Consider the following 57,671-nt stretch of genomic DNA (forward strand, 5'->3'; position numbering starts at 1 on the left):
CTGCCCAATGCCGAGCGATGCGTGGACAGCTTCCATGTCGTACAGTGGGCGACGGATGCCCTGGACAAGGTCCGTGTGGAAGCCTGGAGGGAGGCCCGCAAGGAACGCTGCAATCCGAAACGGGGCCGAGGCAGGCCCACGAAGGACAGCGTCCCGAAGGACCGCACCGCGGAGGGGATAAAGAACTCCAGGTACGCTCTGGGCAAGGCTCCGGAGAACCTAAACGAAAGCCAGCAGAGAAAAATAGAGCTCATAGCCAGCCGCTATCCGCGTCTCTACAGGGCATACCAGCTCAAGGAGGAGCTGCGCATCATCCTGAAGATGGGCTATGCCGATGCCAGGGAAAATCTGGACAGGTGGCTGTGGCGGGCAAGTCACTCACGCATCGGCCCAGTAAAGGATCTGTACGCAAAGATCAAGCGTAACTACGACGGAATCCTCAACACAATCAGGCTAGGCGTGTCAAACGCAAGGATCGAGGCGACGAACAACAAGATAAAGCTACTGATACGGACTGCCTATGGCTTCAGGAATATGAACAACATGCTGTCGCTGATAATGTTGAGCTGTTCCTATGTAGATGTAAAGATTGCCTACGAATGGGAATCGGAATCGAGAGAATCATCTAGCAAGGCTGCCTAAATGCTTCCACACATGTTGATGATGCCTCATAATTTTTGTGTAATATTTAAGAATAAATCTAAAATAACGTAATACAAGGGCCGCGCCTTCATTGGTGCGGCCTTTAGATTTTTGCCATAGAGTTTACGGTACTTCCCAGTAACCGCCCTTGTCGGGGCCGACGCGCAGTAGCTTTCCGTTCTTTTTGAGTCTTGAAATCTGTTTTTCTACGGCCTTTGGGGTTATACCAATGGTTGCTGCGAGTTCTGATGTGGTCATCTTCGGGTTGTTTTTTAGGGTAGAAAGAATCTGAAAACTGGTTTTCTCCCCCCGTTTTTCTTTTTCTCCCCCCATTTCCGTGTTTTCTCCCACCATTTCGGTCGAATGGAGGAAGATGCTAATCTCATTTTCCAAATTCTTGGCCATGGAACCCATCATAAATTCAACAAATGGCTTTGGATCGGATTGTTCCTGGGATTGGGCGAGGCTCTTGACGTATTCTTCTTTGTCTTCCTTGAGAACTCTTGTTGGAATCAGATTGTTTTCGAACTGTATCTGGACTATGGCGTGATTTAATAAGAGGGTTATAATCCCCTCGAAAAAAAGATCCAAAAGTAGAAACTAAAATCAGGGCCGCACCTTTGTTGGTACGGTCCTTTGATTTATCTGAGACCTTTTTATCGTCCCGCAACCCAGCTTCCAAGATTGTTGTACACCACAACTCTGGCTCGTTTCAATTCCTTGCATTGCAAGGGGTGGGTAGAGGCAGGAATGACTTTGTCGGCGGAATCTAGGACATAAATTCCGTCAACACATTTACCGGGATGCTCTTGGAGCATCCTTTTTGTTTTGGCGATGTCGATGGAGCGCTGCATGTAGGCGGCGTCTTTCTTTGTGAAGGCTAGTTGGCCTTTGACGGCCTGGGTGTAAAGGTTCATTGCGAGGGTGAAGAAGATGCCGGAGACCGCCATGGTAACGACTAATTCGATGAGTGTGAAACCATTCTTTTGAGATCCCGGCTCGAAGGCCGGGATGACATTGTGTGTGAAACCGCGGTTCATTTGTGCCTCCGGTATTCGCATTTGTAGAGGGCGCGGGTTGTGTCGGCTTTGTTGCGGATGGAGGTTGCCTTGTAACAGGTTTCGTCGCCGGTATTTTGTGCCGTTATTACGGTTTCCCATTCAACACCGATGGAATCCTTCTGTTCGATGACGGAGTCCTTTTCCAGTCCTTCGTTCAGGAAAAGGTTCAGCTTGCTTATATTGTGGCCATAGTCGTCGACCCATGCTTTCTGTGTCATCTTGCTGGGGGAGATTGTTGGGACTTTTTATATATTTCAAAATATGAACACTTCCATTGACTTCATTGGTGATATTCACGGGCACTGCGAATGCTTGAAATCCTTGCTGAAAAAGCTTGGGTACGAGGAATCGGCAGGTGCTTTCCGCTATCCGGGCAATGAACGTATGGTTGTTTTCCTTGGCGATTACGTGGATCGCGGCCCCAATGTGCGAACCACGCTGAATCTGGTGCGAGCTATGCGTGATGCGGGCTCTGCCATCGCCCTGATGGGGAATCATGAATTTAATATGCTCAGTTTCTGGCAGAAGAACGGAACTGGGGGCCGCTACTTGGAAAAGATTGGACCTGGCTACTTGAGGGAGCATACCTTCAACAAGGTGGCGGTTCATTCCAAGACGGTGAGTGATTTTGTAGGTCGCAAGGACGAATTCAAGGAAATGCAGGAATTCGCCAAGACGTTGCCCTTCTACTTGGAGACGGATTTGTTCCGGGCCCAGCATGCAAGTTTCCACCCCCGTGCACTGGAACTGTTGAAGGCCGCCGGTGTGACTTGCTTTGCCGACGGAAGCTTTGACGAACTGATTGTGCGAGCCAATGACGAAGACAACCAGTTTGGGGATTCGCTGTTCTGGCCCATCGATATGTTGCTGAAAGGCCCCGAGATGGAATTGCCCAACCATCAGTTCTTCTTTGATGGGGAGAACGTGAAGCGCTTTAGGACCCGTTTGCGCTGGTGGGTGGACCCTGCCAAGGCAAGCCTGCAGGAATTGAGTCTGCAGCCTGGGGTGACCATGCCCGAGGGGTGCGATGTGGATCCGGAGATTCGCGAACGATCCTTCTATGGGGAAAACGAACGGCCCGTATTCTTTGGACATTATTGGTTGACGGGAGAACCCCGCCTGATTCGTCACAACGTTTGCTGCCTCGACTTTAGTATTGCGGGGCACCTTGGTAACGGGCGGTTGGCCTGCTATCGCTTCGACGGGGAACAACAGCTGGACGAGTCTAAATTTGTCTGGGTCGGACGTTGAACGTCTTCTTTAGATTCCTCGATTTCGCTTCGCTACGCTCGGAATGACAATGTAGTCTATGATTAGCTTTTTGAAGAAGTTTGCGTCGCTGAAAGTGACCTGCGTTTTGCTGGTGGCTTTTCTGCTGCTGACGTTCTGGGGAACCTTGGGGCAGGCTGCTGCTGGCAACGAGGGTGCTGCTCTTGCGGCGGACCGTTTTTTCGGTAGCTATTTCCTGTGGGTGCTTGGGGTGGTGCCGCTGCCCGCCTTTAAGTCGTTGGCGGTTGTGGGAGCGCTGCACTTGATTGCCTCCATGATGTACCGAATGCCCAAGATTTTCTCGCGGGATGAATCTGGAAAACTTGTTCCCTCGGGTTGGCGAAACCTTGGCCTCTATGGAATGCACATCGCATTGCTGGTGCTGCTGGTGGGTAGCCTTGTGGGTTCTGAATTCCGCCAGGAATATAACGGCTTTGCTGCGGCGGAAAAAACCATCACTTATTACACCGTAGACGACAGCCTGAATACCTCCGCTGTAGAAGTGGGGGAGGGATATCCTTACTTCACCTTCTACAAGGGGCAGGTGGATATGTTCGGCGTGAAGGTGGATCTTTATACGGCCACCTACGATCCCTTCAAGTTCGTGCCCTACGTGTTTTCTGTGCTGTTCTTGCTGAGTTTGGTTTTTCATTATGTGGTGCGGGTGCGACCAAGACGCAATGTGGCTACACAAGCATCAGGTTTGCCGAAAGCGCCGTTGGCCTTATTGCTTGTGACGGCGGGTTTGTTTTGCTCTCCTTCTGCTTACGCATATGAATTGACCGAAGAGGAAATAGAATATGAAAGAAATAGACCCTCCCAGGATCTGATTCTTGTGGGAGAAACCTATCGTCCTTACGATTCTTTTGCCCGTGGTGTTCTGGATGATTTTTCCGGTCGGGTGACTTACAAGTGTCTGCCTGCAGACGCATGTCAAGGAAAAATGCCTGCTTGGAAAGTGGTGGACGAAATAAGGTTTAATTATAACTATGTGAATGATCGTCGTTTGTTCAAGGTGCTCCGAGCCGATGTACAACATGCCCTGAACATTCCAGAAAGCGATCGCTACGTTAGCTACAATCAGCTAAAAAAATATCGTAATGAACTTGAGGTTTATGCAAGCCGAAAGAATGATTATCCTGCTACTTTGGAAATACAACGCTTGCTGAAAAATGTCCAGTTGTATGAAGCGATTCAGCAGGATGCTTTCCCCATGCGGGTTGACGAATTATACGAAACCAAAGCTAGTACAGAAGTCTTCTACAACAATGCCAACTTTGCCCTTATTGCCTTTATCTTGGCGTTCTTGGGTTGCATCTTGGCTGCGGTAAATTCCATTTTCAAGAAGCGTTCTCTTGATATTGCGGCGAACTTCATGGCGGCTGCGACGGCGGCAACGCTGACTATAGCCTTTGTCCTTCGTTTCTACATTGCGGCCCGTCCGCCTCTTTCTAGTTTGTACGAAATAGTGCTGCTGGTGGCCCTGCTATTGGAAGCCTTTGAATTTGGTGCATTCCTGTTTTGTCGCAAGCGCACGTTCTCTCTGATTATTCCTGTAACCTTGATGGCTGCGGTTCTGCTATTCTTTGCCAAGTTCATTTTGGAACCGGGCGATTTGTTCCAGCCCATTCCCGCTGTGTTGAATTCCGGAGTGTTCCTCACGCTACACGTTTTCACCATTGCCCTCGGCTTTGCGGGAATGATTCTTTCTGGTGTGGTGGCTCACGTTGCGCTTTTCCGCCCCACAGAAGCCCGCAATAAATTGCTGTTCGGTACTTTGATTTTTGGCGCTGGCTTTTCCATTTTGGGAACACTACTTGGTGGCGTGTGGGCGGATTACGCCTGGGGCCGTTTCTGGGGCTTTGACCCGAAGGAATGTGGAGCACTGTTTGTGTGCTTGTGGGCCATGCTTGCTTTGCACCTTCGCGACGGCCGCTTGGTAAACGAACGAACCTTTGCCTTGATGAATTGTTTTAATGTAATCATCACATTCCTATGTTGGTTCGGAGTGAACCTTTTAGGCGTTGGCCTGCACAGTTACGGCTTCCAAACCGGCACAGTCATGTGGCTCGGTGGTTTTGTATTAGCGGACTCTCTTATCATCTTTGCCCTATCCCGCCAGTCGTATCTCATAACTCGTAATTCATAATTTTCTATCTTTATCCCCATGTTACAATGGGATACTTTGCTTTCTGCTACGCGTTACGGACACCCGGCTGATCCGGATCCGAACCGTTCTGATTTTCATCGCGATTACGACCGTATTGTTTTTTCTACCGCATTCCGTCGCCTAGGCCGCAAGACTCAGGTTCATCCTTTTTCTGTGAATGACCACGTTCACAGCCGTTTGACTCATAGTATCGAAGTCAGTAGCGTGGGCCGTAGCTTGGCCATTACGGTTTATCATCTGATTAAGCAGCACTTGCCGAAGTATGTGAACGAATACCAGTTCGGTACTATCGTTCAGTCTGCTTGCCTGGCTCACGATATTGGCAATCCTCCCTTTGGTCATGCCGGCGAAGCGGCCATCCGCGAATGGTTCCGTAAGAATCGTCAATCTCCCGCTATGCAGGACTTGAAACCGGACGAAATCGCTGACTTCGAAAATTTTGACGGTAACGCTCAAGGCCATCGAATCCTGAGTAAGCTGGAATACCACTTCCTGGATGGTGGCATGCGTCTGACTTACGCGACCATCGGGGCCATGATCAAGTATCCCCAGCTGGCTAAGTTCGGCACTCCCACCAGCCTATTCTCTACGGAAGCGGATCTTTATCGCATGACAGCCTACACTTTGGGTATTCCCGAACTGGAAACGGGCAAGTGGGCTCGTCACCCGTTGGTGTACCTGATGGAAGCCGCAGACGATATCTGCTACAGCATTTTGGACGTGGAAGATGCCATCGAACTGGGTATTCTTTCCTTTGGCGATGTGCGTAGCATGTTCAGCTATCTTTGCGGTCCCGATGTGGACATCGATCGGGAATATCAGGAAAACGGCCAGAACTTCCGCGACTTCCTCAGTAGTATTCGTGGTCTTGCTATCCAGAACCTCATTGATGATGTGGCTGTGACTTTTGTAAAGCATTACGACGAGATTATGGCCGGTGCTCCCATCAAGCACCTGGTGGATCTTTCCCGCTCCGAAGTGATGGAAGGTATTCGCATTGCAAAGCGCCTGGGTGTGGAACGCATCTATCCGGACCGCCGCAAGACGGAACTGGAAGTGGGTAGCTATACCACCTTGAGTACGGTTCTGGATGCTTTCATTAACGGTGTCTATGATTTTCGTAAGAATGGCAAGAATTCCTATCGTGCAGACCGCATTGTCCGCTTGATTGGCCAGGCAAAGATAGGCCAGAGCGTTACCGCCGCCGAAGCCTACCATCAAGTCCTGGACTTTGTAAGCGGTATGACGGATAACTACGCTACCTACCTGGCTCGTCAGATTGGTGGCTTGGCCATGGGCTACTAAGGCTTTTTATGATTTGGCTTTTTGATTACGATTTGACTTTGTACGGCGCCGATGAACGTAACGTCCTGGATTCTTTGGACGAACGTATTTCAAAGTCCGTGCAGAATGCAACTGGGGTGGATTACGAAACTGCACATCAGATCCGCAAGGATTATTTGCAGCGTTTCGGAACAACTCTAGCTGGCCTTCAGGCTATGCATGGGGTAAAGCCTGACGACTTTTTCGATTTCATTCATCAGCCGGAATTTCTCCAGTATCCTAAGGCCTCTCCCGCAAAGCGCAACTTGATTATGGGTCTTGAAGGACATCGTTTTGTGTTTACCAATGGACGTAGGGACTGGAGCGAAGCTGGTATGGAACATATGGGTGTCCGTGACTGCTTCGAAGATGTATTTGACTTAAAGCAGATGGACTGGGTGGGTAAGCCTCACGAAAGCGCCTACGACAAGGTGGAGGCATATCTGGCCAAGCGCGTTCCCGAAGAATTTTTCATGAATGGAATGCCGGCAAATCCTTCCCATATCGTGCTTTTGGAAGATTCCGTACGTAATCTGGAACCCGCCCATCGACGCGGTTGGACTACGATCTTGGTAAATCCCATTCCCGATGTCCCCAGCTGGGTAAATTTCTACGTACCAAGTTTACTCCACCTAACAACCATCCTGCCCGAACTCGTAACTCATAATTCATAATTCATAACTCGTAAGTCATAACTCGTAAGTCAAATGCTCGATCTTCTGTCCATGGAATTTATGCAGAACGCCCTGGTGGCCTCCGTACTGGTGGCTATTGCTTGTGGCGTCATGGGAACCTTTGTGGTGGTGAACCGCCTCACGTCCCTATCTGGTGGTGTGGCTCATGCGTCCTTCGGTGGGGTCGGTCTCGCTGCTTTGCTGGGCTTTTCTCCCATGCTGGGTTCTCTGGGTTTTGCTGTTGTCTGCGCCATGCTCATGGGCATTTTGACATGGCGTGACCGCAAGAAGTCCGATACCTTTATTGGTATTATCTGGGCTGGCGGTATGGCTCTTGGTGTCATCCTTACGGACATGACTCCCGGCTACAACGGGGAGATGATGAGTTTCCTGTTCGGTAGCTTGCTTACGGTTCCGACGGATTTGCTTTATTGGATGGGCGCCTTACTGGTGGTTATCTTGGTGGCGGTCATAGCCAAGTTCCGTAAGTTCCTGGCTATTTCCTACGATCCGGAATTTGCCCGCGTGCAGGGAATGCCTGTGTTGGCTTACTACATGACTCTTATCGCCCTCATTGCCCTTACGGTGGTGATTGCGGTTCAGGCGGTGGGTATGATTTTGGTGATTGCGCTTTTGACCATTCCCGCATACATTGCAGAATGCTATTCCAAAAGTTTGACCCAGATGATTTTTATTTCCGTGATTGTTTCCTTGGTACTTGTGATTGCAGGCCTTTTATTGGCTTGTCAGTTTAATCTTGTGGTGGGCCCAACGATCATCGCTTGCGGTGTGCTGGTATATGCTCTTCACTTCCTGGTGAAAAAATTGCGGAAAGCATAAGGACGTTTCTATGAAAAACTTGCACTTGTCTTTTGCTGTGTTCCTTGTCCATTGCGCCTTGTTTGTGGCGTCCGTGTTTGCCATGCCTCCTGTGGCGGAACGTAATGGGTTTAGCAACATGACGGTTACTACCGAGTATTCTGAGCTCATGCAGGAAAAGAATGCTCGTAATGATTCCTTGCTTCCGGCTTTGGATGGCGACAAGGCCTTTGAAGAAGTCCTTCGCATGAATCCCAACTTCTGGAGCCTGGGTGGCGTCATGAAGAAGGATGAATCCCTGGTGACCAAGCTGAATGCCAAGGTCATCTTTGTGGATGGTATTCGTGAAGAACCCTTCTGCGATTTGGACAAGAATGGAAGTACCGCCGGTGAATGGAATGTGCGTATTGGTGTGGACTTCGTGTCTGCCGCTTCCAACACGGTCCATATCCACGTTCAGCAGTGCCTGGACTACATCCGCGACCAGATGGGCTTTGCCGTCAAGAAGGGCGACAAGGTGGTGGTCATTCCTCCCAAGAAGGTTCTGGATAAGATTGCCGAAAGCGAGATTCCTGATGCCATCGATGTGGACCTCCAGCAGACTTTGCTGAAAGCTCATGAGGATGTGAATCTTTCCGGCAAGTGCCCTAAGAATATTGAAGCCTACATTATCTTGATGGACGTGTACAATCAGGTGAAGAACATGAAGATGGACTATGTGGTGATCAATGACCAGCTGAATAAACAGCGTAATGGTGGTGGTCGCATTCAGTCCTGTTCCTTCAGCCGCGAATGGAACAAGAAATATCAGGAAAGCGCCAGCTTTGAATGTGATATTGACCATGATGAATGCCTCTACCGTCAGGAAAACGACGGCGATTCCAAATGGTCTATCAATTACGAGCAGGACCGTTTTGAATACATCAACAAGAAGTTCCTGTTCTTCAATTTGAATCCCAAGAGCATCCACAAGGGCGGGACCATGCTGGATTTGCGCCTTCTGCGCCTGTCTTCCTCCCTGTACCTGGAAGCCTATATCAATATGAAGGGCGAACCCGTGACATTGGGCTTGGTCATCGTTCCTGGAGAAAAAACTCTGGAAGATTACGATGATGGGGAAGAAGAAGACGTAATGATGGAGTAATTGAGGGTAAAGACGCCCTTGTCCGTCACGTTTTGTTCAAAATGATGTATATTTCCAATAGAAGATTTATTCAAGGAGAATCACATGAAGCGTTTGATTAAGGCATCTCTGCTTGCTGCTCTGGTTGCAGCTCCTGCAATGGCTGATGAAGCTTTTGGTGGCATCGGCGTTACCATCTATCAGATTCGTAATGGCGTCAAGGTTGCCGAAGTTATTCCGAATACTCCCGCTGCTGATACCAAAATCCAGGCTGGTGACGTCATCATCGCTGTGGATGGTGTGAGCCTGAAGGGCCAGAATATTGAATTCTCCAAGGAACAGCTCCGTGGTCAGGTGAACAAGCCCCTGGAAGTAACTTTCGTTAGCGGTGCTGACACCATGTCTACCGTTATTCGCCGCGCCCAGATTACCGTGAAGGATCTTGAAAGCGAAGGCGTGGAAGCCTGGTATGGTGACAAGACTGAATTTAATGCTCAGGAACTGGAAACCTACGCCAGCGCCAAGAGTGAAAAGCAGCTGGTCGCCGTGTTGAAGCACGGTCAGCGTGTTTCTGAAGGCACTGTCAATGCTGCTGGTCTGAACGGCATCTACATTGAAAAGGCTGATGAATTTGCTCCCAAGGCTCCGTCTCAGAACGTTGCTAAGGTTAGTTCCGCTACTCTCAAGGGCTTTAGCCGTAAGGCAGTTAGCTTTGAACTGAAGTCTGCCGGTCCCGCAATCATTACCATCATGAATGCTGATGGCGAACAGGTTGCTACCCTCCGTGCTGACAACGCTCAGGCTGGCTTCAACACTCTTGGCTGGAATTCCGAAAATGTTCCCAGCGGTCGTTATATGGTCACTATCGAACATAACGGCACCTTCAGCGGCAAGAATGCTGTATTGAAGTAACTCAGATCGTTCGTTAGAACAAAGTAATTGAATAGCCTGCAGTGATATACTGCAGGTTATTTTTTGTGTTGAACGCCCTTTTTATTCAGAACCTTGTAATCTTGCGGACTCGTTTTATCTATTTTTCGCCTCAACGTGATTTTATCTAGAACCCATAGTCTTCTTTGGGCCGTTTTCGTGTTTATAATGGCCTTTGCGGCTCCTTCCGTATTCGGACAGGAGATGACTCGCTTTGAGCTGGAAGTGCAGGAAGACGTAGAAGAAGATACCACCGAAGTGGACTGGATGAATGATACTACGAGTACGGATACGGTGGAATATCGTGCTGTGGATCTGGAGTATGATGTAGAGAACTCCACTTTCAACTTGAACAATACCGCCCAGCTGAAGTATCGTACGGCAACGCTGGATGCAGATACCATCTGGTTCGACCAGAAGAATAGCGTCCTTGCGGCTGCGGGGGATCCTATCCTGAGGGAATCCAAGAACCCGTCCTTGTCGGGTATGCGCCTGAAGTACAACATGAAGAGTAAGATTGGCGAAATCTATTACGCCACTACTTACCAGGATAACCAGCAGTTGAATGGTATGGAAGTCCGCCGTCTGCCGGATCAGCGTATCCAGATTGCTCGTGGCGACTTTAGTACCTGTAACGATTCCACGCATCAGCATTTCTATTTCTACGGCCGCCGTATGGTGGTGAAGCCCAAGGAAACCATTACCGCAAGACCCGTGGTGCTGAATATTGCAGATGTTCCTGTGGCCGTGCTTCCCATGATTGTGGCTCCCTTGAAGAGCGGTCGTAAGTCAGGTCTTTTGACGCCGAAGTTCGGTGGTGACCAGAAGCAAGGTTACTACATGAGTAACTTGGGCTTCTATTATGCGGCGAACGATTATTGGGATGCTACCTTGAAGGGTGACCTGATTGAAGGCGAAGAAGCTCGATTTGAACGCTCCACGGTAACGGGTGAAATCCGCTATAAGAAGCGCTACTTGCTAGATGGAAACATTTCCTACACAGCCTATCTGCAAGAATTTGATCTGGGTAATAGCGGCTATGACATTCGTTTTAATCACAAGCAGAATTTGACTCCCGACGGGAAACATACCTTAAGCGGTAGTGGTTCTTTCGTCAGTAGTTCCAAGGTCCGTAAGGACAATGCCCTGGATGCAGAAACCATCCTGGACCAGCAGGCTAAAGCTGCCTTGACCTACTCCGGCCGTTTCGGAAATAACAAGAGCCTTACGGTAAAGGCAAGTCAGGATCACAACCTGGTGACAGACCGCATGGAACGTAGCATTCCTGATATCCAGTACAGCATGAGCGGCCCTCTCTTTGATTTTGAACTGGACGAAGACGACGTTGCCCGTGACGACAATTCCTTCATGAATTATTTGGAGAAGCTGAACTATAGCTTTAGTAACCGCTTTAACTATACTACGGTTCGTGCTCTGGATTCCTTGAATGATAAGGATACGACGGCCCAGTATGTGGGTTATACAGGTAATTTCTCCCTGGATTATTCTGGTTCCCTGTTTGATGTGATTAACATTACCCCGAGGGCATCTTTTGCAGGTTATTGGACGGGAACGCAATGGATTAATCCGGAAGATTCCCTGAAGTATCGCAAGCGCATGCTGCTGGATCCGGAACACGATAACTACGGGCAGTTCGCCTATAATCATAACTATAGTATTTCTGCGGATACGAAACTGTACGGAATCTGGGTTCCTGAAATAGGCCGCTTTACGGGTATTCGTCATGTGCTTTCGCCTAAGATTTCCTATACCTACGCCCCTGAAATTGATACGGTGAAAAGCTTTGCGCCCCATCCTTACTTGGGACAGAGCTTCTATCAGACTAAACAAAAGACGGTGGGCTTTGGGTTGAACAATGACTTTGATATTAAGTACCTGAAGGTGGCGGGCTACAAGCCGGATACTACCAAGGGCGATACGGCGAAGGCCGTGGAGGATCAGTACGGCAATCGTCGTCTGTTCACGACTCGCCACAGCTTGTCCTACAATTTTGCAGCAGATTCCCTGCGGTTCTCCGACATTACCTCTTCCTTCGGTTTCCAGATTTTGCCGGACTATCTGTTTACGATTAATACCCGTCACAGTTTCTACCACAAGTATACGGAAGAACCTAATAAGGTACAGGTTCCTGAGCTGACTTACTGGGGTTATGACTTCTCCAAACGCTTTAGTTGGAGTGGACAGTTCAATGGCGGTTTACCTTCCCAGATGGGTAAGTACGAAACCTTGAAGTGGTCCTTCGGTCTGGATTACAGCTATAGCTTTAGTAGCAGCCGTGTGGCTCGCGATTTGTTCCAGGATAAGGTGACTCATTCTACGGGTATTTCCGCAAGTCTGCAGCCCACCCGCAACTGGGAAATGACTTATAGCACCCGCTATAACTACAATGAAGGGCGCTTCGTGTCTCATGAGTTCACCTTCAATCGAGTGTTGCACTGCTGGCAGCTGGACTTCACTTGGACTCCTACGGGACCTGCCGCGGGATGGAGCTTCTCCATCTATGTACGTGATTTGCCCGACATTAAGCTGAACGCCGGTAGTACGGATACTAAGTAAGATGCAAGGGCTTTAAGGGGCTAGGGTCTAGGGGCTAGGGCTGCAAGATGCAAGTGCTGACGCCTCGGAATGTTACTCCTTTTTTTCATTAAGAGACGTTCTTTTTCGTCGAACCACTAGTCTCTGATTTCTAGTTTCTAGTCTCTAAATCCTATACCCTGTACCCTGTACCCTAATTCTTAGATAATGCTGCTTTCAGGGCTCTGATGGCGTTGCCTCGGTGGCTGATGACTTTCTTTTCTTCCAGTTCCATCTGGGCGAAGGTTCTTGTTTCGCCGTTGGGAACGAAGAGGGGGTCGTAGCCGAAACCCATGTCACCTACGGGAGCGTAGTTGATGTTACCGCGGCATTCCCCTTCGAAAATCTGGGGGTCAGTTACCATCAGTTTTCCGTCTGTACCGGGAATTACTTGCTGATAGGACAGGGCGCAAAAATAACGGGCGGCACGATCTTCGATTCCTTCCAGCTTGGCCATGAGCTTATCGTTATTGGCGTTGTCATTGCCGTGACCGCCGGCGTAACGGGCGCTGTAAATTCCCGGTTCGCCATTCAGGGCGAAAACTTCCAGGCCGGAGTCATCCGCAAGAACGGTTGCCTCGATACCGCGGGCGGCGAGCCATTGGGCGGTAACGCTGGATTTAATGATTGCGTTTGCCGCAAAGGAATTTCCATCTTCCACGATGTCTCCATCGAATCCGATGTCCTTCAGGGTTTTGAATTCCTTGTTTTCAGTTCCGAGAATATGGGCGAAGTCGCGGATCTTGCCTGCGCTGCCTGTTGCGATAACGAAAAGCTTTTTCATGGAAATAATTCGGTTAGTATTTTTCCGGTTTCAGAACAATCAGGATGGCGTCAATGACGATGCCTACGCCGCAAAGACCGCCGGTGCAGAGCCACAGGATTCCGGTCCAGATTTTTCCTTCGTAAAAACGATGGAGACCGAGATAGCCCAGCAAAATGCAAAGGGCGAGAGCAATCCATTTGTTGTGTTCACCTTGTGCGACCATGTGCGCTCCTTTTTTTCGCGAGGAAATATAAAAATTCTCCTTTTACTATAACACCCTAATTAGCAAATGTGTTACCGCGATAAGCGAAAGGTTTTTATATATTCTTACGTGAATATGAAAAATTTTAAAGCAAATTGTTTTAAGGTCGGTGCCGCGTTAACTGCATCGGCTCTTTCTTTTGGTCTTGTAGCCTGCGCTGGAAGCAAGTCTGCGGATAACTCTGTTCCTCCTGCAGTTGCCGAGGCTAGGGCCGAGAGCGGTGTTCCTGCTGATTTGCCCCGTTATGTGGCTCCCAAGGCAGTAACCGTTTTTGAAATGAAGGTGATTTCTGCGGATAAGCAGATTCGCGTGGTGGATAAACCTACTATGGCTGCTCTTGATTTTGCGGCTTACTTCAATAACCCGATCCGTATGGCCGGCAAGGAAGATGTTCCGGAAGGATACAAGGGTGTGATGGCTGGAACCAAGATGGAAAACTATCCGTTCCCTATGTTGGACTCCCTTTCTGGCTATGAACCTAATGCTGTTTCTGGTGTGGAACCGATTGCTTGGGAACCCTTTGCGAAATTACTGTACTCCCAGACTGGATCGGATTCTCTATCGGTCTTGTTGAACGGAGTGGAAGCCGTCAAGTGGCAGGAGCCAGAGGTTTTCCGAGCGTTCCAGAGTGTCACTCGCCTGTGGGGTGTTCCTTCTTCCAATGCAAAAGCAGGATCCAACGCCATTGACTGGTGGGTAGAAGTGATGCCTGCCCAATGGACTGGCCGTAGCGCGTTTTACGGAAAGTTGAAGTTTACTTCTACAGGAGAAGTGGGGGAAATCCTCAACTACTACCTGACGGGTGAAATGAATTCTGACGATGCCATGAACTGGGCTCGTACCCTTTCTTCTTACTGGTATCCCACTTTGAATACGGACCTGGAACCTCATACTGCTGGGGCTCCCTGGGAAAACGGCAGGCCTTTTGCGGTGATGCGCGGTAATCCTATGGGCACTCCCATGTGGATTGGCTTTGAAACGCCCTTGTTCCGCATGACGGATGAAGATATTCGTGCAAAGAGAATTGCGGATTCCCTGATGGCTAACGGTGAAGTGATTCCTGTGGATCGTCACTTGGATACCAGCTCCACGTTCCGTCTTGAAACTTTGAATTCCGTCAAGGGCTCTTGCCCGGCCAATGCCGCTACGGCTGCGTTCCGTAAGTCTTTGTCCGCTCAGATGGCTAAGCTTCCCAAGGAACAGAACGCCTGGGCGGAAGTGGATGCCAAGGGCAATAAGGTGGATGGTGGTTTCCTCTGGTTCCGTCGCAACGCCAATTACTTGCTGGCAGACAAGATTAGCAAGCAGGATTCCCTCCACAATCCGCTGCCCCGTATGGTGGAATTGAAAAACTATCTGGACTCTCTGGGTATCCAGCTGCTGGTTGTTCCTGTTCCCGTGAAGGAAGAAATCTACGGCGAGAAGATTGTGCCGGGTACAGCTGCGGATCTGTGTGTCAATCCTGAAGGTCGCGCTTTCACCCAGGAACTTCTGGAAGCGGGTATTGACGTGCTGGATATTTATCCTGCCTTGATGGCTGCCAAGGCCGGCGATGAACCGCCTCATTACAGTTTCCAGCGTTATGATACCCACTGGGCTTTGCCTGGTGAGCTTGCCGCTATGGAACTTCTTGCTGGTCGTGTGACGCAGTATAGCTGGTATGCGGAATCCGGCGCACAGCCTGGTAGCCTGAACCTTCAGGAAACTCAAACTCTTCGTGAGGGGGACCTGGTGGCTCATTTGCCGGATGCGGAAAAGTCTAAGTATCCTGCGGATAACTTGAACGTGATGAAAGTCTATCGCGGTACGGAAACCTATAAGGGCGGCAAGAATGCTCCGATACTCTTGATGGGGGATTCCTTTACGGGTGTCTTTGAAAGTGTGGATCAGAAGAGCGGTGGCCCGGGTTCCTTGCTGGCTTATGCAACTGGCTTGGACGTGCAGGTTCTTACCAGCTGGGGCGGCGGCCCCGGTGTTCGTAGCCGCATGATGAAGATGAAGAAGGATATGCAGAGCAAGAGACTTGTTGTCTATATGATGACCGCAAGAGACCTCTGGCAATCTCCGATGGAATGGGACGCACTTCGCTAGACGTTGGGACGCTTCGGGGCTGATATTCCTGCGAAAACAAGGACGTCGCTTCGCTCCTTTATTGTTTTCTCCGGAACATCAGTCCCCTTCGCTGAAACGGTCTAGCTTCAGAATGCGCGAACTAAGAACGTGAGGAAATTTCTGGATAGGAATGACTTCGCTAGAACGTCTTTGCTTCGGGGCTGATATTCCTGCGAAAACAAGGACGTCGCTTTGCTCCTTTATTGTTTTAAAATAACGTATGGAAAAGTCTAAAACACGGGCTGTCTTGAATGCTTTTGCGGTGATTGCGTTTCTTGCGGTTGGCGCCGTAGGACTTTTTTTCCTGTGGGGTGGTCGTGGGGGAGACTTAAGCTATGTGGAGATGGCTTGCTCTATTGAGGGTAAGGAAATCTCTTGCGTTGACAACTTGCAGGACTGGAACGAAGGCCTTCGTTATTACGATTCTACTTTGTCTGTAACGAGCGATACTCTGGGTTCCTTGAAATCTCTTTTGTGGGAATACTGGACTATAGATTTTGCGGGGGCAGCGAATGCTTCTTCCTCTCAAGAAGTCATTTTCCCGTTGTCTGTTTTGCAGAATAAAAAATCCGGATGTGTGGGCCTTGCTTGGCTTGCCTTGATGGTGGCCGAGGTTCGTAATATCAACCTTCACGCAGTACTCTTGCCAGGCCATGTTTTCCTGCAGTATGGTTCTCCAGAAAATGTTTCGAAAGTCAATCTGGAACCCAATCGCAGGGGGTATTCTTACACGGATGAAGAATACCGCCAGAAATATAAAGCGGGACCTTGGACGGGGTTGGAATTCAAGCCTCTGGAGGCTCGCCAATTGGTTGGTCTCGCCGCTTTCGATGTGGGAAATCTCTACCTGAAAGAGGATGCATCCAAGGCGCTCAAGTGGTACCGTCTTGCAGAAGAATTTTTCCCTGAATTCCCGGGCATTTCAGCCAATCAGAACGTAGCGAAACAACGCTAAATTGCTATTTTAGGGCCGATGAAGTGCAAAGCACTGTTTGCCTCTATTTTGGCAGCTCTGCTCAGTAGCTGCTCCGATGATTCGTCCTCCTCCAAGGCAGACGAAGTTTCTGTTCATGCTTCCGATATTCCTGGCTATATCCAGGTGAAGGCCGTAGGTAAATCTGTGGTCCTGGGGACCAATGATTCCACCGCCAAGGATAATGAACGCCCCAAAATGAAGGTGACCTTTGACTATGATTTTGCTCTTGGCCGAAGCGAGGTTACCTGTGGTGAGTTTAACGAAATCATGGGGAAGGCTAATCTTCCAGAAGGGTTGATCACGAAGGTGGATTGCGAGGAGGATAACCTCCCTGCGGCTAATGTGACCTATTACGATATCATCCTTTTTGCCAATGCGAAAAGTGTTGCGGAAGGAATGGATACCGCATACTCCTATCAATCCATATCCCTGGATGGTGAGGGACATTGCAGTAATATGACCGGCCTTTCCCTGCGTACGGGGGTGGATGCATTCCGCCTGCCTACGGAAGCGGAATGGATGGCTGCCGCTCAGATTCGCTGGAATCCGGACAATAGCTGGAATGCTGAAAATTCTGACTATCGGTCTCATTCGGTTTGCGGCTTTGTTTCTGATTCCTTGCACTTCTGTGATCTGGAGGGGAACGTAAAGGAATTCGTGTACGGCTGGCTTGGGAATTTCTCCGATACGACGGTATCCAATTTTATGGGCGCCCCTCAGGCGGATGGCTTGGGCCAGCGCGTGTTAAAGGGCAGTAGCTTTAAGCTGAACAAGGAAACCGCAATGGCATACCGCCGTGGAGATGACTATGTGGTTACCTCTGCAACTCATGCGGATTACGTGGGCTTCCGCCTGGCTTATGGGGCGATTCCTGATCCTACTTGGATGAACGGCAATTCTGTGTCGACATCTAATACGGTGTCTCTGGTGAATTCCTTTGCCATGAAGAAACATCTGGGGACCATGCAGGCTAAGCTTGCGTTCCGGAATCATATTACTGGAAATCTGGAATTTATCGATTACTCTCTCGGTTCCAAGGTTTTTGAAATTGCGGACACCCTTACCGTATATCATCCAGATATTTCCCCTAATGGCCAGTGGGTAGCGTTCTGTACGAGTATTGAAGGTGTGGACGCCCAGTCTAATGTTTATGTCCGCAGGTTGAATTACGCTGGTACGGATTTAGTTAAGCTGAATGCCGAAAGGGCTGCAATTCCCCGCTGGAGAGTTACACCTGATGGCGACACGGTCCTTGTTTATGTGACCAATGCCGGCGATAATTCGGATAAGAATGTCTTCTCTGGTCAAAGCACCTGGGAGGTTTCTTTCTCCGATGGAATGTTCGGAAGACCTCATAAGCTATTCGATGGCGCTTACCACGGGGGCGTTTCCGCAGATGATCGTCTCGCCGTTACAGGATCCCGCCTGCTTCGCACTCGCACGGTTACGGATGACGGTGTGGTGGATTCCGTCTGGTACAACAGCGAACAGGCTTGTAACGTAAGTCTTTCCAAGGATGACAGCAAGAGAACTCTGTTCCTGGATTTTGGCCGCAAGAGGGATAAGGAAAACAACATTGAAGGATACGGCGTTCATGAACGTATCCTGGTGGTGGATAGTACGGGAAGCGAGATTAAATATGTTTCTGCTCCCGACAATTTTGCATTTGACCATACCGAGTGGGCTACGGGAAATAGAGCCGTGGCTTCCTTGACCAACTACAATGGCGTTCATGAAAAGATTGTCCTGGTGGATATGTCTACGGATTCTGTGATGGCGTTGGCTGAAGGAAGTGAATTATGGCACCCCGCATTTTGGACGGAAGAAAGTGATTTTTACGAGGAGTCCGAGCTGGATCGTGATAGTGCCGGCGTGTACCTAAATGAAAACGATGGATGGGCCTCTGTTCTCATGCGCTACAATATGGAACTGCTGTGGCGTTATGCAGATAGTGCAAATGTTGCCATTCTCGGTTCTTCCCGTCCCTTGTATTCCATCAGTCCAAGGCTTTTAAGTAAGGAATTCTTCGGGGTGAATTTCGCCCACACGCCCAATTCCTTATACTCCACTCGTGATTTCCTGGACAAGTACATTTTCAATCATTTGAAAAATTTGAAATATGTTGTCATCTCGCTGGATATGGATTTCTGGTGGAAAGTTGATGGTCAAAAGGGCGATAATTTCTTTGTGAAGGATGTGAAGAAATATCCTGGCTACGTCTATGATGAAAATCATGATTACTGGAAGGATGGTATTCCTGCTGGGTTACTCCAGGTAACGGAAAAATCTCTCGGCACAGAGGACGCTCTGGTCTATACTTTTGACAGAGGGCGTTACTTGGGAACTCTGTGTGGTTCATGGGGCAAGGTTCCCGAAATTGAAGTGGACAGCACATTCTCGGATAAAGACGATTGCCTGGAAAATTCCCTAGAAACCTTGGAGGGGATTCTTAAGGAATGTGAGGAACGTGGTATTTCTGTTGTGGGAATTATTTTCCCCCAAAGTCCCGCTTATGCCAATACGGGAGCTTTCGGTCGCTACGGCCTTCGCAGAAGTGTCGCAAAGAAACTGATTGAAAAGATTGGTGGACTTTCAAAGACCTATCCGCATTTTGTTCTGATGGACGAAAATAAGATGGGTGATCATGATTATGGAGACGAAATGGCTGTGGACTTCGATCACCTCTGCGATAAGGGGGCGGTACAGATAACTGCAAGGCTTGATTCCGTTCTTCAGGGGTTAGAAAAATAGGTAAATGATGAAACTGTGGAAACTTTTGCTTTGGTGCTTAGTCTGGATGTGCGCTTGTACCCATTCCGATGACTATGCGATTCGTTCGACAAGGGTGGACCTTGATGAGGATTCTTCTCATGACGGTTTGATTTATGTCCATGCGAAAGACGCCTACGTGACTTTGGGTGCCAAAGGAGCGACAGCCATCTTTAACGAAAAGCCTAAGATGGGTGTTCGTTTTGATTATGATTTCTCCTTGGGTAAACACGAAGTGACTTTGGGCGAGTTCCGGAAGTACACCTCTGAAAACTGGGGCTTTTTTGCAGATGCCATTGGCGATAGCCTGCCTGTGACGGACTTGACCTACTATGATGCCATCCTTTATGCCAATGCCCGTAGTAAGGCAGAAGGCTATGATACTGCCTATACCTATACCTCTGCCCAGATCAATGTGGATGGAAGATGCTCGGGCATGGAAGCTCTCGTGTTTTCTCCGGAAGTAGATGCGTACCGTTTGCCTACGGAAGCCGAATGGATGTTGGTAGCAAGCCAGGATTGGGATGTGGAAAAGGCCTGGACCATGGAGAATGCCATGAGCCGAGTTCATAATGTTTGCTCCATTGGTGAAAATCGTGATGGCTTCTGTGATATGGCTGGTAACGCCATGGAATGGATGAATGACTGGCTTGGCTTCTATAAGGATACCGTTGTCTTTGATTATGCTGGTGGTCCTGATGGTGCTCTTTCTGGAACGCGTGTGGTGAAGGGGGGAGGCTTTACTACGCCTAAGGAATACACCAATTTCCATAGTAGGGGGGATACCTATGACGTGGTTTCCAATACGCACTCCGTTTATGTTGGATTCCGTCTTGCATTCGGTCGCATTCCCAATGCCATGTGGTTAAGCAATGATGGTGTCTCCGTGGAAGATCGACTGATTCCCAAGATTAGCGTTCGCGCCATTCGTTCCCTAGTAGGTACCATTCGCTCCAAGCTGGTGTTCCGTAATGAATTGACTCGCAATCTCGCCTTCGTGGACTATTCTTATGCACCCCAGATGGCTATTGAAATCAAGGATACCTTGAACTGCTTCCACCCGGATATTTCTCCCGATGGAAGTCTGGTTGCTTTCTCCACAGGTTCAGAAGGTATTGACGGCCCTTCCTCCGTTTATGTGAGACAGTTGGCTGTTAACGGAGATAGCCTGGTCAAGCTGGATGTCAAGAATGCTGCCATTCCTCGCTGGCGCGTGACCGAAGACGGGGACACGGTAATCGTATACGTTACCAACGCGGGGGATAACACTAGCGATGGAAACTTTAAGAGTTGGAGCACTTGGCAGGTTCCTTTCAGCAATTACCATTTTGGAACTCCGGAAAAACTTTTCGATGGAGCCTATCATGGGGGAATCAGCTACGATAATCGTCTGGCCGTTTCTGGTGCAAGACGTCTTCGTGCAAGGATTGCGGATTCCGATTCTTCTAGCACGGTGATGGATGGTTCCGCTCTGGATACGATTTGGTACAATGAGGAACAGGCCTGCAACGCCTCCCTAGCTAAGGATAGCAGTAAGCGTACTTTGTTCCTTGACTTTGCTAGTAAAACAGGCGAGGAATTTGTTGGTCAGTCCTATTCCAGGCATGAATACATCCTGATTGCGGATAGTACGGGCAAGCTGATTCATTCTGTGGCTGCTCCCAAGGGTTATACCTTTGACCATACGGAATGGGCTTTGGGCGGTTACATGACGGTGAAATCCAGATACCAGCCCTTTATTGTTACTAGCCTTACCACTAACAACGGGGCTCATGAAAAAATTGCCCTGGTGAATCTGCTGGATAGCTCCGTTACGGATCTGATTGAAGGCACCGAAGTTTGGCATCCTTCTTTCTGGGTGGAAAAAGGCTCCCTCATTGACGACGAAAGATTGAATGAATTGGACCGTGATAGTGCAGCTGTTTATTACGAAGGTGTGGATTCCAAACTGATTGCATCCAAGATGAATGTGTTCTGGAATAAGTGCGACTACTTGAAGGTGGTCGCATTAGGTTCCTCCCGTATGAGCCTAGGCTTTATCTCGAATCGCATTTCCTATGGAGCCTCCTTCAATATGGCAACCATCCCGTCCGATATGGATGTGTCCCGCTATTTTGCAGTGAATTACGCCTTGAATCACTGCAAGAAACTGAAGTTCCTTGTGGTCGGCATCGATATGGATTTGTGGGGCGAAGTCCCTGGCGAAAATATCAGCCAGAATTTAGGGAGCGTTCCGGGACTGTTCTACGATGCCCATCATAATTTCTGGGTGGAAGAAGGCCATGAATTGCTGAAAAAGCTGAGCAGCCGCTACATTCAGGAAAGTAGCCATCTTCGCTTTATTAGCCAGAAGAATGGCTGGATGGAATATGATGACGATACCCGTTCCTGGAGGGAAGGTATCGCTCTGGTGGCCGATTCTACCTGGAGTGACAATTCCAATTTCATCAAGAATGCCATTTCCCAGCTGACTGAAATTATTGAGAAAGCAAATGAAAAGGGTGTTTCTGTGTTGGGCGTGATTTTCCCACAGAGTCCCTATTACAAGAAGACGGGTTCTTTCGGTCGACATGGCATGCGTAGATCTCACGCCCTGAAGACCATCGAAATGCTTCGTGACATGGAAAAGGATTATTCCAATTTCTACCTGCTGGATGAAAATCTGATGGGTGACCATGATTATGGGGATAGTCTTGCTTATGACTATGACCACTTGAATAGCAAGGGCGCTTACCAGGTTACAGCACGAATTGATACGGTTCTCAATAAAATCGGGGGCAAGTAATGATGGGTAAATTTGCAAAATATGCGGGGGCGCTAGGTCTGGCGGCGTTCACTGTTTCCTGTACCCATCACGATGCCAATCCGATGTATCAGGACGATTATGATGTTTCTGAAGTGGAGTATGGAAAGGATGAAGCCCATGAGGGACTTATCCATATTCAGTCTGCAGGGCACTATACATACGTAGGCACCAATAAGGTCAATGCCAACAAGAAAGAAATGCCTGCGATGAAGGTTAAGTTTGATTATGACTTCTCCATTGGCGAACACGAAGTGACTCAGGCCGAATATGCTTCGGTGATGGGCGGCGAACCTGCTCCTGGTTGCGAAAATCTTCCCATTGCCAATGTGACCTTTGGTGACATGGTCATGTATGCCAATAACCGCTCTAAGCTGGAAGGCTACGATACAGTTTATACATTCACTGCAGTGGATTATGATAGTCTTCATCATGTGAATGGCTTTGAAAACTTCGTGTTCAATCCCGAAGTGGATGGATATCGACTGCCTACGGAAGCGGAATGGATTTTTGCAGCCTCCCATGGCTGGGATGTTTCTGATGGCTGGAATTTGACCAATTCCGGTGAACAGGCTCATGATGTTTGTTCCAAGGCAAGGAACAATCTGGGTATTTGTGATATGGCGGGTAACCTTGCTGAATGGGTAAGCGATTGGCTTGGCTATTTCAAGGATACTACCGTTACGAATTTTGTAGGCGCTCCCGATGGCGGCTCCCTTGGGGAACGAGTCCTTAAGGGCGGTAGCTTCAAGCATAGTGTGGCCCGCACGAATCTTCATTCCCGTTTAGACACCTATACGGTGATTTCCAAAAACAGGGATAACTATGTGGGCGGCCGTATCGCCTTCGGTAAAATTGAGAAGCCGGTCTGGATGGCTGCCGATGGTTCCACATCCTCTTCTATTATGAAGTCTCTGGTAAAGGCCTCTACCCTCAAGAAAAAGCTGGGAACCCTCCGTGCAAAGATGGCCTTTGTGAACCGTCTGACCGACAATTTGGTCTACATGAATTTTAATGAAAGTTCCTTTACGGTGAAGGAAATCAAGGATTCTCTGGGCATCAAGGTGCGCCATCCGGATATTTCTCCCGACGGGGAGTGGGTCGCATTCTCCACAGGTGGGGAAGGTATTTCCGGCAAATCTGAACTGTATGTTCGTCGCCTCAATCTGGCTGGTACCGACTTGGTGAAGCTGGATGTGGAATCTGCTGCAATTCCCCGCTTTCAGGTGACGGACGCCGGAGATACGGTCATTGTCTACGTGACTACCGCTGACGTGAATACGGATTCTGAATTCTTCAAGACCACAAGCACCTGGCAGGTGCCATTCTCTGGTGGAAAATTTGGTACTCCCGAAAAGCTTTTTGACGGAAACTACCACGGGGGCGTTTCTCCCGATGGAAAGCTTGCTGTTACTGGCGCTCGCATCCTGAGGGCACGTATTCAACATGAGGAATCCTACACGGATACCGTCTGGTTTGACAGCGTTCAGGCTTGTAACGCCTCCCTTTCTCAGGATGGAACCAAACGAACCCTGTTCCTGGATTTCGCGAAGAGGAATGGTCCTGGTCGTGAATTCGTGGGGAAGGACTATGGCGTTCACGAACGGATGTTCGTTGCTGATAGTACTGGTAACCTTCTTCAGAGTGTTGGTGCTCCTGGTGATCTCGCTTTTGACCATACGGAATGGATTAACGGTAAGAATCTTGCTGTAGCCTCTGTCTATGACGTGAACGGTAGCCATACAAAGCTTGTATTGATTGACTTGCAGGATAGTTCCGTAACCGACCTGGTAAAGGGTGATGAACTTTGGGATCCTTGCTTACGTGTATTGAACGTGAATCTTCCGGAAGATGAAAAATTCCTGAATCTGGATAGTGCGGGCGTGTACATGACTGCCACCTCGGATATTACCACTCGCATTATGAAAATCAAGATGGAGTATTTCTGGCAGTATCGTGAAGTAACGGAAGTGGCCGTCATAGGTTCTTCTCGTTCCTTCTCTGGCTTGGATCCAACTGCGGTGACCTCTCACTTTACCATCAATCTGGCTTATTCCGCAGAAGATCTTACTGCGACGAACTTCTTTGTGTCTAATTATATCTTGCCCTTAATGCCGAAACTGAAGGCTGTTGTGATCACTCTAGATTACGATCGCTGGTTTGTGAAGGATGAAAATTGGAAGGCTTGGTTTGGCGATATTCCTGGATATCGTTATGACGAAAATCATGACTTCTGGAAGGATGGAGTTCCCAAGAGCATGCTGAACTTGACTCGCAGCGCCATGACTCCGGATGATGAGGAATCCTATACCTTTGGCTATAACAATGGCTTGTACCATTCTGAATCTGAAGGCTGGGTGGATGAAAATCCGGAAGTTTCCTGGGATGTGAATTGGTATCGCAATAATCCCGATGCCTATGCATACAATCGCGAAAAGCTAGTTGCAATTCTGAAGGCCGCAAAGGAAAAGGGCATTCTCGTGATTGGCGCAGTGTTCCCTCAGTCTCCCTATTACGTCAAGAAAAACGTATGGGGCCGTTATGGCCTTACCTTGGATCACACCAAAGAAATCCAGGATGACATGAAATCCCTGCAGGAAGAATATGGCAATTTCATCATCTTTGACGAATACAAGGATGGCGTGAACGATTATGTGTATGAAGACTTCTCCAATGAGGATCACTTGGGCTTGCAAGGTGCAGTGAAGGTGGCTGAACGTCTGGATTCCCTGCTGATGAAGGAACTGGATCCGTAATCTTATGAAATTTCTTCTGGGCCTTTTCCTGCTATTGCTTGCTGCCTGTAGCGATTCGGAATCTTCCGCACCGTCTTCTTCGGGGAAGGACCTAGAGGGCTTTATTTTAATGCCTGCTCCCAAGGATGGTGTGATTCTTGGTACTGATTCTGAAAAGGCGCAGCCTATGGATCGCCCTCAGATGAAGGTGATGCTTAATTATGATTTCCATATTGCCCAGCATGAAGTGACCTGCCAGGATTTTGCGGACTATCCGGATGTTCTTCCTAATTTGTCTTGCGAAGGTAATCATGTCATTACGGGAATTACCTATTACGATGCAGTTCTTCTTTCCAATGCCAAGAGTAAGGCGGAAAAACGGGACACAGTATATTCCTATTCCAAGATTGTTCGAGATCAGGAAGGATATTGCGTTAATTTAGTAGGTTTTAGGTTTAATCCTGAAGCAGAAGGCTATCGCTTGCCTACGGAGGCGGAATGGGTTTACGCATTTAGCGTTCATTACGATTCAAAGCAAATCAATGAAGATTTTACCTTTTTTGCCAAAGAGTGGGTCAATGATTGGCTCGGACGCTTTAGGGATACTACTGTAACCAATTATGTCGGGGCTCCTAATGGAGGCTCCTTTGATGAACATGTGGTGAAAGGGGGTAACTTTAGTGCGGGTACACCTGTCATTGACTTGTATAGTCGAGGAGATATTTATGTGGTTTCCGCATCTTCCCGCGCCCAGTATATCGGATTTCGTCTAGCGATTGGGAAAATTCCATCTGCAGTTTGGTTAGACAATGACGGTGTGGCTGTACATAACTCTCAATCCATTCTTTTGACTCAACCAGAAGTGCGGGCGGCTACAGGTTCTTATCAGGTAAAGCTGGTGTACAGGGATAACGTTAGTGAGAATCTTGTATATGTAGATTTCAATAACGGTAAACCTACTTTGGTGGAAGTGGATGATTCCTTAAACAATTTCCATCCGGACATTTCTCCGGATGGTCAATGGGTGGTGTTCTCCACGGGAATGGAAGGCGTTACCGGAGAATCGCAAGTTTTTGCAACACGGTTTGGATCTAGCGCAATCTCTGTCAAATTGAATGTCGAAAATGCTGCTCTTCCTCGATTCCGTGTGACTGCAGAAGGGGATACCGTAGTTGTGTATGTTACCGATGGCGGTGATAATTCCGCTGAAGGTAATTTCCTCGCACAGAGTACCTGGCAGGTCCCTTTCTCCAAAGGGGTATTTGGAACGCCCGAGAAATTGTTTGATGGCGCATATCATGGGGGAGTCCGCAGGGACAATCAGTTTGCTGTTACAGGCGCAAGGCTGTTGCGTTCCCGTGTAGGTGATAAGCATCTGGTCTGGTATGATTCTGCCCAGGCTTGCAATGTTTCTTTATCCCAGGACGGTTCCAATCGTACCTTGTTCCTGGATTTTGGCGGAAAGCCTGGACGGGAATTTGCTGGAACCAAGTATGGTGTTCATGAACAGATTCTGATTGCAGATAGTACCGGCAAGTTGATTCAAATGATTCCTGCTCCGGAGGGCTATTCCTTTGATCATACGGAATGGGTAAAAGGGGCTCATCTGATTGTCGCCTCCTTAACCAATCCTTCGGGCAATCATGAAAAGGTGGTGCTGATCAACACTGCAGATAGTAGCATAACGGATTTCGTAGGTGGAGACGATCTGTACCATCCCTGTATGTGGATTGAAAATGGTTTAGGAAATCTGGATATTGATGATTCTCTGGATCCCGACAGTGCGGGACTTTACCTCGGTAGCAAATTCTTGCAGGAGGATATTTTTTGGCGCTATAAGATGGAACTGCTTTGGAAGTATCGGGATAGTGCCGATGTAGCCGTAGTGGGGTCGTCAAGAGCTGTGGATGGCGTTCGCCCCCGCATTATGGATTCCTCGGGATTTGTGTTGAATTTGGCTCAGATTCCTAACTCAATTTTTACCACCAGGGATTTTGTCAAGAATTATGTCTTGCCCCATTTAAATAAACTGAAATATTTGGTGGTTTCCTTGGATATTGACTTCTGGTGGAAAGGGGATGACGAAGGGGATAACTTCTTCATTCAGTCCTACAAGGAATATCCTGGTTTCGTTTATGATGAAAATCATAATTACTGGAGGGATGGATACCCTAAGGGTCTCTACGAGTTGACGAACCTCGCTCCAGGTGTAGCAAATGGAAGTAGCCAATACCTTAAGGAATATGGCTTTACAGGACAAAGCTGTGTTGACTGGGGTGAAGAACCTCCTGCTATTGCCACGGACACCACAAACGTGCAGGATTCAATCTTGCTGGAACGTAGCTTTGAGGCCCTTCAGGAAATGGTTGAATTCGCCCGTCAGAAAGATGTGATTGTTATCGGCGCCATATTCCCTCAGTCTCCGGCCTATAAGAATACGGGAGCTTATGGAAGACATGGTGTACGTCGCAGCCTTGCATCCCATATGATCGCTCGTCTTAAGAGTTTTGAATCCAGTAACTTTGTTCTTCTGGATGAAAATAAGATGGGTGAGCATGATTATAGTTCCAATATGTTTGAGAACTATGATCATCTGTGCTTTGGCGGTGCAAAACGTTTTAGTAATCGTCTAGACTCCTTGATTGCTTCTCTCGAGTAGGCCTGTGGAACGATTACGTGGAAAAATTCTCTTGCTCCTGTTGCCGGTAATCGCGGCGGTTTTCGCTGTTTTCCCCCTGACGGATACGGACATCTGGTGGCACTTGGCTTGCGCTCGTGAGTGGGTAACTACATGGACTCCTGTGCGGGAGCCCGTGGTGAATGTCCATGAATATTTTCAGCAGGTGGTCTATGCTGTGTATGGGGCCGCAGGTGCTCAAGGTCTTGTTTTTTTTAAGGCCCTCCTGTGGGGAACCGTTTTTGCCCTCTTTATGAATCCGTTCTCAGACTCCCGTCGAAACGTTTCCATGGCGGGTATTTGCGTCGCGGCTTTATTGTTGTTCCTGTTCCGCTATCAGTTTGAAATGCGGCCGATAGTTTTTAGCCTGTTGTTTCTGGGGATTTACTGGAATGTGATACCGTGGCTTGCGATGGGCTATGATGATCGAAAAAAGCGTTGGCTTGCGGCGATAGGTATTTTGTGCCTGCAGTGGATTTGGTGCAGATGTCAAGGACTGTATATTCTGGGACCGATTTTTGCGTTGGCCACCATTGTGGTTTACTTCGACAGGAATAACCTTGATCGACTTGCGTTATTGGCATTATTTGTCTTGGCTTTGTTTGGAATGCCTTTCTTGCATAGGGATGGCCTGCTGTTAGCGGTTTACCCCTTTGAACTTCTGAATCGCTTAGTGGGTTTGAGTCCCTCAGCCACCATCTTTGCAAAGGAGATTGCAGAAAATCGTTCGCCCTTGACGTTGCTTTTGGAAGGGGAGAATGTCTGGACATCTCTCTTGATGATAGTTTGCTCGATGGCAGGACTGGCTTATGTCATCAAGCAGTTTGTTGGAATGTTTAGGTCCAAGACCTTGCGCAACGAAGATTCATTGCTTAAGCTGGTGGTGCTTTGTGCCACGGCAATCTTGGCTCTGCTGGCAGAACGCAATTTTGTACTGTATCTGCCTGTATTTCTTTGTTTCCTAGGTGATGTGAAATTATGGAATGCCCCAGTATTGGCAAAGCCTGCTGTAAAGCTGGTTGCTGTGATGGTGGTGATGTTTGTTCTTGGCCTCTGGCTTCGTTCCCTTCAGGCTTACGATGGCTCCATGGTTTCCTTCCAGCGGGTTCCGGTACGTGCCGCCCAATGGATGAAGGAGAATCCTCATAAGGGCCGCCTCTTTAACGATGATCGTGCCGGTGGATATCTGGCTTTCGTGAACCCTCAGGATTCTACATACATCGATGGTCGCTTCATCCTAAAGACCGCAGATTTCTTTGATCAGTACCTGCACTTTGCGGAAGACCCGTCCGCCTTTATCCGCTACGCCGATTCAGCCGGAATCGACCGGACCATCTTCCCCCTGCGTTACTACGCCCGCTGGGAAAAGCTGATTAACGCGTTAGGTCAAACTTATCTTGATCGAGCAGCTCCCGGTCTTGAATCCCGAGTGGGACGGGGGGCGTGGCTCCCTGTTTATAAAGATGACGATTACGTTATTTTTGACTACGATGTTTTTTCCATGGATTCAAATCCCTTTCGTTGGGACAATCGTCGGTATTTTACTCCCGATTTCGCTTTTTAATCCATAAAAAAGGCCCGGCGATTGCTCACCGGACCTTCTCTCTCTTTACATGAATTCGTTTAGTTACTTCAGGGTAATTGCCTGCACCTTGCTTGCAGAACCGCTGGAGACCTTCACCAGGTACTGACCCGCCGGAATCATTGCCAGGGAAAGGGTGCCGCGAACGCCGTCCACCTTCATGAGCTTGTGGCCCTTCAGGTCGAACAGTTCCACGTCAGCTGCGTTCACGCCGGAAACTTCCAGTGCCTTGCCGGAGAATGCCACATTCAGGCTGGCTGCAGACTGGATGCCTGCGATTGCCCAAGGATTCTGGTTGGGATCGGTGGTCTGGCCGCCCTGCTGTCCCTGGTTGGGATCGGTAGTCTGGCCGCCCTGCTGACCCTGGTTGGGATCGGTAGTCTGACCGCCCTGGCTTGCAGTAGAACACTTGGTGTAGGTAGTGGGGTTGGTTGCCAGATAGCCCTTCACCATGTTTCCAGATGCGGTATACTGGAGGCTATTCTTGTTTGAACCGCTGGTAAATGCCGCGGTACCTTCTTCAATCCTGGATGCGGACCAGTTTGCCCAGGACAGTTTATACTTGTTGATGTAAGTCTGCCATTCATCATTCTTGCTCTGACCCGGAGTGCCACCGCCATCGGCTGTACCGGTACCCCATTCAGAGATGAACACAGAAAGGCCTGCCTTAATAGCCTTCTCGCCCTTGACTCCTTCACAAGCGTCGTTTGTACCATCACCCCAACCGTAAGTTCCGCTGACGCAGTGGCTCATGGCATAGTAGTGAAGGGTGTAGGCTGTGTTCTTGCCACTGTCAGTGACTTCGTTTCCAATAGCGTCGTTGGGATTCTGGTCCCACTTGGGGTTACCCACGAGAATCAGGTTGTCGGAGTATTGGCGAATTACAGGAACGATCTGGTCGGCGTAGCCCTTCACGGTACTCCAGGAAACTTCCTTCGGTTCGTTGAACAGCTCGAAAATCACATGGTCGTACTGACCGTAGGCCTGGGCCATTTCTCCGAAGAACTTCTTTGCGTTTGCAACTTCTTCGTGAGCCTGGTGAGAATGCCAGTCGATAATGACGTAAATGTCATTCTTGATGGCGGCTTCAACCACGGTCTTCATCAGGTTTGTCTGATAACTCGGATCAGATGCGTAGCCAGTGATGTGCTTGGATTTGTCGTCGCCGCAGCTCTTGGTAAGATCTTTGCAGCCCCACCAGTCTTCGGAGGTAGTAGCCATGGCGGCACGAACGATCTGGACGTTCATGTCTTTTACCATTGAGGCCACACCTTCTTCGCTCCAAAATTCAACTGCTTCGGGCAAAAGACTCCAGTAAAGGCTCATACCGCGAACCTGGACTTCGGCGCCGTCCTTGACGCCTTCGCAGGAACCATAAATGCGGCCTTCGCCGGCGGAATTCTTGCCGGTCATAAGCTGGCCGTACTGGCTAACGGGACCCACGCGGGAGGGGGTGATGGTCTGTGCGGAGGCCAGGCCAAAACCTAAAGTCATGGCGCAGGCGAGAGCAGGAATAGACAGAATTTTCATAACATCCTCATATTTTTTCCCATAAGATATATCCATATGGTTCAAAGTGGATACAATGTAAGTTTTTTGGTGTTTACGGAAAGAAACAAGTGTGTTCTAATTCAACATAGTTTAGGTTCAAATGGTACGTTTTGTCCTAATTTTTCGTACTTTGTTACTATCTTTATAAATGACTAGGAAGGCGGAAGCCTTCTGTTTTTAGAGGTTCTTATGAAAATGATGAAGTTTGCGAAGGCATCCTTGATTGCCGCATTGGCTTGTTCTTCTGTTTTTGCCCAGCAGGGTGCCCCCAAGGGTGCTGCCGTGGATCCTACAGCCGATGAACAGAAGGCTCTGGATGCTTTAAAGGGTAAGGTGGAAGGCGTAATCGCCTGGTCTACCAGCCGAGCAAATTCTCATCACGATATTTGGCTTATGAATGCCGATGGTTCCAATGCCCATGCATTGACCAATAGCGACAATGTGGACTGGTTCCCCCGTATTTCTCCTGATGGCTCCAAGGTGCTCTTTAACCGCAGTAAGGGCGGTTGGGTTCCCGAAAATGATGCTAACTACCCGGAGAAATGGGAACTCTGGACCATGGATATTGACGGGTCCAATCAGGTGAAGGTTGTGGATAACGCTACCTGGGGCACCTGGCGTCCTGATGGCAAGACCATCGTCTTTAGCCGTGCCGGCAAGGTCTTTACCATGGATCTCTCTTCCAAGGCAGAATCCCTGGTTCTGGATGGAGAAGTTGCCTTCAATAAGAAGGATGTGATTCTCCAGGAACCCAACATGAGTCCGGATGGCAAGCACTTGGCTATTACCCTCCGCGGTTCCATGCGTGAAACAGGTGTTTGGGATCTGGAAAAGAAGAGCTGGACTAAGTCCGGTGACGGTTGCCAGATTGACTGGAATTTTGATGGCTCCAAGCTCTACCGCGTAAATCCCACGGGTAACGGTGGTACTGCCGCTCCTAGCGAAATCCTGTGGTTCTCCGCCAAGGATGGTAAGCAGGTGGAAAAGGTGGGCTTCTTCGGTATTCCCAAGAATGTTCGTCTCATGGACCTGCCCGGTCGTCGCAGTCATGAATATTTCCCCCGCCTCTCACCCGATGGACAGTGGCTGGTCTGGGGTGCTACCGACAAGGGTCACGACCACGATATGTTCGACTATGAACTGTACATGTGGAAGATTGGTGAACCGGTGGAAACTGCTACCCGTATTACCTACCACTCTGGTAACGACCGCTGGCCTGATATCTGGCTGGGCAAGGTTCCTGTGAAGGAAACTCCCGCGGCTGCAGTGGCTGACGTGAAAGCTCAGGCTGTTACGGCCATTGCCGGCGGTGTCAGCGAAGCCAAAATGGATGAATTGATCCAGGCCATCGACCGCCTGACCGAAGCTGTTAAGGCTTTGAATAAGTAAATCGTCATCCTGAATCGAATGAAGTGGAAAAGCGTCATCCTGAGCGGAACGACGTGGAGTCGAAGGATCTAGTCGATGTTCTCTGAAAAGAAATTTCTAGCAACGAAGGAAACCTCCAAATACAAACGTTTGGCGGAACTCCTCCGTGTTATCATTTTGCAGTTAGGTGATGACGTTCCCCGCGCTCGTCGTGAATTCGAGACCTATGCGGAATGGATGAAGCTTCCTGCAGAGGAAACTCTGGTGGGCAAGAATCAGGCACAGATGATTGACCTGTACAAGACTTTCCGTACCCGCGCAGGCCTTGGCTTTGAACGTGACGTTTATCTGGAGCAGGAACCGGGCGACCGCGAAGTGGCTAACGAAAAGCCGATCCAGTTTGCGGTTCTGGTCCACAACCTTCGTAGCGCCTTTAACGTGGGTTCCATTATCCGTAGTACCGACTGCTTCGGCTTGGAAGGCGTACACCTTAGCGGATATAGCTGCAGTCCCGATCATGTGACTGTGAAAAGTGCTGCTCGCGGTTGCCAGGAATGGATTCCCATCAAGCGCTGGGAAGATCCCTTTGACTGCATCAACTGGCACAAGGAAAACGGCTACGAGATTATCGCCCTTGAAACCGGCGAAGACATTCCCGATATAAACAAAGTAACGTGGCCGGAAAAGGGCCTGATTATCTTGGGAAACGAAGAACTTGGTATCGCTCCCGAAATCATGGCCGCAACTACTATGAAGGTGACCATTCCTATGGCAGGTCGCAAGGCCAGCATGAATGTGGCAGGAGCATTCGCCATTATGGCGTTTAAAATCCGCTCAAGCTATTCTGCATAATAACAGAGGCTGTTCTTGAAACTCGCTGAAATTTTTGCAAGGAAATGGAAAATGAAAAAGAATTTCTTGACAAGTGTTGCTTTTGCGCTGACTTTGGGCCTTGTGGCCTGCGGCGATGATGGTTCCTCCAATTCGGTGACGAATGGGGAAAAGGGCGAAGTGATTACCCTGGCTGATGGCAGTGGAGAAAAGGTTTGTGACGACAAGCTGGATGGCTGGGTGGCTGAGGCTGTCGGCAAGGATTTCCGCCGTTGCCAGAATGGCGAATGGATAAAGATAACTGCAAACGAAGCTTCTGCCGAAGACGAAATCATCGGCGGGGTGACTGTGTTGCAGAGTTCGTCTTCTGAAACCATTCCAGGTTCCTCTTCCAGCGTCACCCTGAGCTCCTCCTCCAGTGTCATCCCCGACCCCGATCGGGGATCTAGCAGTTCTAGCGAGATTCCCGGTCAAGCCGGGAATGACATTGAATCATCATCCTCGGTATTGACGCTCTCGTCATCCTCGGTCCCAATCGAGGATCCTGGCAGTTCTTCCTCTAGTGTCATTACGAGCGAAGCGAAGCAATCCAGTAGTTCTATAGCAAGTTCCTGCTCTGTAGTTTCCTCTAGTTCCGTGGAGTCATCTTCGTCGGTTGTAAGTTCTTCTTCGTCATCCTCGGTCCTGATCGAGGATCTCAGCAGCAGCTCTGTTGCATCTTCCAGCTCCGCGAAGTCTTCGTCGTCGGTAGCAAGTAGTTCCTCGGTAAAGAGTAGTAGCAGTGTAGTTGTTGTAAAGGGGTCCATGACCGATTCTCGCGACGGTCAAGCCTACAAGACAGTCACCATCGGCACCCAGACCTGGATGGCAGAGAATTTGAACTACGCCTATAAGGGAGTGAAGTACAACTATGACGGTTACACCTCCGATTCCACCAGTTGGTGCGGTGGCGGCAGTAGTACAACTGCTGGTGACTGTTCCATATACGGTCGCCTTTATACCTGGAGTGCCGTGATGGATAGTGCTGCCCAGTTCAATGTAAATGTAGGAACCAAGTGTGGCAATGGCAAGACCTGTACCCCCAATAGCCCCCATCGCGGCATTTGCCCAGAAGGCTGGCATGTGCCCACGAACGAGGAGTACAGCACTCTGTACACCTATGTTGGTGGGACTGGCTCTGCCGGTCAGAAGCTGAAGGCCAACACAAGCCTGTGGTACAGCAATACGGGTACGGACGAGTACGGCTTCTCGGTGCTCCCCGCCGGTTACAGGGACTACAGTGGCAAATTCTACCGTGAGGGCGACAACGCCATCTTGTGGTCTGCCTCTGAGGACAATTACAACGTCGCGTGGGCGTGGGGCCAGGACTTCGGCTACAGTGACGACGACGCATACCAAGACAACTACAGCAAGTACAACGGTCGGAGTTTGCGTTGCCTCAAGGACTAAATCGAACTTATAACCGAACCTGAGCGTAGGCAACGCCAATCCAGGCTGCCAAGCCGCAAGGCAAGGCTGCCCGATTTTTTAGGTAATTCCACAAAAATCGTTTGCTTTATTTGAAAGTTTTGCAAAAAGTGTACTTGACTACCATTTTTACAAAATTTATATTTGAGGCATGATTAGGCGCCAAATCAAAGACTTCCTGTTAAAGTCTGCTTCGCAATACCCGGTCGTTCTGGTTCATGGTCCCAGGCAATCCGGCAAAACAACCCTTTGTCGCGATACATTCGCCGACAAACCCTACATTTCTCTAGAAAATCCTGACACTAGGGAACGGGCCTTACAGGATCCACGGGGGTTCTTCAAAAGTATCCCGAACGGGGCCATTCTTGACGAAATTCAAAATGTTCCCCATTTGCTATCCTATATGCAGCAGATTGTGGATGAATCAAATCAAAAGGGTTTGTTCATCGTTACGGGCAGTAATAATTTTGCATTACAGCAAGCTGTGACTCAGACTCTTGCCGGTCGTGTCGCCATGCTTAAACTGCTGCCATTTTCCTTGGACGAAATCAAGGAATTGAACGCAAGTGATTCCATCGACAGTCTTATTCTTTCTGGAGGGTACCCCCGCTATATAACGGAACGCCCAGACAGGTTCTTCTTTTACCAGAATTACATTTCCACCTATGTTGAGCGGGATGTTCGCCAAATTGTCAATATAAAGGATGCGGCTCTTTTTCATAGATTCCTTGTTCTTTGTGCAGGGCGAATTGGCTCCATATTGGATTACACTTCTCTTTCTAACGATTGCGGAATCAATGTTAGAACAGCAAAGGAATGGCTGTCGATTCTTGAAGCTTCGTTTATCGGTTTCACGTTAAATCCGTGGTACATGAATAGGACAAAACGCTTGATAAAATCGCCCAAGTTCTATTTCTACGATACTGGGCTTGCATGCGCCTTGCTAGGAATTGCCGAAGAGTCGCAATTTAACCGCGATCCCTTGCGAGGCAATCTTTTTGAAAACCTTGTGATTCTTGAAAGAATGAAGCATTCGTTTAATTGCGCGGAGCAGAAAAATTTCTGGTATTATAGAACTAGTGACGGCAAGGAAATTGACCTTGTTGAAGAAACTGGAAGAATCTTGACTCCTTTTGAAATAAAGTCTTCGGAAACATTCAATTCGGAATTCGTCAAAAACTTTGGTGTTTTTGAAAAGGAATATCCCGAAATGTGTGGCGAAAAAACTGTGGTTTATGCAGGCAAAGAAAGTTTTGAATTCAAGGGTGTTCTGGTCAAGAATTTTAGATAAAAGTTTGCGTTCTAGTTTTCTCAAAAAAACACCCCTAAAAACACCCCAAAATGGGCGCTTTTTTTGCCAGCTTTTGAAGTAGCTGATTCGCTTTTTTCTATCTTTGTAAAAGCATGCAAAATACCCCTAGAACACGAGTTCTCATCGTAAACGACGATGGGTTTAAGAGCGGCAATCTTCGCGCTCTTGCGGCAGCCTTGTCCAAGGTGGCTGATGTGTTCGTTTTTGCCCCCGAAACGGAGCAAAGCGGGGTCAGTCAGGCCTTTACCGTGCGCAGAGGTTTGCGCGTCAAACAGGTGCCCGTGGATGAAACCACTCCCGTGGCAGCCGACGGTACAAAAGCCTGGCCTTATGAATTCTATTCCGTATCTGGCACACCTGCCGACTGCGCCAAGTTTGCCCTAGGTCATTTCGCGAAATTCGGGCTTTCTTTGGAACCCGAAGGCTGCACTGGTGTAAGCTCTGCCGCAGGTGAATTTGACGTCTGTTTCTCCGGCGTGAACGTTGGCGAAAATTCCGGCGTCTCGTCCTTGTATTCCGGTACGGTTGCCGGTGCCCGCGAAGCCGCCCTGTGGGGTGTTCCCGGCGTTGCACTTTCCCTCCGCGGTTGTGGGGGAGACCTGCTGGAAACTGCTGTGGATTTTGCCGTTCGTGTAGTCAAGGAACGACTTTTTGAAGGTATTGCGCCCGGAACCTTTTGGAACGTGAACTTCCCCAAGGTAAAACCTGCAGACTTCAAGGGCTACAAGTCCACGAAGATGGCCCACGAAATGTTTACGGACCACTACAGCCTGGTGGATGCCGACGATGGCTCTGGCGACAAGCTGTGGTTGCTTGATGGCGACAAATTATGGAACGAATCCCCTGTGGATAGTGATGACTATCTGTTGAACCAGGGGTATGCCACCATCACGGCCCACCGCATCGACCAGACCGATTACGAAAGTTTGAAATTAATAGATGAAACGATAAATGGGCTGGGTTAACCCCCGACCCAAAGAAGGATAAGTAATGTCAGAAGAAATGCTCCCAGGCAAGCAGTTCAAGTCCTTGATCGAAAAGGATATGCAGGACTGCTACCTCCGCTACTCCATGAGCGTGATTGTGGCTCGTGCACTTCCCGACGCCCGCGACGGCTTTAAGCCGGTGCACCGTCGTGTGATGTACAGTATGCACAAGCTGGGCGTGGTGCCCAATAAGCCCACTGTGAAGTCTGCCCGTATCGTGGGTGACGTGATCGGTAAGTACCACCCCCATGGTGACTCCGCCGTATATGAAACCTTGGTCCGTATGGCTCAGGAATTCTCCCTGCGCTATCCGCTGGTTTTCGGCCAGGGTAACTTCGGTTCTATCGATGGCGATGGCGCCGCTGCAATGCGTTATACCGAAGCCAAGATGAACAATCTGGGCATGCTCATGCTGGAAGATCTTGAAAAAGATACCGTGGACATGGGCCCCAACTATGACGAATCCTTGGAAGAACCGAAGGTTCTGCCCTCCGCCATTCCCAACATGCTGGTGAATGGTACCACAGGTATTGCTGTGGGTATGGCAACCTCCATGGCTCCCCATAACCTTCGCGAAATTGCAAATGCAATCCATGCTGTGGCTGAAAATCCGGATATTTCCGGCGAAGACCTGCTGGGTTACGTTTCTGGTCCGGATTTCCCCACTGGTGGTGTGATCTGCGGCCGCGCTGGTATCCGTGACGCCTACCTGACCGGCCATGGCCGTGCTCGCGTTCGTGCCCGCACCGAAATTGACGTGGATGGCCGCGGCAAACCCCGCATCATCGTGTCCGAAATTCCCTACATGGTGAACAAGGCTGAACTGTGTAAGAAGATTGGCGAACTGGTTCGCGAAAAGCGTATCGACGGTATTACCGACATTCGCGATGAATCTAACCGTGAAGGTATCCGCGTGGTCATTGAACTGCGTAAGGATGCTGTTGCAGAAGTGGTGCTGAACAACCTGTTCAAGAACACCCAGATGCAGACTACGTTCAGTATTTATAACCTGGCTCTGGTGAACGGCCTGCCCAAGGTTCTCACTCTCAAGGACTTGATCCAGATTTACATCGATCATCGTCTGGATGTGATTACCCGTGCAACCCAGTTCGACTTGAACAAGGCAGAAGCACGTCTTCACATTATTGAAGGCTTGCGCATTGCCACCCAGAACATCGACGAAGTGGTGCAGATCATCAAGTCTAGCGCTACTACGGAATTGGCTAAGAAGGGCTTGCAGGACCGCTTCAACCTGGATGAAATTCAGTCTCAGGCCATTGTGGACATGCGTCTTGCCCAGCTCACCGGCCTGAATCTGGAAAAGTTGGAAAACGAATACAACGAACTGGTTGCCCTCGTTGCTGACTTGAAGGATATCCTGGCTAAGCGTGAACGCCGCCTGGCAATCGTACTTGAAAAGCTGGATGCTGTTGTGGCCAAGTTCGGTGACGAACGCCGCACCTCCATCGAAGATGCTGTAGATGATTATGACTACGAAGACCTGATTGCTGAAGAAGAACAGGTCATTACCCTGAGTAAGGAAGGCTACATCAAGCGTCTTCCCATCGATACCTTCAAGGCTCAGACCCGCGGTGGTAAGGGCGTTGTGGGTACCGGCCTCAAGGACGATGACGACGTGGATCAGATCTTTACCGCAAGCACCCATAGCTACTTGCTGGTGTTCACTAACAAGGGCCGTGCCTACTGGACTAAGGTTTACCGCCTGCCCGAAGGCAACCGCAATAGCAAGGGCCGTCCCATTATCAACTTTATCGGCCTCACCGAAGGCGAAAAGGTTCAGGCAATCGTTCCTGTCCGTAAGTTCGGCGGTTACTTCTGCCTGGTGTTCGCTACCAAGAAGGGTATCGTCAACAAGATGGATCTGACCCTCTTCAGCCGTCCCCGTAAGGCTGGCGTCAACGCCATCAGTCTGGATGAAGACGATGAATTGGTGAAGGTTCAGTTGGTGGGTATGTCCGCCGAAGAATTCAACGCCTCTCAGGGCGACGAAGCTGACGAATCCGCAGATGTTCAGACCGCTGCTGAAGCTCAGGTTGCTGAGTCCGAAGATGCTGATGATACTGCTGCTCAGCCCATCGCAAAGGACCTGCTGATGCTCGCCACCAAGAACGGTCAGGCTGTTACATTCCCCATCAGTTGCATGCGCTCCATGGGGCGTGGCACTCACGGCGTGAAGGGTATTACCCTTGCCGAAGGTGACGAAGTCATCTCCCTCATCTGGCTGAAGGAAGGCAACAAGATCGTGACCATTACCGAAAAGGGCTTTGGTAAGCGTTCTCAGCCTAGCTCTTACCGCGTGACCAAGCGCGGCAGCAAGGGTGTTCGTAACCTCAGTGCAGACGGTATGGAAAAGACCGGTCCGGCAGTATTCGTGGAAAGCGTCGCTGACGATTATGACTTGATCATTACCAGTAAGGAAGGTCAGGTTATCCGTATCGAAGCTGAAACCATCCGTTTGACCAACCGTAGTGCAATCGGCGTGAAGTGCATTCGCTTGAACGATGGCGACACCGTTCAGGATGCAACCGCACTTCCCAGCGTGGAAGACATCGAACACGATTCCGCTGAAGCCAAGGAAACCTTCGACCATGTGGAAGGCGTAGAAGTGGATGACGATTCTGTTGAAAAGTCCAACGAAACCGAACAGCAGATTGGCCTCCCTTCCGAAGGCGGCGATAACGAATAAACTAACTAGTTTATTCTAAATCGTATTCGAAAATACGGAATGAATTAAAGTCCGCTCTCGTGAAAAACGAGAGCGGACTTTTTTTGCTTTGTAAACTTTTTGGCGTTGTAAAGTGCGACAACGGAACATTATGTTGGAGTATTCCTGTTTGGAGGGCAATAACCTAATTTAAGATCATAAACAAATAGGGATGAAAAACAGGAGTATCTCATGAATAAAAAGATGATTAAGGCTAGCCTTTTCTTGGCATTCGGTCTTGCAGCAACATCTGTTTACGCGGCAGATGCATGTAAAGATGAAATGGCTAAACCTCGAGGCAGTGCACACACTGTGAATGGTAACTCTACAGGTTCCATTTCTGGAACCCCGTGGGGCTTCGAACAGTGGTCTGGCGGTGGTTCCAACAGCATGAAGTACTATGATAACGGTACTTTCGAAGCCACCTGGTCCAACAACTCTGACTACCTGGCTCGCGTGGGCTACCGTTATGGTGACAACGGTTCTGGTGTGGATCACAAGACTAAGCACTATACCGTGGATTACAAGTATACTAAGAGTGGTACTGCTCAGTATGGTTACATCGGTGTTTATGGTTGGACCGTGAACCCGCAGGTTGAATATTACATCGTTGATGACTGGTACAGCAAGCCCAGCGAACAGTATATCGGTGCTTCTCGTGGCACTATTACCGTTGATGGCGCAACTTATACTATCCATGCTTACCTCCGTCAGCAGGAACCTTCCAAGACTGGTACCTCTACCTTCTTGCAGATCTTTAGCGTTCGTCAGTCTCCCCGTCAGTGCGGCCATATTGATATTTCCGCACACTTCAACAAGTGGGACGAACTGTTCACCGGTCAGACTGCACAGCTTTCCGGTTCTAAGGGCGGTGGCAGCACTACTCTGAAGTTCGGTCGCGTTACCGAAGTGATGTTGATGAACGAAGCAGGTGGTAATGCAACTGGTTCTGTGAACTACACCTACTTTGACATGAGCGATAACGGTGAAGCTTCTGTAATTGTTCCGCCGAAGGATATCGAACGTTCTCCGTTCAAGAGCCTCAGCATTCCGGGTACTGTTGAAGCTGAAGACTTCGACAATGGTAACTCTGGAGTTGTTTACGAAGGCGCAACTGGTCAGTCTGGTGATGATGGCGACCATGAATATCGCGGTGAAGACTATGCTCAGGTTGACATTGTGAAGAATGGTACCGGTCGTGCAATTGGTTACACCGCTGCTGACGAATGGCTGGAATACACCGTGAACGTTGCAGAAGCTGGCGAATACGATGTGACCGCTTCCGTTGCTAACGGTTCTGGTGCTGGTTCTGTCACCGTTAAGGTTGGCTCTGCTTCCGCTAAGCTCAGCTTCACCGGTACTTCCAACGACTGGGATGCCTATGAAAATGCAACTGGCAAGATCACTCTTGCCGCTGGTAAGCAGACCATGCGCATCACCATCAACAATGCTAACACCAACATTGACTTTGTGAAGTTTGCTAAGGCTGGCTCTGCTGAAGTTACTCCGACAAGCTCCGCTTCTCAGGAACCTGCATCTTCCGAAAGCAAGGATGCTCTGATTTCCAGTGTTCAGTTCGTCAACTCCGGCAAGACTTTCCAGGTGTTCGATATGCAGGGCAAGTTCATGGGCCGTGTGGATGTCGTGAACGGCGCTTCTCTCCAGGACGCTCTCATGGCTAAGTTCCAGAAGGCTGGTGTCTACATGGTTCGCCAGGGCAACCGCTTCCAGAAGGTCTCTGTAGTCAAGTAATTTTTCTTGAAAACAAACTCCTAAAAACTTCAAGAAAAAATCCTGCAGCCGTAAGGTTGCAGGATTTTTTTTATGGAAAAATATAAAGGAAATTTAAAGATCGCGATAGTAAGAGATTTTACTGGAAAGTCGCGCTAGCTGGATTAACTGGATGATTTCCGTCTTGAGTCTTGGAAAATCACAGGGATGTAATGCGATGCGGGGTCGCCCAAAGGGTAGCTTGAGCATAAGCTTCCCGAATACAAAAGCCAGTTTTTCCATGGAACGTGGAATACCGGCAAAGCTTACTACGGGAGAAAAAATCGGGTTGCCGATGATGGGTTCCAGCGTAAAGCGGGATTCGAACTTCAAATTGGATTTGCGGGCTTGTCCGGAAAGATAGGGATTGCCGTACCAGGTGGGCGGTACAAATGCCGCGGGATGGATTCTCTGGCCTAGGCATTCTCCCTGATTAATCAAGTAGTTCCAGGCTTCGATGCTTCTGTTCAGGACGAGTCGGGATTTGCTCTTGTTAAGGCCTGCAAATTCAGCTTCGTTGTTCGTCATTTTCAGCTGGAAGTGGCCCTTGTAGCTACGGCTGTAGCTCATGTTGGCTTTATGCTGAAAACCATGGAGGGCTAGTTCAAAACCTTCCTGATGGAGCTGCAAAAGAACCTTCTGGAAATCCTTGATTTGGGATTCTGTTGCCCCTCGAACATCGGGGATGACAAGAACGCTACAGGGGGCGCCAGCAACTTCCTTCAGTTCGTGAAGGAGCGGGGTGACTTCCTGGTAGTTCCAAATGCTGTAATCGTGAAAGCAAAGTAGGTACTTGTGGCTCATACAAGCTAAAATAAAAAATTCTATATTTGACGCCATGATCGAATCTATCATTTTAGGCCTGTTGCAGGGCCTCGCTGAATTTCTCCCCATTTCTAGTTCTGGCCATCTGGTTCTTGGCGAAAAGCTCTTGAACATGAAGGAAGCAGGAATGTTCTTTGACATTATGCTTCACGCTGGAACTCTCCTTTCCATCTTTGTCGTGTTCCGCAAGAAGATTGTGGACATGATCGTGGGCTGTATCCGTCGCGATCCGGCTCAGCTAAAGGAAGTTGGCTACATCGTGCTGGCTTCTATCCCCACCGCCATTATCGGCATTGGCTTCAAGAAACCTCTGGAAAGCCTGTTTGAAAATCCCAAGGCAGTTTGCTGCGCTATGCTGTTTACCGCAACCTTGCTGTTTGTCTCCCAGTGGGGCAAGACCGGCAGCAAGCATCCGGATAATGACGGAGTCCAGATGAACTGGTGGCGCGCTCTTGTAACGGGTGTGGTTCAGGGCGTTGCCTGCATCCCCGGCATTAGCCGCAGCGGTTCTACCATCAGTGGCATGATTTTCCTGGGCGTCAACCGTAAGTACGCCGGCGAGTTCAGCTTCCTCATGAGCATTCCCGCTGTGGGCGGTGCTGCCCTCCTGGATTGCATCAAGTGGATCAAGTGCCAGGATCCCGAAACGGTGGCCCGTTATGCGATTGAAAAGCCTGAAAAGGCATTGGCCTGTGCGGACGCTAGCGGTTTCACTCCGGAACTTCTGGTGGGCATGATTGTGGCATTCATCTTTGGTATTATCGCCTTGAAGTGGCTGATGGCCTTTGTTCAGAAGGGTAAGTTCCATTACTTCAGCTACTACCTGTGGGCTGCAGGTATCCTGGGCTTGATCTTTATCAAGTAACACATTCGTCATTCCGAACTAGTTTCGGAATCGACTTTGGCTATAAAAAAGACCGCAACATTTTAATGTTGCGGTCTTTTTAGTATCTAATGTTTTTATTTCAAATCATCTCGGTTAACGCCGTACATTCGAATGTCATCGATCCATATGTCGTGTCCATTCCTTGCAAAGACGGAGAACGTAGTGACCTTGTATTTCACATAGTCCCAGCCGTAGTTTCCAAAGATGGAGTCTGCAGGCGAGAAATCCTGGGGACGAATGGCAATTCTGGACCAACCGGATGTGCAGGCTCCCTTATGCAGGGCCTTAGCTCCTTCGGATGTGGAATCTTTAAGGTCTTCAAGAGCTACATAGAAATCCCCGTCTCCGCGAATCCATAGTTCAAGAGAATCTAATTGGGCCAAGCTTCTTTCGCCGTTAGAAAGGGTTGTTCCAAAGACGGCGTATTCCGGGTCGATTGCTGTGTAGCTAAAGTGGGCGGCTCTTCCTGCGCGACCGCTATCGGCTTGTTCAATGGGGTAGGCAATTGGGTCGTCCGCTGCGGGGGATATGGTGCCGCCCTCGCTTGCGGATTGGTACCAGAAATTCACTGGGATGGGGCTGGGCAAGCCGTTCTGGCGGGTGTCGTATTCAAAGGTTCCCAAGACAAGCGTGTTCAGGGCTTTATACAGGGAGTCGGATGCGCCTTCCCAGACATCGACGGATGTTTCGGCGGCGTCATTCAGTTCAACTAGACTATAATACCCAGCGGTATCGGACAATTCAGAAATTCTCACCTGCAGGATGCCTCTTGCGTTGGTGGAATCCCAGTAAGTCACCTTCATGGGGACAATCTGGTCTTTCTGATTCTGAAGAACCAGGTTCTTTCCGCCATTCTTGATTTGGGCGAAATCCAGGTTGGAGGAATCCAGACGAACGGTCAAGGCCATGGGGCTCTGGAGAGGACGCATCCAGTCGGAAATGTAATCCTTGAGGCTTAATTCCATCACGGTTATGGGTTCCGGAATGGAATCGGAGCCAGAAACGTTCACAAAGGTGACTTCGTCGGGCTTGATCAAAGAAGAAATACTTCCCAAGTCATCCATTTCGACGGAACTTGCAGCGCCGAAGTCCAGATATGCTCCGGAGGGGACGTTTTCCATAAAGAAGCGTCCGGTGGAGTCAGTCTTGACAATGCGGTCCGTGCCGTTGACAAATACCCAGGCGAAAGAATCCCCTTCAGGTAAGTTCACATGTCCCGTGACGCGGCCAGATTTCTGCAGGATGATTTCATCGGAACGTTCGGTAGAATCCTGAACGCTATAGGCGAAAGCACTCAAGAGAGAATCCTTCTGGAATTCGATGAGGAAGTTTCCTGCCTGATGCTTCTCCAGGACGATGTTGCCCTTGGAATCGCTCTGGCCGTAATACAGATAATCTTTGTCAGAAAGTCGCTGGAGGGTGTCTGCCCTGAATTCGCTGGACAGAACCTTATAGGCGACATTTCCTAAAACGGCGCCTTTGGAATCCCTCACCTGGAAGGCGATGGCGTTTTCCGTTTCCGTGGAGTTGCCACCGGCGGTGTCGGTGTTGCCGCAACCCCAAAATACAAGGGGCAGGGTGAAGCATAATGCGTAGATGTACTTCATTAGTCTTCCCCCTTATAGTCTTCAGTGACGGGGAACAAAGCCATATTCAACTGAACTACGCGGGTGGGCGTAGGACATTCGTCGATTCGAATCTGGATTTGTCTGCGAAATTCTTGAAGCATACCTTTAATGTCCTCGACGCAATCTTCGTCGATGGCCATTGTCAATGTAGAAATATCTCGCTGGTTGGGCGGAACTTCTTCAAGAGAAGCCTTGGCTAAGGTCATTACTTGCGCCTGGAACTCGCGGATCGCCTTTGTTTTTTCAGGACCGGCGCTAATGGTCAAGTGGGCGTCTGCCAAATTGACTCGGCCGTGGGCTGCTTTACGGATAAAACCTAAATTTTTTAACAAAGTCAGGCTGTCTTTCACCTGATCCTTGGTTACCTGGGGGCGGAGGTATTTAGCGATGTTTTCGGGGTCAGTTCTTCCCTGGTTGATTTGCAGGAAGGAGCGGACGACGACGGTCCACCATTGCCTGAGGTAGGACAGCTGGTCGTTTTCGATGGAACGACGCTGGATATCCTTCAGCTGGAAAGCCTCTGCCATAAGTCGTTCACGTTCCTTCACCCTCTTGGTGCGGGAGGCTGCTAACAGCAGGTCGAAATATTGGGAGGCTCGCCCTGTAAGGCCAAGACATTTTTTAGCCGCGGGAGCACACCTTACAGGAAGATGAAGCTTTTTTTCTAGAACGCAAAAAAGGGAACTTGGTGAAATATCCAGTTTCTTGCCGAACATCTGATAAGAGAAAAAGGGGTGTTCCTTCTTTTTCTCTTCATAATAGAGTTTCAAATAATCACGGTAGTCCGAAAATTCAAAAATCGAATTCATAACTTCACCAAACAGATATTCAAATAATACTCTTTTCTAAATAAAATTGAGTGGCTAATGGGCAAAATTAGCCACCCAATGTGTCCGGGAACACTCCGAACCCGGATTCTTTACAGACTGGGAACTAAAACAGGAGTAATCCTTACGCGAACCAAACGTTCCCTTTGCCCTCTGTAAAAACACAGATCTTTTATACCATGAAATATATCTTTGATTCCTTGCCTAAAAAAGTAGGGGAAGAACACTTATCGTTTGTAATTTGCAAACGGCATGACGGATTCATCCCATTTCCTCCTTTGTGCTTTAACCTTTCTACTCTCCGCTAATTGGCACGGTTCTTGCATTTATACCTGCGAAAACAAAGAAAAATACAGAAAATGTTTCAAACTGAAACACTTTACTGTTTAAAATGGAGACAAATATAATGGCAACTGAAAAAATGGAGTTCCAAACTGAAGTTCGCGACATGCTGAACTTGATGATCAACTCTCTTTATAGCAACAAGGAAATCTTCCTCCGTGAACTGGTTTCTAACGCTGCTGACGCATTGGATAAGCGTCGTTTCCTTTCTCTCTCTAACGCAGATTTGCTGCCCCAGGGCACTCAGCTTCGCATCGACATTGATGTGAACAAGGAACAGAAGAAGCTGACCATTACCGATAACGGTATCGGTATGAACAAGGAAGACTTGATCAACTGCCTGGGTACCATCGCCCGTTCCGGCACCAAGAACTTCATCAAGAATCTCAAGGACTCCGACAAGGCTAGCGTTGATCTCATCGGTCAGTTCGGCGTGGGATTCTACTCCATCTTTATGGTGGCCAAGAAGGTTGAAGTTTTGACCCTGAAGGCTGGTGAAAGCCAGGGTTATTTGTGGACCTCCGAAGGTACCGGCGAATTTGAAATTACTGAATGCCCCCGTAACGATGTGGGCACCAAGATTACCCTGTACCTGAAGGATGACGAAGATTCCGAAGAATTTACCAGCGAATGGAAGATCAAGGATATCGTCAAGAAGTACAGCGGTTTCGTAAACTATGGCATCTATTTCCATCCGGAACAGACCACCAACGACAAGGGCGAAATCGAAGTTAAGGAAGAAGAAAAGCTTAACGACAAGACCGCTCTGTGGCGCCAGTCCGAAAAGGAAGTGAAGGAAGAAGAATACAAGGAATTCTACAACGTGATTTGCCACGATGGTGGCGAACCCGCTTGCTGGAACCACAACCATGCTGAAGGTTCCCTGGAATTCTGGAGCCTGGTCTATATTCCGTCCAAGGCTCCCTACAACATTTGGCAGAACGACGCCCTCCATGGCTTGAAGCTCTACGTGAAGAAGACCTTCATCATGGACGATTGCAAGGACTTGCTGCCGCCTTGGCTCCGCTTTGTTCGCGGCGTGGTAGAATCCGAAGATCTGCCCCTGAACGTTAGCCGTGAAATTTTGCAGTCCAACAAGATTGTTACTGCAATCCGCAAGAACGTGATCAAGAAGACTTTGGAAGCCTTGCAGAACATGTCCAAGGACGAAGACAAGTACAACGCCTGGTGGAAGGAACTGGGCATGGTCCTTAAGGAAGGCTTCTACATGAACTGGGAACATCTTGATGAACTGAAGAAGCTGATCCGCTTCGAAAGCACCAAGACTGAAGAAGGCAAGCTTGTTAGCCTGCAGCAGTATGTAGATAACATGCCGGAAGGCCAGAAGGAAATCTACTACCTCATTGGCGACAAGAACGCCGTGAAGTCCAACCCTATGCTTGAAGCTTTCAAGGCCAAGGGCTACGAAGTGCTCCTCATGAGCGATGGCATCGATGAATTCATGATGTCCAGCCTTACCGAATTCGGCGATAAGAAGTTCCACGACATCTCCCGCGGTGACGTTGACTTCGACAAGACCGAAGACGAAAAGAAGGCTGAAGAAGAAAACAAGGGCATCTTCAAGGGTCTTTGCGAAAACCTCCAGAAGGCTCTGGACGAAAGCATTTCTGAAGTCCGCGTGTCTAGCCGTCTGAAGGACAGCCCCTGCTGCCTCGTCACCAGCGAAGATGCCATGAGCGCCCAGATGGAACGCATGATGAAGGCCATGGGCCAGACCAACGTTCCTAAGTCCAAGCGTATTCTTGAAATCAACCCGACGCACCCCATTTGCGAAATGCTGAAGGCCAAGGCTGAAGCTAACGCCGACCTGGGCGATTGGCCCAAGGCTCTCTACGGTCAGGCTCTCCTGGCTGAAGGTAGCCCGCTGCCCAACCCGGCTGAATACGTTGCTGCGATTACAAAACTGCTCACTGCTGCTGCTAAATAATCGACGTCATTCTGGAGGGCCCATAGGCCCGATAGAATCCAGTGAAAGGAATCTAAAAACGCAAAAAAATCCTGCGATGAACTCGCAGGATTTTTTTGTGTTTAAATACGTAACCTTGTTACTTGCGGATCTTCAAGGTAGAGATTTTCTTGGAAGCCTTCTTGGACTTCTTCAGGGAGAAAATGCTGCCATCTTCTTCATCGTCGCCCATAAGATCGCTCAAGCTCGTTTTGCAGGCTTCCTGGAATTCTTCGTACATTTCTGCACGAGCTTCGCTGGTGACGTACTTGGTGACGGTTGTTTCCTTACGAATCAGTTTGGAACCTTCGCAGCGAGCTTCTACGATGGTTTCTTCGTCCAGTTCTTCATCGTCTTCTTCAAGAGCTTCCTTACAGGTCTTTTCGGTAAGGAGATCTGCAGTGGATTCGTCTACGGTGGTTACGGTAGTTCCGTCAAAGGTCACGGTAGATTTTGAAACGGCGCTGGTGAAGCCCATGTCGAAGGTGACGTTCATGATCCATTCATCATCGTTCAGTTCGCCGGAACAGCTGTTTTCGAATTCCGGTTCGGATTCCATTGCTTCAAAGAGCTTTACAATGACTTCTACGTATTCTTCCTTGGTCATGCCCATTTCTTCAAGAGCCTTGTTCAGATCTTCCTGGGGAACCTTGTCCAAAGCGGCGATGATGTCTTCCTTGGTCATGTTGGACGGATCCATATCACCAAAATCGAAATCTAGACCGAGGTCTTCGCTGGATATTGCGGTGGAAGAACTGGACTTGTTGTCCTTTGCAGCAGAGTTGCTGGAAGTGGGAACCTTGTTGTCGTCATCCTTAACGACGCTGGAACCATTGTCGCCACTGGGTGCTGCGGGGGAAGAGCTGTCGTCATCGCAGGCGGTGAGACCGAATGCTGCAACCAGAGCGACTGCACAACCAAACTTCTTGAAATTCATATGTTCTCCTTTGATTATTTTCACATGTAATGTAATTTGCAAAGAAATATACTAATACAAATGCCTAAAAGTTCTATTTTTGTTACAAACTTCCTAATGAAGGTGTTTTTCATGGATTTTATCAAGGCTTTTTTAGTTTTTTCGTCAATGGCCGTGCTTGCCGCCTGTGCGGGAAGTGGTTCTAATACTGAACCCGCTGTTGCACAGGAGCCTGTAAAGACAATTTCCTTGAATAAGTTCGTCTGTCCGGAAGATCAGTCTTATATCCGTGGGGAAGGTATTGGTAATTCTGCAGATGAAGCTTTGGTGCTTGCTCAGAGACAAATCGCCAATCGCATTCAGTCTACGGTGGAATCCAGCTCGAACTTAAAACGCGTTCAGTCTGAAGATGATAAGGGTCGTGAGGCTGTTTCCTCTAGCTATGAAGTGAACTCCCTGGTTTATTCCCGTCTGGAAAATGCCCAGGCTGCTCGTCAGGTGGGCAAGGTTGAAGCGGATGGTAGGGTAGGTGTGGTGGCTTGCATGTCTATTGAGCATGCCATGGCTCCCTTCAGGAATGATTACATTGGCGGCTCGGTTGATGTGATTACAAAGGGTGCTATCTTTGAAAATGAAAAGCACCCTCTTACCAGATTGGCTGCATTTGATTCCGCAAAGGTATCTTATGCAAAGATGGTTGCCGCCCGTGAAGTGATGGATATGTTCCATTACAAAACCTACGAAAACAACACGGTTAATGTGGATTCCATTTATAAAAATCTTGTCGAAGTTTATCGCGACTTTAGATCCCACTATGCCTTCTACTATAACGCGGGTAACGGCGGTGAAGGGGAACGAGCTATCTTTGGCCGTCTTTCCCAGAAGTATCATGTTGTGGCTGGTGAATGTCAGGGTGGGGTTCTGCTTGCTGTGAATGCTACTGAACCGGATTGCAAGGACGGAAGTTTTGGGACGACTTGCTCTTCTATGCTCACTCTTACGGGATCATCCTGCGGGGGCGAAAGTTATTTTGTTCAAAAGACCATGGTTAAGGGTACAGGAAAGTATGGCAGGGATGAAGCTATTGGTCGCCTTGTTCAGAATATTGCCGATGGAGAATGGTTTACCTTGTGGACCAAGGTTCTTGACCAGTGGAACGTGAAATGAGAAAGTTTTTTAGTGTTTTGATTTTGGCTCTTGCGTCGGTTGCCTTTGCCCAGTCCGAGTCTTTGACCGCTCAGCTGATGCTACCCAGTGCAATCAAGGATTCCTTGCCGTGGTTTGCCGTACGTGAAATCAATGAGGCCAGTTCTCCTTTTACCAAGGTTTTCCTGTCCAGGGAAACTGCAAAGGCGGAACGTACTGCTCTGGTCTTTTTTGCTACCTGGTGCAATCCCTGCAAGGCTGGCATTAAGCGTTTAGCAAACGCCCAGGCGGAATTGAAGGAACATAAGGTCAATGTAATCCTGGTAAACATCGGCGTTCGAGAAGTGGAAGAAAAGAAAATCCGCTCTTGGGTCAATAGTATTGGCGCAGGTACCTTCAAGTTGATTATCGATCCCTTCAAGGTCATGACCGAAGGCTTTGGACTTGTGGGTAAGTCTGGTGAAATCGCGCTGCCTAAGACTCTGGTCGTGGACCAGAAGATGAAACCTGTAAAGCTCCTTGGACAAGAAGGATCTGATTGGCCTCAGATTCTTTGGGAAGACTAGTCATTAAAAAAGTAGGTTGTTATGTACTTAATCGTTGGTCTTGGAAATCCTGGCACTCAGTATGCCAATACGCATCATAACGCAGGCTTTATGGCTGTGGAAAAATTGGCAAATTCTGATGACTGGAAATCTGAACACAAGGCCTTGACTCAGAAGGTGACCATCGGTGGTCAGGAATGCCTGCTGGCAAAGCCTCAGACCTATATGAACCTGTCTGGGGAATCCGTTCAGGCCTTGATGACCTGGTACAAGATTAAGCCGGAACAACTGCTTGTGTTTAGCGATGACATTAATTTGGATGTAGGTCGTATTCGTTGCCGCGCCAATGGTAGCCACGGTGGTCAGAACGGCCTCCGCAACATTATTGAAAAGATTGGCGACAAGTTCCCTCGCATCCGTTTCGGCGTGGGCAAGTGTCCACCAAAATTTGACCTCAGCAACTGGGTGTTGGCTAAGTTCCCTCCTGAAGATCGCCCTGTTTTTGACGAAGCCCTGGAGAAGGTGAAGCCTTTGGTGGAGTGCTACTTCAAATTTGGCATTGAAAAGTGCATGGAACGCTATAATGGAAAGTGACCGCTGGTCACTTTTTTTCTATATATGTATTGCAAAAAGAACCGATAATATCTCCAAAAGAGGTCTATTATGAAAATTTTGCCCGAAGCATTAACTTTTGATGACGTTCTTCTTGTGCCTGCAGAATCTTCTGTTCTGCCGTCCCAGACTGACGTTTCTACTCAGCTCGCTGCAAATATCAAGCTTAACATCCCTGTGATTAGTGCTGCTATGGATACCGTTACCACGGCTCCTCTCGCTATTTCTATTGCACTCCAGGGCGGCCTTGGCATTATCCATAAGAACATGTCCATCGAAGAACAGGCCGAAGAAGTTCGCAAGGTCAAGCGCTGGCAGTCCGGTATCGTTACCAATCCGGTGACCCTGGACGCAGACGAACCTGTGTCTGCAGCTTTCGAAATGCGTGCTCGCAACAAGATCAGCGGTTTCCCCATCTTGTCTAAGGGTAAGCTGGTTGGTATGCTCACCAGCCGCGACCTCCGCACCATTACCGACTACAATGTGAAGATTTCCAAGGTCATGACCAAGAATCCGGTCACCGCTTCTCCCAAGATTTCCCTGGCAAAGGCCAAGGAACTTCTGGCTGAAAAGCGTATTGAAAAGCTCCCGCTGGTTGATGCCAACGGCGTGCTCAAGGGCCTTATCACCATGACCGACATTCTGAAGCGCGAAAACAACCCCTCCGCAAGCCTGGACAAGAATGGCCAGTTGCTGGTAGGTGCTGCTGTTAGCACTTCTGCAAACACTTTGGAACGCGTTGCCGCTCTCGTTGAAGCTGGCGTTGACCTGCTGGTCATCGATACCGCTCACGGCCACCACATCGGTGTCCGCAACATGGTGAAGACCGTTCGTAAGAAGTATCCCAAGCTCACCATCTGCGGTGGTAACGTCTGCACTCCGGAAGCTGTTACTGAACTTGCCAAGTGCGGTGCAAACATCGTTAAGGTGGGTATCGGTCCCGGCTCCATCTGCACCACCCGTATCGTGGCTGGCGTAGGTTACCCGCAGTTCTCCGCAATCGTTGAATGCGGTAAGGCCGCTCGCAAGGCTGGCGTCAAGATTATCGCTGACGGTGGTCTCAAGTTCTCTGGCGACATCGTGAAGGCTCTGGCCGCTGGTGGTCACGCTGTAATGATCGGTTCTATGTTCGCAGGTACCGAAGAAGCTCCGGGCGAAGTGATCCTCGCTGATGGCCGTAGCTTCAAGAGCTACCGCGGTATGGGCTCTCTGGGTGCCATGGCTGCAGGTTCTGCAGACCGTTACTTCCAGGGTGGCGTCAAGGAACCCCGCAAGTTCGTTCCGGAAGGTATCGAAGGCCGCGTCCCGTACAAGGGCCCCCTCCGCGACACTATCTACCAGATCATCGGTGGTATCCATTCCGCAATGGGCTACGCAGGTGCTGCAAACCTGGAAGACCTGTACAAGAAGGCTACCTTCGTTCGCATCACTGGCGCTGGTCTCCGTGAATCTCATCCGCACGATGTGACCATCACCAAGGAAGCCCCGAACTACCGTTCCGAAGGCTAATTAATGCGTGAACGTCGCAGGCATTAACCGCCCGCGAATGGACATGTCATCCCGAGCGCAGCGCCGAAGGCGCGAAGCCGAGGGATCTAGTAATTAAAAGTCCCGCTGCAGTTTAGAGACTGCCGCGGGATTTTTTCGTTATTGCTAAAATGAGTTAAGCTTCAAGACGGTCGTTGGTGATGCTTACGAAAAATTCAGGACTCCACAGATCCAGCTTTCGCTGGTCGTTTATAAACTTGGATACATCGTTCTTGGCGTCCACAAAGTCTATCGTCTCAAATCTTTCACAGAGCATTTGTTTTAGTTTATCTATAGTCAGCTCGCCCTGCTGCGTAGCTTGCCAGTGACCGCTTTGCTCCAGACGATTTTGCAAGTGGTTCAGGTTCACCCTGATGCCTTTGGATAAATACCACACGTAATCGTAAAAGTCTCGCCCCTTTACGCGGTTCTGCCAGGCTCTGCAAAGTACCGCATGGAGCTTTCCCGCAAACAGGGATGGCTCGTCGTGCAGTCGCACTGCGAAGGGCGAGGGGAGTAGGGCGTACTTATTCTGGTATGAGGCTCCTGCGGGGGGATTGGTGTCCACCTCAAATTTTATTTTCAAAGTTTCGTTATTGGGTACTCGTACGAGTGGCGTTGCCTTTAGCGTCCAATGATTTTTGGATTTTGCTTCAATGGTAATTTCAAAGCCTGTGGCTTCCAGTTCATCCTTCAATGCAGAAAAATACTTGGTCAAGTCAAATTCTGCATCAGGAGCTTTCAAGGAAAAATCCATGTCTTCGGAAAAACGGTCCAGCCCATAGAATATGCGAAGCGCAGTTCCTCCATAGAATGCTGCCTTCTCGAAAAATCCACCACGGGACAGACCACATAACGCGACTTCCTGGATGATTTCTTTTAGAGCGTTTCGGTAATCTACAACATTCTTGCAGTTGTATTTTGCAAGCATACTTTCGATAGCGTTCATGGTTCCCTCATTCTAGTCAGAAGTTGCAGGTTCCTTTTGGTGTATAGCGCGGCAAGGCTAAACAGCTTGTCCTTATCCAAGTTGTTGAAAACGTCCTTATCAATACGGAGGTCTTCGAACATTAGGGTCTGTAAAGCCTTGATGCTTCCCACGGGGCGTTCCTTGTATAAGGTATCGCAAAGTGCTTTTTCGGGAAGTGCGACCTGGAAAACTTGCCCATTTTCTTCTTCCAAAGTAACCTCGTGCGGGTACGCTAAAGCGGGTATGTCGCTGTAGCTGAACGTCCCAAAAGGGGTCTCGTATGTTTTGTTCTTGCCTTTGCGATATGTGGCGGAGGTAATGGTTGATACGCGCTCGGGAATGAGCCCATAACGAGATAGAGCGTATTCAAAAGAAATGTAAGAAGGACCATAGATTGCTCCTGCCAACAGGTACGGCGGCGTTGAACGGTCTTCTTCGTAAAGCCCGCGAATGACCTTGATCAGCTCGCCCTTTTTGACCATTTGCTTGAGCTTGATGTCGGGCTGCTTATATTCGCAAGACAGTTTTTCTAGTATTTCCCATGACCTAAAATGCATTAGTTTTCTCCAGTAACTATAAAAATAATATAGTTATTGGAGGAAATCAAGTATTTTTGATATAAATAAGTATACGTGAATGCTGATTGTTTTTTGTTCGTTTTTTTTACATTTGTAACGCGACAATAACATTTGTGGGTTATATGAGAGGTTTATTTTATTCGGGGCTGTTCTTGCTGGTTGCCGCTTGCCTAACGTCCTGCTTGGTTGTTGATAGCGGTGACGATCCCGAAGTTGTGGGGACCGCATACAGCAAGCTTGTGGGCTGCTGGGTGAATAACGCACCTTTGTGCGAAGAATGTGCAAAGATTGCCTGTAGGGAAATTTGTTTTAGGGAAGACACCTCGTTTACCTATGTTTCCAATGTCTCCGACTCCGTTGCGGAAGTCTATGGTAAATTTACGGATGATGGCGTCGTTGACAAATTCGGACTTGTTAAACGGATGCGAAGTCTTCGTGCTGTTGGTGCTGACCATATCCGTAATTACAAAGGGAGTGGCCAGTTTTACGCTTCTGTGGAAAATGGCTCCTTAAAGATTCCGGATATTTCGTTCTATTTTTATGAAGATGAATTTTCTGGAAAGGTTGGGGGACAATCCGTTCATTTTTATAGCGGAGAGTCTTATCTTGATGCCACCTTTGTGACTTACGGGCGAACCGCTGATCCGTCTGAATGCGGTATATTCGGAACGTTCATCCACCTCGATGCCGCTGCGGCAAGCGTAATGGAGGAAAAGTGATGAACCGCTTTTTGATGATTGCCCTGTTTGCTGTTTCCTGCGCGATTGCTCAAGAGGATTTGGCATCTAAGTCACGTTTTGTTGTGCAGACTGAAATTGCCTATTCTGTGATGGACGTTCATAGAAATGGCATGGTTTATGACGAAATGAGTTATACGGGCAATGGGGATTTCTGGCTGCAGTTTGGTCGAGAATTTCGATTCGCAAAGCATTTCTCCTGGACCCCTTCTGTGGGTATCAACCGCAATGGCTGGGATTTCACTCTCTACAGTCACGAAGGGAAAATGTCCTACATTGACCCCTTTGTAGCGGCGTCCATCAATGCCCATCCCTTTGGCATGGGATACGTTGATTTTGGCTTCAGGTATGGTCGCCCCACCTACTGCTTCGGCGAATTGGATGGCGAAAAGACTACCGATGACGAAGGTTGGTTTGCCGCCTATAGCGTGGAAGGCTTTGCCCATCTAGGCGTCGATTTTAAGGAACACTTCAGGGCAGGCGCTGTCACTCGCCTGACTATGATGGACGGTGAAGCAGAGCCCCACATTGATATGTTCCATGTGGGAGTGTTTGCCTCTTATCTGTTCTAGGACTAACAAATCCAGTCTCGTAGAGACTGGATTTGTTCATTGATGGATATGTTGGTTTAGAACTGTTCGAAGAACTTGTGAACTTCCTCGGGAACCCAAGTACTTTCCCAGTTCCAGCCTACGCTCATGTTTCCGGTGTCGTGAGCGGTCCACTGATGGCCACCGGGCCAGGTGCAGAACTTGATGGGGAAACGTTCGTCAACATTCTTGAAATCGTAGCAGAGATGACCGGTACTGCCCTGATTTTCCTGGAGAATTTCGGAGCTTGCATCGGTAAACTGGCTGTCACCATCGGAAGCCTTGCCATTCTTCTTGAGCATGCGGGGGAGGGCGCTGTTCTTTGCCTTGTCGAAAGTGCAACGGTCATCGTTGACTCCGTGGACGTTCATCCAGGCGATAGGCAGGTTCTTGTCCATGCCTTTTTCCTGAGGGAGCCAGATGTTGTAATCGGCCACAGCGTAGGTTGCTGCAGCGCGAACGCGGTCCTGATAATCCTGGGCAAGAGAGTAGGAGAACATGGCGCCGTAGCTAAATCCTGTAATGAACACTCGGCTGGTGTCAATGCAGTAGTTGTCCTCGATGGTAGTCAGTGCCTTGCCGAAGAAATCATGATCTTCCTGACCCTTGTTCCAGAGGCCGCCTACGGCCTGGAGAGAAGCGAAAATGTAGTCGCCGTTCTTGTCCAGAACTTGCTGGCCATAATACGGGGTAGGATGGTCGTAGTCCGGAGTGTGGTGGACGAAATCTTCGGCGGAACTGCCATAGCAATGTAGCGCAATCAAGAGCTTATACTGCTTGGTGTTATCGTAATTTGTGGGCAGGGTGATGAAGTATTCTCGGTTGGTGCCGTTGACATTTACCACATGATGTTCGCCGTTTTCCACCTTCTTATCGGTCTTTAAAGTGGTGTTAGTTCCGCAGCCCTTACTGGGAGTTGGTGTATTCTTTAATGCATATCCGAACTTGTATGTGGGTTCTGGCGGAATGCTCTTTTCCAGAGATAGCGCTAGGGTGGTATCCAAATTGTTCAAGGTGACATTCAAGGTGTCGTAACCATCGGCGATTACCTGGAGCTTGTCCGTATCACCAGCTTTCAATAGTGCGGACTTTGTTTTGGAGGTGCTGTAGGCGCTTGCGTTACCATCGGTGGTAAACTTGATGTTTTGAGTGGCGGATCCAACGTGGACTTTTGCGAAATAAGTTCCCTTCGCGTTGATTCCTTGGCGCAGGTCCACGGATCCGGTTCCATAAAGTGTTTTGCTGGATACGAGATTGCCCATAAGGTCAAAAACTTTGACCTGGACAGGGCCGCTGCTTTGTGAATAGTGGAGAACACCTTGGCTTAAGTTGACGAAGCCAACGGCCTGTTGGTTGTGAATGCCGGTAGAGGTGGTGTCCTGTTCATCTTCGTGAATGGTGAATTTTCCATCTTGATCCGTCTTTGCGGATTTGCCTTTCTGAAGAAGACTGACAGAGGCGTCTGCGATTGCCTTGCCGTCTGCCTTACTGGTGACGGTCCCTTGTACCGTATAGGCGAAAGCTGTGGTGCACAGGGCTGTTGAGAGCACCATGGGCGCAACTCGTAAAATGGATTTATTCATTCTTTCACTCCTTTTATATCCCAACAGGTTTTGAATGTTCTGTGTAACAATAAACTAATCTGAAATGGGACTGATATAGCGGGGCGTTACGGACGTGTTGTTGATAAATCGTCTATAACTAAATGTTTACAATCTGCCTTTTGTGAATGTTGTAAAAAATGTTTTCCAATTGGCTTGTGAATTTGTTTGAATAGGGCTTTGTTAAATTTTTAAATTTGGTATGCTGAGTTTTGAGGGTTGGTTATGTTGTTGCGGAAGTTAATCACTTCAGTTCTTTTACTTGTCTTGTCGGGGCTTGCCTCTGATGGCAAATTGCTTGGTGATGGCAGTGCTGAAAATCCATGGCAGATTGCCGATTATGAGGATTTGAAGGTTGTCGGTACAGATGTATATCCTCTTACTGGCTTTTACATCCTGACGGGTGATATTGATGCTTCCGCTTCGGTCAATGAAAATTGCGAGGAAGAGGGGTGCAAGGGCTTTATTCCTTTGGCAATGGGTTCTTCATTTTCGGGATCTCTGGATGGCCAGGGGCATTCCATTAACCACTTGTATATTTGGGAACCTTCCAAGGATTATGTGGGATTTATTTCCAGGCTGGTGGGAACCCTTACGAATTTGAAGTTTGACGATCTCAGTGTTACCGGTAGCTTCAAGTATTCTGACCATGTAGGCGGTGTAGTGGGTGCCGTGAC

Annotated in this window: 45 protein-coding genes (1 of these 45 running past the window's edge); 32 read left to right on the forward strand and 13 right to left on the reverse strand. The window is 48.9% G+C overall.

Annotated features, from left to right (window positions below):
- Positions 1-642: transposase (locus tag BUB59_RS08825; RefSeq protein WP_143160304.1), on the forward strand; the 642-nt coding region annotated here is incomplete at its 5' end.
- A gap of 123 nt (positions 643-765) precedes the next feature.
- Here BUB59_RS08825 and BUB59_RS08830 read toward each other — a convergent pair.
- The 3 genes from BUB59_RS08830 to BUB59_RS15375 form a co-directional block, all read right to left on the reverse strand.
- A complete protein-coding gene (locus BUB59_RS08830) occupies positions 766-1,233 on the reverse strand; it encodes a winged helix-turn-helix transcriptional regulator (RefSeq protein ID WP_073228725.1) in 468 nt (155 codons plus the stop codon).
- 65 nt (positions 1,234-1,298) lie between these two features.
- On the reverse strand, positions 1,299-1,682 hold the full coding sequence (locus BUB59_RS08835; protein ID WP_073228728.1) for a type II secretion system protein: 384 nt from the start codon (positions 1,680-1,682) through the stop codon (positions 1,299-1,301).
- Positions 1,679-1,921 (reverse strand): hypothetical protein, encoded by a 243-nt coding sequence (locus BUB59_RS15375; protein WP_073228731.1) that lies wholly within the window; start codon positions 1,919-1,921, stop codon positions 1,679-1,681. The genes BUB59_RS08835 and BUB59_RS15375 overlap by 4 nt, the downstream gene beginning before the upstream one ends.
- A gap of 43 nt (positions 1,922-1,964) precedes the next feature.
- Between BUB59_RS15375 and BUB59_RS08845 the strand changes: the two genes are divergently transcribed.
- The 8 genes from BUB59_RS08845 (at position 1,965) to BUB59_RS08880 (ending at position 12,588) form a co-directional block, all read left to right on the forward strand.
- Positions 1,965-2,954, forward strand: coding sequence for a metallophosphoesterase (locus BUB59_RS08845; RefSeq protein ID WP_073228734.1), 990 nt, complete (start codon positions 1,965-1,967; stop codon positions 2,952-2,954).
- A 58-nt stretch (positions 2,955-3,012) separates the two neighbouring features.
- Complete coding sequence (locus BUB59_RS15760) at positions 3,013-5,121, forward strand: cytochrome c biogenesis protein (protein ID WP_073228737.1); 2,109 nt, start codon at positions 3,013-3,015, stop codon at positions 5,119-5,121.
- 18 nt (positions 5,122-5,139) lie between these two features.
- Positions 5,140-6,447 carry a deoxyguanosinetriphosphate triphosphohydrolase gene (locus tag BUB59_RS08855; protein WP_073228740.1) on the forward strand — a complete coding sequence of 436 codons (1,308 nt, stop codon included), beginning with the start codon at positions 5,140-5,142 and terminating at the stop codon, positions 6,445-6,447.
- Positions 6,448-6,455: 8 nt separating this feature from the next.
- On the forward strand, positions 6,456-7,139 hold the full coding sequence (locus tag BUB59_RS08860; protein ID WP_073228744.1) for an HAD family hydrolase: 684 nt from the start codon (positions 6,456-6,458) through the stop codon (positions 7,137-7,139).
- Between the two features lie 33 nt (positions 7,140-7,172).
- Entirely contained in the window at positions 7,173-7,979 is an 807-nt protein-coding gene (locus tag BUB59_RS08865; RefSeq protein WP_073228747.1) for a metal ABC transporter permease, read from the forward strand.
- A gap of 10 nt (positions 7,980-7,989) precedes the next feature.
- Entirely contained in the window at positions 7,990-9,102 is a 1,113-nt protein-coding gene (locus tag BUB59_RS08870; protein ID WP_234980009.1) for a hypothetical protein, read from the forward strand.
- Between the two features lie 84 nt (positions 9,103-9,186).
- Positions 9,187-9,993: a S41 family peptidase gene (locus BUB59_RS08875; protein WP_073228750.1), complete on the forward strand. Its 807-nt coding sequence runs from the start codon at positions 9,187-9,189 to the stop codon at positions 9,991-9,993.
- A gap of 135 nt (positions 9,994-10,128) precedes the next feature.
- The gene (locus BUB59_RS08880) at positions 10,129-12,588 is read left to right on the forward strand and encodes a putative LPS assembly protein LptD (RefSeq protein ID WP_234980010.1); all 2,460 of its coding nucleotides are present in this window, start codon (positions 10,129-10,131) and stop codon (positions 12,586-12,588) included.
- Between the two features lie 172 nt (positions 12,589-12,760).
- Here BUB59_RS08880 and rdgB read toward each other — a convergent pair whose 3' ends face one another.
- Together rdgB and BUB59_RS08890 are read right to left on the reverse strand one after the other, a co-directional pair.
- Positions 12,761-13,390: an RdgB/HAM1 family non-canonical purine NTP pyrophosphatase gene (rdgB, locus tag BUB59_RS08885; RefSeq protein ID WP_073228752.1), complete on the reverse strand. Its 630-nt coding sequence runs from the start codon at positions 13,388-13,390 to the stop codon at positions 12,761-12,763.
- 13 nt (positions 13,391-13,403) lie between these two features.
- On the reverse strand, positions 13,404-13,595 hold the full coding sequence (locus tag BUB59_RS08890; protein ID WP_073228757.1) for a TM2 domain-containing protein: 192 nt from the start codon (positions 13,593-13,595) through the stop codon (positions 13,404-13,406).
- Between the two features lie 114 nt (positions 13,596-13,709).
- Here BUB59_RS08890 and BUB59_RS08895 point away from each other — a divergent pair, with 114 nt between their 5' ends.
- From BUB59_RS08895 to BUB59_RS08925, 7 genes are all read left to right on the forward strand, one after another.
- A complete protein-coding gene (locus BUB59_RS08895; RefSeq protein WP_083540262.1) occupies positions 13,710-15,725 on the forward strand; it encodes an alginate O-acetyltransferase AlgX-related protein in 2,016 nt (671 codons plus the stop codon).
- A gap of 241 nt (positions 15,726-15,966) precedes the next feature.
- Positions 15,967-16,701: a transglutaminase family protein gene (locus BUB59_RS08900; protein ID WP_073228760.1), complete on the forward strand. Its 735-nt coding sequence runs from the start codon at positions 15,967-15,969 to the stop codon at positions 16,699-16,701.
- Positions 16,702-16,719: 18 nt separating this feature from the next.
- A complete protein-coding gene (locus BUB59_RS08905; RefSeq protein WP_073228763.1) occupies positions 16,720-19,473 on the forward strand; it encodes a TIGR02171 family lipoprotein in 2,754 nt (917 codons plus the stop codon).
- A 4-nt stretch (positions 19,474-19,477) separates the two neighbouring features.
- Positions 19,478-22,276: a TIGR02171 family lipoprotein gene (locus BUB59_RS08910; protein ID WP_083540255.1), complete on the forward strand. Its 2,799-nt coding sequence runs from the start codon at positions 19,478-19,480 to the stop codon at positions 22,274-22,276.
- A complete protein-coding gene (locus BUB59_RS08915; protein WP_083540256.1) occupies positions 22,276-25,050 on the forward strand; it encodes a TIGR02171 family lipoprotein in 2,775 nt (924 codons plus the stop codon). Before BUB59_RS08910 ends, BUB59_RS08915 begins: the two co-directional genes overlap by 1 nt.
- Positions 25,051-25,054: 4 nt before the next feature.
- Positions 25,055-27,688, forward strand: coding sequence for a TIGR02171 family lipoprotein (locus BUB59_RS08920; RefSeq protein WP_073228766.1), 2,634 nt, complete (start codon positions 25,055-25,057; stop codon positions 27,686-27,688).
- A gap of 4 nt (positions 27,689-27,692) precedes the next feature.
- Positions 27,693-29,270 carry a hypothetical protein gene (locus tag BUB59_RS08925; protein WP_143160305.1) on the forward strand — a complete coding sequence of 526 codons (1,578 nt, stop codon included), beginning with the start codon at positions 27,693-27,695 and terminating at the stop codon, positions 29,268-29,270.
- Between the two features lie 63 nt (positions 29,271-29,333).
- On the opposite strand, the gene BUB59_RS08930 is transcribed toward BUB59_RS08925, so the two are convergent.
- Positions 29,334-30,818, reverse strand: coding sequence for a glycoside hydrolase family 5 protein (locus BUB59_RS08930; protein WP_073228775.1), 1,485 nt, complete (start codon positions 30,816-30,818; stop codon positions 29,334-29,336).
- A 210-nt stretch (positions 30,819-31,028) separates the two neighbouring features.
- Between BUB59_RS08930 and BUB59_RS08935 the strand changes: the two genes are divergently transcribed.
- From BUB59_RS08935 to BUB59_RS08965, 7 genes are all read left to right on the forward strand, one after another.
- Positions 31,029-32,228 (forward strand): TolB-like translocation protein, encoded by a 1,200-nt coding sequence (locus tag BUB59_RS08935; protein ID WP_073228779.1) that lies wholly within the window; start codon positions 31,029-31,031, stop codon positions 32,226-32,228.
- A 75-nt stretch (positions 32,229-32,303) separates the two neighbouring features.
- Entirely contained in the window at positions 32,304-33,059 is a 756-nt protein-coding gene (locus BUB59_RS08940; RefSeq protein WP_073228800.1) for a TrmH family RNA methyltransferase, read from the forward strand.
- A 51-nt stretch (positions 33,060-33,110) separates the two neighbouring features.
- Positions 33,111-34,487, forward strand: coding sequence for a fibrobacter succinogenes major paralogous domain-containing protein (locus BUB59_RS08945; RefSeq protein WP_073228803.1), 1,377 nt, complete (start codon positions 33,111-33,113; stop codon positions 34,485-34,487).
- Between the two features lie 169 nt (positions 34,488-34,656).
- The gene (locus BUB59_RS08950; protein ID WP_073228806.1) at positions 34,657-35,796 is read left to right on the forward strand and encodes an ATP-binding protein; all 1,140 of its coding nucleotides are present in this window, start codon (positions 34,657-34,659) and stop codon (positions 35,794-35,796) included.
- A 113-nt stretch (positions 35,797-35,909) separates the two neighbouring features.
- Complete coding sequence (gene surE, locus BUB59_RS08955) at positions 35,910-36,782, forward strand: 5'/3'-nucleotidase SurE (RefSeq protein WP_073228810.1); 873 nt, start codon at positions 35,910-35,912, stop codon at positions 36,780-36,782.
- A gap of 25 nt (positions 36,783-36,807) precedes the next feature.
- Positions 36,808-39,510, forward strand: coding sequence for a DNA gyrase subunit A (gene gyrA, locus BUB59_RS08960; RefSeq protein WP_073228813.1), 2,703 nt, complete (start codon positions 36,808-36,810; stop codon positions 39,508-39,510).
- Between the two features lie 210 nt (positions 39,511-39,720).
- Positions 39,721-41,280, forward strand: coding sequence for a glycoside hydrolase family 11 protein (locus BUB59_RS08965; RefSeq protein WP_073228816.1), 1,560 nt, complete (start codon positions 39,721-39,723; stop codon positions 41,278-41,280).
- 93 nt (positions 41,281-41,373) lie between these two features.
- Here BUB59_RS08965 and BUB59_RS08970 read toward each other — a convergent pair whose 3' ends face one another.
- Positions 41,374-42,102, reverse strand: coding sequence for a DUF2334 domain-containing protein (locus BUB59_RS08970; protein ID WP_073228820.1), 729 nt, complete (start codon positions 42,100-42,102; stop codon positions 41,374-41,376).
- A 34-nt stretch (positions 42,103-42,136) separates the two neighbouring features.
- Here BUB59_RS08970 and BUB59_RS08975 point away from each other — a divergent pair, with 34 nt between their 5' ends.
- Positions 42,137-42,988, forward strand: coding sequence for an undecaprenyl-diphosphate phosphatase (locus BUB59_RS08975; RefSeq protein WP_073228824.1), 852 nt, complete (start codon positions 42,137-42,139; stop codon positions 42,986-42,988).
- Positions 42,989-43,083: 95 nt separating this feature from the next.
- On the opposite strand, the gene BUB59_RS08980 is transcribed toward BUB59_RS08975, so the two are convergent.
- Positions 43,084-44,616 carry a hypothetical protein gene (locus BUB59_RS08980; protein ID WP_073228828.1) on the reverse strand — a complete coding sequence of 511 codons (1,533 nt, stop codon included), beginning with the start codon at positions 44,614-44,616 and terminating at the stop codon, positions 43,084-43,086.
- Complete coding sequence (locus tag BUB59_RS08985; protein WP_073228831.1) at positions 44,616-45,446, reverse strand: TIGR02147 family protein; 831 nt, start codon at positions 45,444-45,446, stop codon at positions 44,616-44,618. Before BUB59_RS08985 ends, BUB59_RS08980 begins: the two co-directional genes overlap by 1 nt.
- Before the next feature lie 424 nt (positions 45,447-45,870).
- On the opposite strand from BUB59_RS08985, the gene htpG reads away from it, so the two are divergent.
- The gene (gene htpG / locus BUB59_RS08990; RefSeq protein WP_073228834.1) at positions 45,871-47,754 is read left to right on the forward strand and encodes a molecular chaperone HtpG; all 1,884 of its coding nucleotides are present in this window, start codon (positions 45,871-45,873) and stop codon (positions 47,752-47,754) included.
- 118 nt (positions 47,755-47,872) lie between these two features.
- Here htpG and BUB59_RS08995 read toward each other — a convergent pair whose 3' ends face one another.
- A complete protein-coding gene (locus BUB59_RS08995) occupies positions 47,873-48,709 on the reverse strand; it encodes a hypothetical protein (RefSeq protein ID WP_073228838.1) in 837 nt (278 codons plus the stop codon).
- 111 nt (positions 48,710-48,820) lie between these two features.
- On the opposite strand from BUB59_RS08995, the gene BUB59_RS09000 reads away from it, so the two are divergent.
- The 4 genes from BUB59_RS09000 to guaB all read left to right on the forward strand — a co-directional run bounded on the left by BUB59_RS09000 (position 48,821) and on the right by guaB (position 52,500).
- Positions 48,821-49,855: a hypothetical protein gene (locus tag BUB59_RS09000; protein ID WP_159433355.1), complete on the forward strand. Its 1,035-nt coding sequence runs from the start codon at positions 48,821-48,823 to the stop codon at positions 49,853-49,855.
- A complete protein-coding gene (locus tag BUB59_RS09005) occupies positions 49,852-50,400 on the forward strand; it encodes a TlpA disulfide reductase family protein (protein ID WP_073228845.1) in 549 nt (182 codons plus the stop codon). Before BUB59_RS09000 ends, BUB59_RS09005 begins: the two co-directional genes overlap by 4 nt.
- Before the next feature lie 21 nt (positions 50,401-50,421).
- Positions 50,422-50,973, forward strand: a complete 552-nt coding sequence (pth, locus tag BUB59_RS09010; RefSeq protein ID WP_073228849.1) for an aminoacyl-tRNA hydrolase — start codon at positions 50,422-50,424, stop codon at positions 50,971-50,973.
- A 69-nt stretch (positions 50,974-51,042) separates the two neighbouring features.
- Positions 51,043-52,500 (forward strand): IMP dehydrogenase, encoded by a 1,458-nt coding sequence (gene guaB / locus BUB59_RS09015; RefSeq protein ID WP_073228854.1) that lies wholly within the window; start codon positions 51,043-51,045, stop codon positions 52,498-52,500.
- 154 nt (positions 52,501-52,654) lie between these two features.
- Here guaB and BUB59_RS09020 read toward each other — a convergent pair whose 3' ends face one another.
- Together BUB59_RS09020 and BUB59_RS09025 are read right to left on the reverse strand one after the other, a co-directional pair.
- Entirely contained in the window at positions 52,655-53,467 is an 813-nt protein-coding gene (locus BUB59_RS09020; protein ID WP_073228856.1) for a nucleotidyl transferase AbiEii/AbiGii toxin family protein, read from the reverse strand.
- Positions 53,464-54,045, reverse strand: coding sequence for a type IV toxin-antitoxin system AbiEi family antitoxin domain-containing protein (locus tag BUB59_RS09025; protein WP_073228859.1), 582 nt, complete (start codon positions 54,043-54,045; stop codon positions 53,464-53,466). Before BUB59_RS09025 ends, BUB59_RS09020 begins: the two co-directional genes overlap by 4 nt.
- A gap of 143 nt (positions 54,046-54,188) precedes the next feature.
- Here BUB59_RS09025 and BUB59_RS09030 point away from each other — a divergent pair, with 143 nt between their 5' ends.
- Positions 54,189-54,785, forward strand: coding sequence for a hypothetical protein (locus tag BUB59_RS09030; RefSeq protein WP_143160307.1), 597 nt, complete (start codon positions 54,189-54,191; stop codon positions 54,783-54,785).
- Entirely contained in the window at positions 54,785-55,375 is a 591-nt protein-coding gene (locus BUB59_RS09035; protein WP_073228866.1) for a hypothetical protein, read from the forward strand. Before BUB59_RS09030 ends, BUB59_RS09035 begins: the two co-directional genes overlap by 1 nt.
- Before the next feature lie 56 nt (positions 55,376-55,431).
- On the opposite strand, the gene BUB59_RS09040 is transcribed toward BUB59_RS09035, so the two are convergent.
- A complete protein-coding gene (locus BUB59_RS09040; protein ID WP_073228868.1) occupies positions 55,432-56,976 on the reverse strand; it encodes a T9SS type A sorting domain-containing protein in 1,545 nt (514 codons plus the stop codon).
- Between the two features lie 243 nt (positions 56,977-57,219).
- Here BUB59_RS09040 and BUB59_RS09045 point away from each other — a divergent pair, with 243 nt between their 5' ends.
- Positions 57,220-57,671: the 5' portion of a M26 family metallopeptidase gene (locus BUB59_RS09045; RefSeq protein ID WP_143160308.1), read on the forward strand. Its footprint extends 2,242 nt past the window's final position; 452 of the gene's 2,694 nt are visible here — the first part of the coding sequence; its start codon is at positions 57,220-57,222; its stop codon lies off the right edge, out of view.

The organism is Fibrobacter sp. UWEL (assembly GCF_900142535.1).
Classification (GTDB): domain Bacteria; phylum Fibrobacterota; class Fibrobacteria; order Fibrobacterales; family Fibrobacteraceae; genus Fibrobacter.

Excerpts from the sequence above, each read along its gene's own strand:
- BUB59_RS08835 (WP_073228728.1), bottom strand. The coding sequence starts at position 1,682 with ATGAACCGCGGTTTCACACACAATGTCATCCCGGCCTTCGAGCCGGGA.
- BUB59_RS15375 (WP_073228731.1), bottom strand. The coding sequence starts at position 1,921 with ATGACACAGAAAGCATGGGTCGACGACTATGGCCACAATATAAGCAAG.
- BUB59_RS08845 (WP_073228734.1), top strand. The coding sequence starts at position 1,965 with ATGAACACTTCCATTGACTTCATTGGTGATATTCACGGGCACTGCGAA.
- BUB59_RS15760 (WP_073228737.1), top strand. The coding sequence starts at position 3,013 with ATGATTAGCTTTTTGAAGAAGTTTGCGTCGCTGAAAGTGACCTGCGTT.
- BUB59_RS08855 (WP_073228740.1), top strand. The coding sequence starts at position 5,140 with ATGTTACAATGGGATACTTTGCTTTCTGCTACGCGTTACGGACACCCG.
- BUB59_RS08860 (WP_073228744.1), top strand. The coding sequence starts at position 6,456 with ATGATTTGGCTTTTTGATTACGATTTGACTTTGTACGGCGCCGATGAA.
- BUB59_RS08865 (WP_073228747.1), top strand. The coding sequence starts at position 7,173 with ATGCTCGATCTTCTGTCCATGGAATTTATGCAGAACGCCCTGGTGGCC.
- BUB59_RS08870 (WP_234980009.1), top strand. The coding sequence starts at position 7,990 with ATGAAAAACTTGCACTTGTCTTTTGCTGTGTTCCTTGTCCATTGCGCC.
- BUB59_RS08875 (WP_073228750.1), top strand. The coding sequence starts at position 9,187 with ATGAAGCGTTTGATTAAGGCATCTCTGCTTGCTGCTCTGGTTGCAGCT.
- rdgB (WP_073228752.1), bottom strand. The coding sequence starts at position 13,390 with ATGAAAAAGCTTTTCGTTATCGCAACAGGCAGCGCAGGCAAGATCCGC.
- BUB59_RS08890 (WP_073228757.1), bottom strand. The coding sequence starts at position 13,595 with ATGGTCGCACAAGGTGAACACAACAAATGGATTGCTCTCGCCCTTTGC.
- BUB59_RS08895 (WP_083540262.1), top strand. The coding sequence starts at position 13,710 with ATGAAAAATTTTAAAGCAAATTGTTTTAAGGTCGGTGCCGCGTTAACT.
- BUB59_RS08900 (WP_073228760.1), top strand. The coding sequence starts at position 15,967 with ATGGAAAAGTCTAAAACACGGGCTGTCTTGAATGCTTTTGCGGTGATT.
- BUB59_RS08905 (WP_073228763.1), top strand. The coding sequence starts at position 16,720 with ATGAAGTGCAAAGCACTGTTTGCCTCTATTTTGGCAGCTCTGCTCAGT.
- BUB59_RS08910 (WP_083540255.1), top strand. The coding sequence starts at position 19,478 with ATGATGAAACTGTGGAAACTTTTGCTTTGGTGCTTAGTCTGGATGTGC.
- BUB59_RS08915 (WP_083540256.1), top strand. The coding sequence starts at position 22,276 with ATGATGGGTAAATTTGCAAAATATGCGGGGGCGCTAGGTCTGGCGGCG.
- BUB59_RS08920 (WP_073228766.1), top strand. The coding sequence starts at position 25,055 with ATGAAATTTCTTCTGGGCCTTTTCCTGCTATTGCTTGCTGCCTGTAGC.
- BUB59_RS08930 (WP_073228775.1), bottom strand. The coding sequence starts at position 30,818 with ATGAAAATTCTGTCTATTCCTGCTCTCGCCTGCGCCATGACTTTAGGT.
- BUB59_RS08935 (WP_073228779.1), top strand. The coding sequence starts at position 31,029 with ATGAAAATGATGAAGTTTGCGAAGGCATCCTTGATTGCCGCATTGGCT.
- BUB59_RS08940 (WP_073228800.1), top strand. The coding sequence starts at position 32,304 with ATGTTCTCTGAAAAGAAATTTCTAGCAACGAAGGAAACCTCCAAATAC.
- BUB59_RS08945 (WP_073228803.1), top strand. The coding sequence starts at position 33,111 with ATGAAAAAGAATTTCTTGACAAGTGTTGCTTTTGCGCTGACTTTGGGC.
- BUB59_RS08950 (WP_073228806.1), top strand. The coding sequence starts at position 34,657 with ATGATTAGGCGCCAAATCAAAGACTTCCTGTTAAAGTCTGCTTCGCAA.
- surE (WP_073228810.1), top strand. The coding sequence starts at position 35,910 with ATGCAAAATACCCCTAGAACACGAGTTCTCATCGTAAACGACGATGGG.
- gyrA (WP_073228813.1), top strand. The coding sequence starts at position 36,808 with ATGTCAGAAGAAATGCTCCCAGGCAAGCAGTTCAAGTCCTTGATCGAA.
- BUB59_RS08965 (WP_073228816.1), top strand. The coding sequence starts at position 39,721 with ATGAATAAAAAGATGATTAAGGCTAGCCTTTTCTTGGCATTCGGTCTT.
- BUB59_RS08970 (WP_073228820.1), bottom strand. The coding sequence starts at position 42,102 with ATGAGCCACAAGTACCTACTTTGCTTTCACGATTACAGCATTTGGAAC.
- BUB59_RS08975 (WP_073228824.1), top strand. The coding sequence starts at position 42,137 with ATGATCGAATCTATCATTTTAGGCCTGTTGCAGGGCCTCGCTGAATTT.
- BUB59_RS08980 (WP_073228828.1), bottom strand. The coding sequence starts at position 44,616 with ATGAAGTACATCTACGCATTATGCTTCACCCTGCCCCTTGTATTTTGG.
- BUB59_RS08985 (WP_073228831.1), bottom strand. The coding sequence starts at position 45,446 with ATGAATTCGATTTTTGAATTTTCGGACTACCGTGATTATTTGAAACTC.
- htpG (WP_073228834.1), top strand. The coding sequence starts at position 45,871 with ATGGCAACTGAAAAAATGGAGTTCCAAACTGAAGTTCGCGACATGCTG.
- BUB59_RS08995 (WP_073228838.1), bottom strand. The coding sequence starts at position 48,709 with ATGAATTTCAAGAAGTTTGGTTGTGCAGTCGCTCTGGTTGCAGCATTC.
- BUB59_RS09000 (WP_159433355.1), top strand. The coding sequence starts at position 48,821 with ATGGATTTTATCAAGGCTTTTTTAGTTTTTTCGTCAATGGCCGTGCTT.
- BUB59_RS09005 (WP_073228845.1), top strand. The coding sequence starts at position 49,852 with ATGAGAAAGTTTTTTAGTGTTTTGATTTTGGCTCTTGCGTCGGTTGCC.
- pth (WP_073228849.1), top strand. The coding sequence starts at position 50,422 with ATGTACTTAATCGTTGGTCTTGGAAATCCTGGCACTCAGTATGCCAAT.
- guaB (WP_073228854.1), top strand. The coding sequence starts at position 51,043 with ATGAAAATTTTGCCCGAAGCATTAACTTTTGATGACGTTCTTCTTGTG.
- BUB59_RS09020 (WP_073228856.1), bottom strand. The coding sequence starts at position 53,467 with ATGAACGCTATCGAAAGTATGCTTGCAAAATACAACTGCAAGAATGTT.
- BUB59_RS09025 (WP_073228859.1), bottom strand. The coding sequence starts at position 54,045 with ATGCATTTTAGGTCATGGGAAATACTAGAAAAACTGTCTTGCGAATAT.
- BUB59_RS09030 (WP_143160307.1), top strand. The coding sequence starts at position 54,189 with ATGAGAGGTTTATTTTATTCGGGGCTGTTCTTGCTGGTTGCCGCTTGC.
- BUB59_RS09035 (WP_073228866.1), top strand. The coding sequence starts at position 54,785 with ATGAACCGCTTTTTGATGATTGCCCTGTTTGCTGTTTCCTGCGCGATT.
- BUB59_RS09040 (WP_073228868.1), bottom strand. The coding sequence starts at position 56,976 with ATGAATAAATCCATTTTACGAGTTGCGCCCATGGTGCTCTCAACAGCC.